Annotated in this window: 39 protein-coding genes and 1 other RNA gene (1 of these 40 running past the window's edge); 26 read left to right on the top strand and 14 right to left on the bottom strand. The window is 34.4% G+C overall.

Translation table 11 applies throughout. The features are described 5' to 3' along the window. The first annotated feature begins 381 nt into the window (after window positions 1–381). The 3 genes from aroC to OZP07_RS12125 all read left to right on the top strand — a co-directional run bounded on the left by aroC (window position 382) and on the right by OZP07_RS12125 (window position 5205). Window positions 382–1443, top strand: coding sequence for a chorismate synthase (gene aroC / locus OZP07_RS12135; RefSeq protein ID WP_281638475.1), 1062 nt, complete (start codon window positions 382–384; stop codon window positions 1441–1443). A 95-nt stretch (window positions 1444–1538) separates the two neighbouring features. Next, window positions 1539–2795: a dicarboxylate/amino acid:cation symporter gene (locus OZP07_RS12130; protein ID WP_281635276.1), complete on the top strand. Its 1257-nt coding sequence runs from the start codon at window positions 1539–1541 to the stop codon at window positions 2793–2795. A gap of 202 nt (window positions 2796–2997) precedes the next feature. Continuing rightward, on the top strand, window positions 2998–5205 hold the full coding sequence (locus OZP07_RS12125) for a response regulator (protein ID WP_281635275.1): 2208 nt from the start codon (window positions 2998–3000) through the stop codon (window positions 5203–5205). A 97-nt stretch (window positions 5206–5302) separates the two neighbouring features. On the opposite strand, the gene OZP07_RS12120 is transcribed toward OZP07_RS12125, so the two are convergent. Both OZP07_RS12120 and OZP07_RS12115 read right to left on the bottom strand, forming a co-directional pair. Further along, window positions 5303–6553, bottom strand: a complete 1251-nt coding sequence (locus tag OZP07_RS12120; protein ID WP_281635274.1) for a DEAD/DEAH box helicase — start codon at window positions 6551–6553, stop codon at window positions 5303–5305. A 111-nt stretch (window positions 6554–6664) separates the two neighbouring features. Then, window positions 6665–7705, bottom strand: coding sequence for a formimidoylglutamase (locus OZP07_RS12115; RefSeq protein ID WP_281635273.1), 1041 nt, complete (start codon window positions 7703–7705; stop codon window positions 6665–6667). Window positions 7706–7791: 86 nt separating this feature from the next. On the opposite strand from OZP07_RS12115, the gene OZP07_RS12110 reads away from it, so the two are divergent. After that, complete coding sequence (locus tag OZP07_RS12110; protein ID WP_194642034.1) at window positions 7792–8667, top strand: DUF8428 domain-containing protein; 876 nt, start codon at window positions 7792–7794, stop codon at window positions 8665–8667. A 77-nt stretch (window positions 8668–8744) separates the two neighbouring features. Here the strand turns inward: OZP07_RS12110 and hutI are convergent, their stop codons facing one another. Further along, the gene (gene hutI, locus OZP07_RS12105) at window positions 8745–9983 is read right to left on the bottom strand and encodes an imidazolonepropionase (RefSeq protein ID WP_281635272.1); all 1239 of its coding nucleotides are present in this window, start codon (window positions 9981–9983) and stop codon (window positions 8745–8747) included. Window positions 9984–10101: 118 nt separating this feature from the next. After that, a complete protein-coding gene (locus tag OZP07_RS12100) occupies window positions 10102–11151 on the bottom strand; it encodes a glutaminyl-peptide cyclotransferase (RefSeq protein WP_281635271.1) in 1050 nt (349 codons plus the stop codon). Window positions 11152–11239: 88 nt separating this feature from the next. On the opposite strand from OZP07_RS12100, the gene ffs reads away from it, so the two are divergent. From ffs to fsa, 4 genes are all read left to right on the top strand, one after another. Next, window positions 11240–11337, top strand: an RNA gene (gene ffs / locus OZP07_RS12095) — signal recognition particle sRNA small type. Between the two features lie 102 nt (window positions 11338–11439). Continuing rightward, window positions 11440–12243, top strand: coding sequence for an SDR family oxidoreductase (locus OZP07_RS12090; RefSeq protein ID WP_281635270.1), 804 nt, complete (start codon window positions 11440–11442; stop codon window positions 12241–12243). Between the two features lie 4 nt (window positions 12244–12247). Next, window positions 12248–12445 (top strand): hypothetical protein, encoded by a 198-nt coding sequence (locus OZP07_RS12085; RefSeq protein ID WP_281635269.1) that lies wholly within the window; start codon window positions 12248–12250, stop codon window positions 12443–12445. Between the two features lie 136 nt (window positions 12446–12581). Further along, window positions 12582–13238: a fructose-6-phosphate aldolase gene (gene fsa / locus OZP07_RS12080; RefSeq protein WP_194642039.1), complete on the top strand. Its 657-nt coding sequence runs from the start codon at window positions 12582–12584 to the stop codon at window positions 13236–13238. Window positions 13239–13499: 261 nt separating this feature from the next. Here the strand turns inward: fsa and OZP07_RS12075 are convergent, their stop codons facing one another. The 3 genes from OZP07_RS12075 to OZP07_RS12065 form a co-directional block, all read right to left on the bottom strand. After that, window positions 13500–14969: an MFS transporter gene (locus OZP07_RS12075; RefSeq protein WP_281635268.1), complete on the bottom strand. Its 1470-nt coding sequence runs from the start codon at window positions 14967–14969 to the stop codon at window positions 13500–13502. A 283-nt stretch (window positions 14970–15252) separates the two neighbouring features. After that, window positions 15253–15954, bottom strand: a complete 702-nt coding sequence (locus OZP07_RS12070; RefSeq protein WP_194642041.1) for a LytR/AlgR family response regulator transcription factor — start codon at window positions 15952–15954, stop codon at window positions 15253–15255. Next, complete coding sequence (locus OZP07_RS12065; RefSeq protein WP_194642042.1) at window positions 15944–16984, bottom strand: sensor histidine kinase; 1041 nt, start codon at window positions 16982–16984, stop codon at window positions 15944–15946. The genes OZP07_RS12070 and OZP07_RS12065 overlap by 11 nt, the downstream gene beginning before the upstream one ends. A 285-nt stretch (window positions 16985–17269) precedes the next feature. Here OZP07_RS12065 and OZP07_RS12060 point away from each other — a divergent pair, with 285 nt between their 5' ends. The 6 genes from OZP07_RS12060 to OZP07_RS12035 all read left to right on the top strand — a co-directional run bounded on the left by OZP07_RS12060 (window position 17270) and on the right by OZP07_RS12035 (window position 29771). Next, a complete protein-coding gene (locus OZP07_RS12060; protein WP_281635267.1) occupies window positions 17270–20317 on the top strand; it encodes a SusC/RagA family TonB-linked outer membrane protein in 3048 nt (1015 codons plus the stop codon). A gap of 12 nt (window positions 20318–20329) precedes the next feature. Next, on the top strand, window positions 20330–21910 hold the full coding sequence (locus OZP07_RS12055) for a RagB/SusD family nutrient uptake outer membrane protein (protein WP_281635266.1): 1581 nt from the start codon (window positions 20330–20332) through the stop codon (window positions 21908–21910). Window positions 21911–22442: 532 nt separating this feature from the next. Next, window positions 22443–24380 carry a glucosamine-6-phosphate deaminase gene (gene nagB, locus OZP07_RS12050; RefSeq protein ID WP_281635265.1) on the top strand — a complete coding sequence of 646 codons (1938 nt, stop codon included), beginning with the start codon at window positions 22443–22445 and terminating at the stop codon, window positions 24378–24380. A 119-nt stretch (window positions 24381–24499) separates the two neighbouring features. Continuing rightward, window positions 24500–26572 (top strand): beta-N-acetylhexosaminidase, encoded by a 2073-nt coding sequence (locus tag OZP07_RS12045; RefSeq protein WP_281635264.1) that lies wholly within the window; start codon window positions 24500–24502, stop codon window positions 26570–26572. Window positions 26573–26775: 203 nt separating this feature from the next. Further along, the gene (locus tag OZP07_RS12040) at window positions 26776–27864 is read left to right on the top strand and encodes a glycoside hydrolase family 18 protein (RefSeq protein WP_281635263.1); all 1089 of its coding nucleotides are present in this window, start codon (window positions 26776–26778) and stop codon (window positions 27862–27864) included. Window positions 27865–28151: 287 nt separating this feature from the next. Then, window positions 28152–29771, top strand: coding sequence for an ABC-F family ATP-binding cassette domain-containing protein (locus tag OZP07_RS12035; RefSeq protein WP_281635262.1), 1620 nt, complete (start codon window positions 28152–28154; stop codon window positions 29769–29771). Window positions 29772–29918: 147 nt separating this feature from the next. On the opposite strand, the gene OZP07_RS12030 is transcribed toward OZP07_RS12035, so the two are convergent. After that, on the bottom strand, window positions 29919–30437 hold the full coding sequence (locus tag OZP07_RS12030; protein WP_281638474.1) for an IS630 family transposase: 519 nt from the start codon (window positions 30435–30437) through the stop codon (window positions 29919–29921). Continuing rightward, window positions 30437–30937, bottom strand: a complete 501-nt coding sequence (locus OZP07_RS12025; protein ID WP_281635261.1) for a helix-turn-helix domain-containing protein — start codon at window positions 30935–30937, stop codon at window positions 30437–30439. The genes OZP07_RS12030 and OZP07_RS12025 overlap by 1 nt, the downstream gene beginning before the upstream one ends. Before the next feature lie 380 nt (window positions 30938–31317). On the opposite strand from OZP07_RS12025, the gene OZP07_RS12020 reads away from it, so the two are divergent. From OZP07_RS12020 to OZP07_RS11990, 7 genes are all read left to right on the top strand, one after another. After that, window positions 31318–32490: a DUF418 domain-containing protein gene (locus OZP07_RS12020; RefSeq protein ID WP_281635260.1), complete on the top strand. Its 1173-nt coding sequence runs from the start codon at window positions 31318–31320 to the stop codon at window positions 32488–32490. Between the two features lie 271 nt (window positions 32491–32761). Beyond that, entirely contained in the window at window positions 32762–33301 is a 540-nt protein-coding gene (pyrR, locus tag OZP07_RS12015) for a bifunctional pyr operon transcriptional regulator/uracil phosphoribosyltransferase PyrR (RefSeq protein ID WP_194640546.1), read from the top strand. A gap of 102 nt (window positions 33302–33403) precedes the next feature. After that, complete coding sequence (locus tag OZP07_RS12010; RefSeq protein WP_281635259.1) at window positions 33404–34330, top strand: aspartate carbamoyltransferase catalytic subunit; 927 nt, start codon at window positions 33404–33406, stop codon at window positions 34328–34330. Between the two features lie 5 nt (window positions 34331–34335). After that, window positions 34336–34668, top strand: a complete 333-nt coding sequence (locus OZP07_RS12005) for a ribonuclease Z (protein WP_194640548.1) — start codon at window positions 34336–34338, stop codon at window positions 34666–34668. 112 nt (window positions 34669–34780) lie between these two features. Continuing rightward, window positions 34781–35686 (top strand): ribonuclease Z, encoded by a 906-nt coding sequence (locus OZP07_RS12000; RefSeq protein ID WP_281635258.1) that lies wholly within the window; start codon window positions 34781–34783, stop codon window positions 35684–35686. A 126-nt stretch (window positions 35687–35812) separates the two neighbouring features. After that, window positions 35813–36457 (top strand): pyridoxamine 5'-phosphate oxidase, encoded by a 645-nt coding sequence (gene pdxH, locus OZP07_RS11995; protein ID WP_281635257.1) that lies wholly within the window; start codon window positions 35813–35815, stop codon window positions 36455–36457. A gap of 142 nt (window positions 36458–36599) precedes the next feature. Further along, window positions 36600–37118, top strand: a complete 519-nt coding sequence (locus tag OZP07_RS11990) for a CAP domain-containing protein (RefSeq protein ID WP_228520813.1) — start codon at window positions 36600–36602, stop codon at window positions 37116–37118. A gap of 81 nt (window positions 37119–37199) precedes the next feature. On the opposite strand, the gene OZP07_RS11985 is transcribed toward OZP07_RS11990, so the two are convergent. From OZP07_RS11985 to OZP07_RS11970, 4 genes are all read right to left on the bottom strand, one after another. Beyond that, window positions 37200–39149 (bottom strand): OmpA family protein, encoded by a 1950-nt coding sequence (locus OZP07_RS11985; protein WP_281635256.1) that lies wholly within the window; start codon window positions 39147–39149, stop codon window positions 37200–37202. A gap of 42 nt (window positions 39150–39191) precedes the next feature. Further along, entirely contained in the window at window positions 39192–39920 is a 729-nt protein-coding gene (locus OZP07_RS11980) for a tetratricopeptide repeat protein (protein ID WP_281635255.1), read from the bottom strand. Between the two features lie 18 nt (window positions 39921–39938). Further along, window positions 39939–40850 carry a PorP/SprF family type IX secretion system membrane protein gene (locus tag OZP07_RS11975; protein ID WP_194640553.1) on the bottom strand — a complete coding sequence of 304 codons (912 nt, stop codon included), beginning with the start codon at window positions 40848–40850 and terminating at the stop codon, window positions 39939–39941. Window positions 40851–40989: 139 nt separating this feature from the next. Then, entirely contained in the window at window positions 40990–49974 is an 8985-nt protein-coding gene (locus OZP07_RS11970; RefSeq protein WP_281635254.1) for a DUF7507 domain-containing protein, read from the bottom strand. A 1817-nt stretch (window positions 49975–51791) separates the two neighbouring features. Between OZP07_RS11970 and OZP07_RS11965 the strand changes: the two genes are divergently transcribed. From OZP07_RS11965 to OZP07_RS11945, 5 genes are read left to right on the top strand one after another with little or no spacing between them, the layout of a single operon-like run. After that, complete coding sequence (locus OZP07_RS11965) at window positions 51792–52277, top strand: SixA phosphatase family protein (protein WP_281635253.1); 486 nt, start codon at window positions 51792–51794, stop codon at window positions 52275–52277. Window positions 52278–52285: 8 nt separating this feature from the next. Then, a complete protein-coding gene (gene ppk1 / locus OZP07_RS11960; protein WP_281635252.1) occupies window positions 52286–54361 on the top strand; it encodes a polyphosphate kinase 1 in 2076 nt (691 codons plus the stop codon). Window positions 54362–54401: 40 nt separating this feature from the next. After that, a complete protein-coding gene (locus OZP07_RS11955) occupies window positions 54402–55292 on the top strand; it encodes a Ppx/GppA phosphatase family protein (RefSeq protein ID WP_281635251.1) in 891 nt (296 codons plus the stop codon). Window positions 55293–55320: 28 nt separating this feature from the next. Next, window positions 55321–55884: a Crp/Fnr family transcriptional regulator gene (locus OZP07_RS11950; protein ID WP_194640558.1), complete on the top strand. Its 564-nt coding sequence runs from the start codon at window positions 55321–55323 to the stop codon at window positions 55882–55884. 57 nt (window positions 55885–55941) lie between these two features. After that, the gene (locus OZP07_RS11945; RefSeq protein ID WP_281635250.1) at window positions 55942–56520 is read left to right on the top strand and encodes an NAD(P)H-dependent oxidoreductase; all 579 of its coding nucleotides are present in this window, start codon (window positions 55942–55944) and stop codon (window positions 56518–56520) included. 53 nt (window positions 56521–56573) lie between these two features. On the opposite strand, the gene OZP07_RS11940 is transcribed toward OZP07_RS11945, so the two are convergent. After that, on the bottom strand, window positions 56574–57671 hold the 3' portion of the coding sequence (locus tag OZP07_RS11940) for an OFA family MFS transporter (RefSeq protein WP_281635249.1). It continues 78 nt past the right edge of the window; the window shows 1098 of its 1176 coding nt (coding positions 79–1176); its start codon lies beyond the right edge, outside the window; the stop codon is at window positions 56574–56576.

Raw genomic sequence — 57671 nt, 5'->3', positions numbered from 1 at the left:
TTTTTTTATTTACGTATAGTTTTGCTAAAATAACACACATATACATCCAAATACAGATGCTTTTGTGCGATAAATCGTGATATTTTACTTTCTCAAATATAAAAAATAATACTCATAATCCTATAAAATGATTCTTCCAACTTTTGATAATCCCTAAAAAAGCACAAATGTTGTTTTTTAGCCCCGATCGAAGTAAAAATCCTTGTGTGCCGGGGTTCGGCACGCAAGATTGCAGCGTAGAGCGGGAGGAAACTTGTAAAAAAAGCCAGATCTTCTGCTCCAAAAAATTAGTATCAAAGTTTTGAGTTATTGTGAATATTACCAGCTTATAATTTTTAGTTTAATTCATAAAACTTACATTTGCGTAAAATTTTAAAAACAATGGCAGGAAACAGCTACGGAACACTATATAGAGTAACCACTTTTGGAGAATCACACGGAGAAGCATTAGGCGGAATTATAGATGGTTGTCCATCGGGAATACAACTGGATTTTGATGCAATTCAATTTGAAATGGCTAGAAGAAAACCAGGTCAGTCCGCAATAGTTACACAGCGTAAAGAACCAGATGATGTACAGTTTTTATCTGGAATTTTTGAGGGGAAAACTACTGGAACACCAATCGGTTTTATTATTCCGAATACCAATCAGAAATCAGACGATTATTCCCATATCAAAGATAATTACAGACCAAGTCATGCTGATTATGTGTATGATAAAAAATACGGTTTCCGTGATTACAGAGGCGGCGGAAGAAGTTCTGCCCGCGAAACGGCAAGCAGAGTGGTAGCTGGGGCTATTGCAAAACAGATGCTGCCTGAAATAAAATTCAACGCTTATGTCTCTTCTGTTGGTCCAATTTTCTTGGAAAAAGAATATCACGAATTGGATTTTTCAAAAATTGAGAGCAATCCTGTTCGCTGTCCAGATGAAGAATCGGCAGCGGTTATGGAAGAATATATCCGCCAAATCCGTAAAGAAGGAGACACGGTAGGAGGTACGGTTACCTGCGTAATCCAAAATGTGCCAATCGGTCTTGGTGAGCCTGTATTTGATAAATTGCATGCCGAATTAGGAAAAGCAATGCTTTCTATCAATGCCGTAAAAGGTTTTGAATTTGGAAGCGGTTTTGAAGGCGTTAAAATGAAAGGAAGCGAGCATAACGACTTGTATAATTCTGACGGAACTACCAAAACTAATCGTTCTGGCGGAATCCAAGGCGGTATAAGCAACGGAATGGATATTTATTTCCGAGTTGCTTTCAAGCCGGTGGCCACGATAATGCAAAAGCAGGATTCATTAGATAATCAAGGAAATATTACCGAGATGACTGGTAAAGGGCGTCACGATCCTTGTGTTGTTCCCCGTGCAGTACCAATTGTAGAAGCTATGGCAGCAATGGTTATAGCAGATTTTTTTCTTTTGAGTAAAACGTACTTGTAATTTAAGAATTATAGAAAGTTTTTTTTTATAAAGAAGAAAAAGTATTCAGTATTTTGACGAGCTAAATATTGAATTTTAACCTTGAAATTAATTAAATGACTACAATTGAAACCAAAAAAGTATCTTTTTTTAAAGGATTAACTGGTCAAATCCTTATTGCAATGCTCTTAGGAGCGGTATTAGGTATTATAATTCATAATTCGGTCGCTTTGGAAACGACCAAAGAATTTAGTACCAAAATAAAAATGCTGGCTACTGTATTTATCAGGCTTGTGCAGATGATTATTGCACCGTTAGTTTTTACCACTTTGGTAGTAGGAATTGCAAAATTGGGTGATATAAAAGCAGTCGGCCGAATTGGCGGAAAAGCACTGGGATGGTTTTTTACCGCTTCTTTCTTTTCATTGTTAATAGGAATGCTGTATGTGAATTTATTACAGCCGGGTGTTGGGTTAAATCTGTCCAATGTCGATATGGCAAGTGTTACAGATGTAACCGCAAAAACTCAGAGTTTGTCTTTTGAAAATTTCATTGAGCATATAGTTCCTAAAAGTCTTTTTGAAGCATTGGCAGCTAATGAAATTTTACAGATCGTAATTTTTTCAATATTCTTTGGTTTGGCTGCGGCTTCAATGGGAGAGCAGGCAAAACCGATTATTGACTTTTTGGACAGAAGCTCACATATCGTTTTAAAAATGGTGAATTATGTGATGAAATTTGCACCAATTGGAGTTTTTGGAGCAATTGCAGGCGTTTTTGCTGTTAGAGATTTTCAGGAACTGGCTATTACTTATTTCAAGTTTTTTGGTTCTTTTCTTATTGGTATTGGTACGTTGTGGCTGGTTCTTATTGTTATAGGATTTATTTTTCTGGGCAATAGAATGAAAGTATTATTGAAACACATTATCAGCCCATTGATCATTGCTTTTGGAACTACAAGTTCTGAGGCAGTTTTTCCTAAACTTACCGAGGAATTAGAGCAGTTTGGAGTGAAAGATAAAATTGTTTCTTTTATGCTGCCTCTGGGATATTCTTTTAACCTTGACGGAAGTATGATGTACATGACTTTTGCAGGTATTTTTATTGCCCAGGCTTATGGAGTTCATCTTGACTACCCAACCCAGTTTACGATGCTTTTTGTATTGATGTTAACCAGTAAAGGAATTGCCGGTGTTCCAAGAGCGAGTCTGGTAGTTGTTGCGGCAACCTGCGGTATGTTTAAAATCCCCGTTGAAGGTATTGCATTAATATTGCCTATAGATCACTTTTGTGATATGTTCAGGAGTGCTACAAATGTTTTAGGAAATGCCTTAGCCACATCTGTAGTGGGTAAATGGGAAGATGAAAAGTAAAATGTTCAGTAAAAATATTTACGGTTTATATTGAACATTCTAGCATAAAAGTAAATTTTAAAATAGAAAATAAAAGAGCAGTTACAACTCAAAATGTAACTGCTTTTTATTTTTATGCCAAAATAGATTCTTTGAAATATTCTCAGTACAAATGCTCTAAAATTGTATATTTTGATGTACATTTGGAGAAACAACATCTATTATGCCCCCAATAAGGATAGTTTTATTATTTATTCTCTGGTTTAATTTTTTAGGAACAGCTTTAATTGGACAGACTCAACTGCCTGCTAAGAAGGAAATTAATGGGTTAATTAAATCTGCGACAAAGTTAAGAGAATCTGGAGATTTTGAAAAATCTTTATTGATTTCCAGATTGGCTTTGCAAAAAGCGATTTACATAAAAGACAACCTTCTTATTGCTGAAAATTATAATAATGTTGCAGCCAATTTTAATGCTTTGGCAGAATTTGATAAAGCTATTTTTTATTACGATAAAGCTTTAAGCCATGCAGATTTAACTCAAAATGATACTATAAAACAAAGGATTAATAACAATCTGGGAAATATGTATTGTTTTGAAAAAAAGAACTACAATAAAGGAATTCTTCATTACCGCAGAGCAATTGAATACAGTAAAAAAATTGCAGATTCTTCCCAAACAGCTTTTACTAATCTCAATTTAACCTGGGCACTTTTCGATATCGGCAAGTTTAAAGAAGGAGAACAAAGTTTAAAGATAATTAATTCATATTATAAAAAACATAAAAATAATTTTGTAGTAGTAGTGCTTAATATGCTTAACGGTATGTACTGCAATTATAAAAATGAAGACAAAAAAGCAGATTTTCATTTCCAGAAAGCGATTCGGCTTGGTAAGGAACTCAATGAAAAATCAGATTTGTCATTTTCTCATTTGGAATATTCTAAGCTTTTATTAAAGCAGAAAAAATATAAAGAAGCCTATGAGAACCTGCAGGTCTATACACGTCTTAATGAGGAAATTTATGCTGAAGAAAAATTAGAAAAGGCAAATGTTGAAGGGATTAATTTTCAGCTGGACGAATACAAACGAACTATTGATAAAATTGAAAATGAAAAAGACCTGCAGTTTCAGAGTTTAAAAAAATCAAGAATCATTGTTTTACTTTTTATAATTGCGACTTTCGTTTTATTGCTTTTCCTGAATTCATTAATTAAAAACAACAGGTTTAGATTAAAATCAAATGCCGATTTACTGCTTGCAAATCAAGAACTGGTTATTGCTAATAAGAAAGCCGAAGAATCAGCTTTGCTGAAAACACAGTTTATATCCACGATAAGCCATGAATTAAGAACTCCCTTGTATGGCGTTGTTGGTATTGCTGATCTGCTTTTGGAAGAGCATAAAGAGCTTGAAAAAAGTCCGCATTTAAATTCTTTAAAATTTTCTGCACGCTATTTATTGTCATTGGTAAATGATATTCTGCAGATTAATAAAATTGAAGAAAATAAAATAGTTTTGGATCAGATGATATTTAATCTGACTGATGAATTATATATGATTAAAAATTCATTATCATTTATTTCCAAAAAAAACAATAATAAAATATACATTGACGTTGATCCATTAATTCCTGAAAGTTTAATTGGCGACAAACTTCGATTTGCTCAAATTTTGATGAATTTAGTTAGTAATGCATTAAAGTTTACAAAAAATGGAAAGGTTGAAATAATAGCAAAACAAATACAAACTGTAGGAGAAATAAATTCTATTGAAATTAAAATAAAAGATAATGGAATAGGTATTGCTCCTTTGGATCAAGGTAAGATTTTTGATAAGTTTGTTCAGGTAGGCAGGAAAGAGCTCGATTATCAAGGAACTGGGCTAGGGTTGTCTATTGTGAAGAGACTGCTGGAACTTTTTGGCAGCGATATTATTGTTGAAAGCGAATTGGGAAAGGGAACAAGTTTTACCTTTTGTGTTGATTTTGAATGTAACTCTGAGAAGACTAATGAAATGATAAATAATATACAAGTTGATTTGAATTCTAATCAAATCTTTAAAGTGCTCGTAGTTGAGGATAATCATATTAATCAATTGATTACCAAAAAAACTATGGAGAAAAACAACTATTCCTGCAAAGTTGTTGATGATGGTTTTATGGCTTTGGAAATTTTAGGCCAGGAGGAGTTTGATATTATTCTAATGGATATTAATATGCCTTTGATGAATGGATTTGAAACTTCCAGACGAATAAGGCAGGAAGGAATTGAAACGCCTATTATTGCATTAACGGCTTTTGATAAAAATGAAATTACTGATGAAGCAATAGCAGCAGGAATAAATGATATCATTGTAAAACCGTTTGAATCTGTTCAATTGTTTAAAGTTATAAATTGTCACATTCTAAAATTCAAAACAATAGTTTAGTATGTGGCTGTGCTTTTATACAAAAAAAAACATCTTATAAATTGTATTTTATAAGATGTTCTTAAACTATTTAGGGGTGCTTGAAATTATAAATTTCTTAATACCAGCGTTTTTTATTTTGCTTTGAAGCATTCGATTTTCTGGATTTGTGAGCACCTCCGCTTCGATTTGAATTTTTAGGAGGATTGCTGTCAGCAACAGGATTTCCAGAATGCCACGGATAAGGATGATTGTCTATAGTTTCAACATTTACTTTTATAAGTTTTTGAATATCTTTCCAGTAATCTTTCTCATCCTTACTGCAGAAAGAGATTGCTATACCGCCATTTCCTGCGCGTCCAGTTCTGCCAATTCGGTGAACATAAGTTTCAGGGATATTAGGCAGGTCAAAATTGATTACAAAAGGCAGCTGGTCAATATCAATTCCTCGCGCTGCAATATCTGTGGCTACAAGAACACCAACTTCTTTGTTTTTAAATGCGTCTAATACACGCTGTCTTGCGTTTTGTGATTTATCACCATGAATGGCTTCGGCAGGAATATCTTTCTTCCTCAAAGCTTTAACAACATTGTCTGCACCATGTTTTGTTCTGGAGAAAATTAGAACATTTGATAAATTTTCATTTTTAATCAGGTGGTATAATAAATTTCTTTTTTCTGATTTTTCAACAAAATAAATACGCTGTTCCACATTTTCGGCAGTTGATGAAACAGGAGAAACAGTTACTGTTTCAGGATCTGTCAGGAACATTTCGGCTAATTCTCTGATTGCGATTGGCATTGTTGCCGAAAAGAAAAGAGTCTGTCTGTTCTTTGGCGTTAGCTTTACAATTTTTTTGACATCGTTAACAAAGCCCATATCAAGCATCTGATCGGCTTCATCCAATACCAAAGTATGCAGATGATTCAAATCGATAAAACCTTGCTTATGCAGGTCTAATAAGCGTCCTGGCGTTGCAATTACGATGTCAACTCCATTTTTTAAGGCATCAACCTGCGGGTTTTGTGATACACCTCCAAAAAGCGTTAACTGCGTCAGATTAGTATATTTGCCGTAAGTGTCAAAACTCTGTCCAATCTGAACGGCTAATTCTCTTGTAGGCGTTACAACAAGTGCACGGACTACTTTTGCTTTTTTTGATGAGCCTACGATTCGGTGTAATTGATGGATGATAGGAATTGCAAAAGCAGCAGTTTTTCCAGTTCCGGTCTGCGCACAGCCAATCAGATCTTTTCCGGCTAATACAATCGGTATTGATTGTTCCTGAATAGGTGTTGCTTCTGTATAGCCTTCTTCAAATACGGCCTTTTGTATACTTTTTGAAAGTGATAAATCTTCGAATAACATATTTTTGAAATTAAAATATCTTGTATTTAGTACATAGATAAGGGCGCAAAGATAGTGTTATTATTTTGGATGAGAATTATTTTACTTTTAAGCGGTGCGGTTTCTTTTATTTTAGGCTTCAATTGAATTATGAGATTTCATGAAATCAGTTACTAAATATCCTATTAGTTTTCCAATTAAATGATTGTTTTTGTCTTCTCCTAAATCAGGAGCTCCTTCACAAATATGCAGATAAGCTGCGTTTTTATTTTTGGCAAAAAATGAAACAAACTGACGAAGCTCTTCAATTGAAAAACCGCTTAGAGTCATTGCACTGCTTGCAATATTTGGAATCGCATCCAAATCAATTTCAATTCCGAAAGGATCATTTTTAATGAAATCAAGAGCGTTTGCCATTTCATCAGAAAAAACTTTTTCTTTTCTGATGTTAACGCTGTCGTAAGTATTGTATCGAACCCGGTCTTCAATTTTTTTTATAATATCCAAAACACTTTTGGAGGTGTAATTTTCATGCAGACCAAAAATGAAATATTTTTTTAAAAAGCCTTCTTCATAAGCATATGAGAATCCATTACCGCTATGACGGCCTTCCAGAATTCTGAAATCAGAATGCGCATCAAAATTGACAGCATTTATGGCTTTCCCTTTTGCCAGAGCGGCTCCTTTTATATTTCCATAGGAATTATTGTGTCCTCCGCCAATTACTATCGGGATTTTTCCGGCCTGAATGATTTTGCAGATAATATGGGAAACCTCTTTGTCAATTCGTTCTACTAACTGGCTTAATTTTGACCGGTCATCAATGTCATTAAAATCAAGATTTTCTACCTCTTTCATTTCAGACTGAACATTCAAATGTCCTAAAACAATAATTTGATTACCTTTTGAAAAACGGTTATGCTGAATATTTGCAATACTTTGTATCGCACTCTGCCAGGCAGATGCTGCTCCAGGTCTTCCATAATTTGCTCTGACTCCAATGTCTTCAGGAATTCCAAATAAAACGAATTTGGCTTCACTGTTTTTTATAAAATCGATAGGGTCTGTATCTTTGGGAACAACAAGTATTTTCTCGCCAAATTTAATTTCACCGCTTCTGTGATTGGTTACTTTTGCTAGGTCGTTAATACTGAATGTAATAAGTTTTTCCATAAAAAAATATTTTTCAAAAATAATATAATTGATTTAAGTTGCGTTATATATATTATTAAATTTGTAGAAAACAATTATATTTTAACATGGAAAATCAAAAAAACAATTCAAGTCTTAAAGCTGTCATAGCTGTTTTGGCTATTTTATTAGTTGGGAGTTTAGTTTATATTTTTAAAATGTCTTCAGAGGTTGATTCAGTTCATACTGAAATCGTGAAAGTAGGTTCAGAAAAAGAATCTGTCATGAAAGATTTACAGGATCTTAAAGCAACTTATGATGCAGCAATTGCAGAAAATACTTCTATGTCTGAAGAGTTACTGCAGGAAAGAGATAAAGTAGTCAATTTGATGGATGAGCTTAAAAAATCAAATGGCGATTTGTCAAAATACAGAAATCAGGTTAAAGCCCTGCAAGGACACATGAAAGAATTAATGCAGGAAAATGAAGGTTTGAAAAAACAAAATGTTACTTTAACAAATCAGCGTGACAGTACAGTAGTTGTTTTAGGAGAATCAAAAAAATTCAATGAAGTTTTAGTTGGTCAAAACGAAGAGTTGGCTAAAACAGTTGAAAAAGGAGGTAAATTATCTGTTTTGAATTTACAGACTGCAGCTTACAAATTAAAAAGCTCTGGAAAAGAAATAGCAACTGACAAAGCAAGCAGAGCGAATGTTCTTAAAATAAGCTTTACCATTGCTGAAAATTCAATTGCAAAATCTGGAGATAAAGATTATTATGTGCAGGTAATTGACAGTAAAAACAATGTTTTGGGTGAAGCTAAGAAAGTTACTTTTGGAGAAAAAGAATTAACGTATAGTTTTGTCTCAAGTGTAAAATATGAGAATAAAACAGTTCAGGTTTCTCAGGATTTAGCTGGTAAAAACTTTGAAAAAGGTCAATATGCTGTAAATGTTTATGATAAAGATCAATTAGTATCATCATCAAGTTTTTCTTTGAAATAAGAATTTTACATTATATAAAAAGAGCGGTACTCAAATTAGGATACCGCTCTTTTTTTGTGCTAAATTAGCCATGAAAATTATAAATATTTTTTTCCATTTAATATCACGCAGTCAATTAAATTGCTTCCAAAAGCATAAGGCAATTGATAATAGGACGGGATTTTTTTTGTTATAATCAGATTCGCTTTTTTTCCTATTGTAATACTTCCGTGGGTATTTGAAATCCCCATCGCATAAGCTCCATTAAGGGTTGCAGCATTAATAGCTTCTTCGGGTGTCATTTTCATTTTGATGCAGGCGGTCGCGACTACAAAATTCATGTTTCCAGATGGAGTAGAACCAGGGTTGTAATCTGTTGCCAGTGCCAAAGGAAGACCAGCAGCTATCATTTGGCGAGCGGGAGTATAAGGAATGCTTAAAAAATAAGAACAGGATGGCAGAGCAACTGGCATTGTTTCAGTGTTTTTTAAAGCTTCAATATCCTCGGTATTCATGATTTCTAAATGATCTACTGAAAGAGCATTATATTTAATACCAGCTTGAATTCCTCCAATTGAATTGAATTGATTAACATGGATTTTTGGCTTTAGGCCAAATTGAATTCCTGCTTCCATAATCTGTTCTGTTTCTTCAGCTGAGAAATAACCGGTTTCACAAAATACATCAATAAAATCGGCTGATTTGTTTTTGGCAATTTCTGGAAGCATTTCATTTATAATGCTGTCAATGTATCCTTTTTTATTGTTTTTAAAAGCGCTGGGGAAGGCGTGTGCGCCAAGAAAAGTTGCTTTTATTGTTATGGGGTAGTTTTTAGATAACTGCTGAATTACGCGAAGCATTTTGAGTTCTCCTTCAACAGTTAATCCGTATCCAGATTTAATTTCGACTGCTCCCGTTCCCAGCTGAATTACTTCTTCCAACCGAGCTTTGGATTGATTGAAAATATCTTCTTCAGAAGTTTCGTTTAGTTTTTTTGCTGAATTTAAGATGCCGCCACCACGATTTGCAATTTCCTCATAAGTCATTCCATTTATGCGGTCTACAAATTCCTGTTCGCGGCTGCCCGCATACACAATATGGGTGTGGCTGTCACACCAAGACGGGAGAACAATTTTTCCAGCAGCATCAATAGTAGTATCTGCGGACATTTTTGGCAAATTGTCCATAGAACCAAAATCGGCAATCAAATCATCTTTAAGGAGTAAAAAAGCATTCTTGATTGTTGGCAAAACAGCCATTTCTGCTCCGGAAACTTTTAAAACAGAACTTTCTCTGACTTGAAGTAGTTCTTTTATATTGGTAATAAGAGTAATCATTTTTTATGGATATTATATAAAACACAAATTTGCTCCGCCTATTCCCTTCGGTCGAGTCACAAATTATCACGTAATAATTCGTGAAATCTGTGAAATTCGTGTTTGTGCTATTTTTTTGTTATTCAGAAACCGTTATTTCAAACATTTTGTTCCAATTTTTTCCAGTAACAAAAATGGTTTTAGTTTTTGGGTTATAAGCAATTCCGTTTAAAACGTCTCCATCTGTGACTTTTACTAATTTACGCAGTCCTGACATGTCTAGAATTCCTTCAACAGCACCTGTTTTAGGGTCTACAACTGCAATGGCATCCTTTTCGAAAACATTGGTGTAGATTTTTCCGTTGATCCATTCCAGTTCATTGATGGCTTTGATTTTTGATTCACCGGAATATACATTGATATAGTCAATCATTTTTTGGGTTTTTGGATCCATTTTCCAGATTTTTTCAGTTTTGTCAGTTTGGTAAATATATGTTCCGTCATTTGTCATTCCCCAGCCTTCAATGTCTTTATCGTAAGTAAATGTTTTTTCAAGTTTCAATGTTTTGGCATCATATACAAAACCAGTTTTTTCCAGCCATGTTAATTGATATAATTTACCATTTACAAAAGTGATTCCTTCTCCAAAATATATTGAATCTAAATCAATCTGCTTGTAAATTTTACCGGTTTTATAATCGTATTTTCTAAAATAGGAGGTTCCTTTTTGTCCCGTACTTTCACATAAAGTATCATTGTGAAATTCTAGACCTTCAGTAAACGATGCCGTATCGTGTGGGTAAGTATTAACGATTTTGTAATTCAATAATTTTGGGGTGACATTTGATACTAGTTCTATTCTTTTAGTTGCATCTGATGAATCTGAGCCAAAATAAATGGTTGCTTTCAGGAATTGATATCCTAATTTTTGGTCTTTTAATTCAAACTTAAATTTTTCAGTACCTTTAGTGCTTCCTACTTTTTTGTCGTTTACAAAGTAAGCAATGCTGTCAATTTCTTTCGAATTTGGATTTAAAATTCCAATAGAAACTGATTCTGGAGTGGTAAAATGAGCAGGAAAAGCAGAATCATCAATAGTGAACAAAGAATTTTCACCTTTTTTTGTATCTCCGCACCCAATTAATGAGGTTCCTAATAAAATGGCAATTAATAAGTTATGTTTTTTCATGTTTTAAAATTTGAAGAGACCAATATACAATAGTTATTTTATTAGTGCAAAGCGCTTGCAAAAATATAAAAAGGTTGTATATTTGCACCGGCAAGTCCTACACGACCAGCTCCTGCAGACTCCCCCAGGATGGGAACATAGCAAGGGTACGTGGTTGAGCGGTGCGATGTAGACCGCTTGCCATTTTTTATTTTTTTAATCCAAGAATTTTGTGAATTTTAGTCTTCCCTCGGGAGGATTTTTTTATTTTTAGCCATTTCTAACTCAATATAATTTATAAACTAAGACATGAGTAAAGTTGTTTTAATTACAGGAGGATCATCAGGTATTGGGAAATCTATTGGTGAATTTCTGCATCATAAAGGATTTGTGGTGTACGGAACCAGCAGAAATCCTGATAAGATTGTAAATTCTGTTTTTCCTTTAATTGCCTTGGATGTCAGAAATGCAGATTCTATTCATTTGGCTGCAGCCAAGGTTATAGCAATTTCTGGGAAACTGGATGTTGTAATTAACAATGCAGGAGTTGGTATTACCGGGCCTTTGGAAGAAATTCCAATGGAAGAAATCAAAAATAATTTTGAGACTAATTTCTTTGGTCCAATTGAGGTTATTAAAGCTGTACTGCCACAAATGCGTTCGCAGCAATCCGGGCTGATTATTAATATTACTTCAATAGCGGGGTATATGGGACTGCCGTACCGCAGTGTTTATTCGGCATCAAAAGGAGCTTTAGAGTTAATAACTGAGGCTCTGCGCATGGAAGTAAAACCATTTGGAATTCAGATCACAAACATAGCTCCTGGAGATTTTGCTACAAATATCGCTGCAGGTCGTTTTCATGCGCCGGTAATCGAAGGTTCGGCTTATGAGACATCATACGGGAATAACCTAAAAACTATGAACGAACATGTAGATAGCGGCAGTAATCCTAATGTAATGGCGGAAGCGGTTTATGCGGTTATTCAGAATCCAAGTCCAAAAATTCATTATAAAGTAGGCGCTTTCACGCAGAAGTTTTCTATTGTATTAAAGAGAATTCTGCCTGACCAAGTGTATGAAAAAATGCTTATGAATCATTATAAATTATAAAATTATGGATAAGATTACAGAGTTTCTGCCTACTATTTTAGGTGTTTTAATTTTTCTGATTATTTGGTTTGTGCTTCGCAGAATCTTAAGTTCTTTGAGTGGTAAGATAAATAATTCTGAAGTTTATAAAGAAGATGTGTTAAATGTGCTTGAAGAAATTAGAGATGAACTAAAACAGCTCAATCAAAATATTTCAAAATAATTTGAAAATACTAGAAAAGTAATTAATCAATCCACGTTTTATTTTGAAATTGATTTTTGAAATTGTCATTGTTATTGATATTGATTTCGTAATTTTGCACCGAATTTTTAAACACACAATTAAACATTAATATATTATGAAATTTTTTATTGATACAGCTAATTTAGCTCAAATTAAAGAAGCACAGGCATTAGGCGTTTTGGATGGAGTTACTACAAATCCATCATTGATGGCTAAAGAAGGAATTACAGGAAAAAACAATATTTTGAAGCATTATGTTGATATCTGTAATTTGGTTGATGGTGATGTAAGTGCTGAAGTGAATGCTTTGGATTATGACGGAATGATTAAAGAAGGTGAAGAATTAGCTGATTTACATGACCAGATCGTTGTTAAATTACCTATGACAAAAGAAGGTGTAATGGCAGCTAAATATTTTTCTGATAAAGGAATTAAAACCAATGTTACTCTTGTATTCTCTGTAGGTCAAGCTTTATTGGCTGCTAAAGCAGGTGCTACTTATGTATCTCCTTTTGTTGGCCGTTTGGATGATATTTCTACTGATGGTTTAAATTTAATCAGTGAAATTAGAGAGGTTTATGATAACTATGGTTATGAAACTGAAATATTGGCAGCTTCTGTGCGTCATACTATGCACATTGTAAACTGCGCTAAACTTGGTGCCGATGTAATGACAGGACCTTTATCTGCAATTTATGGTTTGTTGAAACACCCGTTAACAGATATTGGATTGGCTCAGTTTGTTGCTGATTTCGAAAAAGGAAATAAATAGTACTCAGTTTTAGACTGTGTAGTAATGCAGTCAAGAGAACTTATAAAAAAGTTCCGTTTCATTTCGAAACGGAACTTTTTTTGTTTTTAACTAATTTCCAAAAATTCAATATTTGAGTATTGGTTCAAATAAAAATCGTATGTGCGATTCTCAGCGATTTGAATTAGTGAAAAAAAATCCCATTCAAAAAAAAAACTAGAATGGGATTTTTTGAATTTATTTTATCGAATACTCAGTCTGAAAAAACTGAAGAAATTTTTCTTAGTGTCCGCCGCCTGCGCTTTCAACATGGCTGATTCCTTGACTCTTTAATATTTTAGGACAGTAAAAACCATAAAATGCTAAATAGGCAAAGCCAATAAGCGGTACGATGTATGAAAAATGTGTATAAGTAATACCAAATATTCCATTTGGATTAGTTAAGTCTAAATCGCATATTTTTCCTTGTACCAGAGGAATTACTCCACCGCCAAGAATCATCATGATTAAGAAAGAAGATCCTTTTCCAGTATTTTTTCCTAAACCTGCAATAGCTAAATCGAAGATTGAAGGCCACATAATAGACAAGAATAATCCACCAGAGATAAAAAAGAATTTAGCAATTTCTGGATTAGGCCAAACTAAGCCGGCAGCCATCATTAATAATCCTGACAGTCCAAAAAGCATTAAAGTTTTTCCAGCGTTTTTTCCACCTGCGAAACTTACAGCGATGAATAATAAAATCCAGAATGGGTAAATGTAGAATGAAGATACATCGTGTGCAGCAAAGATATTTGCACCAATGATTACTCCAAATCCTAAAGCAGGCACAATAAATTTAAGTGCAATATTTACTAAATTAGAAGTATTAAAAACATTAACTCCGCCATTCCAGCGCCCAATCATTAAACTTCCCCAGTACAATGCAATAAATGGCGCAATAGCATCTTCCAGAATACTGCCAAACTCACTCGTGTGCAATAAAGCAGGCAAGTTACTGATAATCGTTACTTCTGTTCCTACATAGATAAAGATTGCAAGCATTCCTAGATATAATTGCGGATAATCAAGGATACTGAATGTGCTGTGCGGATGTTTTATAGCTGATTCTTCTACTTTTTCCGGATCTTCTATTTTAGAAAAATTCATAAAAATAGCCACAATGATAAAAGCAAGACCTAGAATGATAAAAGGCAGTTTGATATCGTCTAATGAAAGAGCTGTTTTTTTGTTGTCTCCCATTCCAAATAAAGCTATTCCTAATAGAATCGCTCCAATAGTTGTTCCAAATGAATTAACACCTCCCGCTAATGTCAGACGGTGTGCTCCAGTGTTTGGACTGCCCATTTTAATTGCTAAAGGATTAGCAACAATCTGTTGAATTGAAAATCCTAATCCTACAGTAAATAAGGCGGTTAGGAAAAATGGAAAACTTTCCATTGTTGCAGCAGGAACAAATAAAAATGAACCAATAGCTGAAAGAATTAATCCAGCAGAAAGTGTTTTTTTGTATCCAAATTTTTGTAAAACATCAATTTTTAGAGATACTAAAAAGAATATTATAGATCCTACAAAGTAAGCAGCATAAAAAGCCCAGGCAACCAGCTGTGACTGTACTTGAGATAGTGTAAATACTTTTTTGAATACTGGGATTAAGATGTCATTGGCCGAACCAACAAAACCCCAAAAGAAGAAGACGATTATCAAAGAAATAAACTGCCCCCATTTGGTTTGCACATTTTCTGAACTCATAATTTAAAAATTTAATTTTTTTTGGTTATTATTAATTTTTTTGATGCTGCAAGACTGTAAATATATTTGTTAAGAATTTTAAAAAAAAATTTTAAGATATAAAGTTTTTCACTTTTAAATAAACGACATTAAATTGTCAACTAATGGCGGTTTTATTGCTTTTTTGCAGCTAAAAAAACGTTGTAGAACTGCGCTTTCAGTATAAAAAACCGATAGTTTTTGATTACGGAATAAATGTAAAAAACACACTAAAAACATATGGTGTGCTGTCTGTTTATAACTTTTATTCTAAGATTTTTATTTTTACTTCTTTGCTGTAATTTCTTCCAATTGGAATGGTATAGGATGAAATCTGAATTCTGTTTCCTTCTATGGATTTTACTTTGTTTAATGCAATTGTATACGATTTATGAATTCGCATAAAGCGCTCAGAAGGTAACTCATCAGTTAGGGATGTTAATGATTTATGAGTTATATAAGTCTTCTCTGCGGTGACAACTTTGATGTATTCTTTCATTCCTTCTATAAAAAGGATTTCATCAATATTTATCTTTACCATTTTTTTATCCACTTTGATAAAAAGATGCGGTTCCGCACGGTGGTTTTCGATTTTGATATTGTTTTTTAAATTGTGTTCTGCTTCAATTTTTTGGATACATTTTATGAAGCGGGGCAGCGGAATTGGTTTTACTAAATAATCCAATACTTCCAGATCATAACTTTCAGCTGCAAATTCTCTGAAAGCGGTTGTGATGATAATCCGGGTTTTGTATTCCAGCAGTTTAATTAATTCAAAACCAGTCATCATAGGTATATTGATGTCCAGAAATACAGCATCAGCAGTATTAGAATTGATAAATTCAAGGCCTTCTAATGAATTATTAAAAGTTCCAATAACTTCAAATTCTGAAAAATTTTCAAAATAATTGAGCAGTACTTTTATAGCCAAAGGTTCGTCGTCAATTATTACGCATTTAATCTTCATTATGTAAAGGTATTTGTATTTTAATACTATAAAAGCTGAATTTTATTGCTTGCTGTATGCTGAAATTGTTTTTATAGATAAGTTTTAATCTTTTTTTGGTGTTTGTTAAACCAATCCCTTTTTTGCTTGGTATTGGTGGTGAAATTACGAAATTATTTATTATTTCAAATTCGAGCTTAGAATTTATGACTCTGAAGTTTATTTTGATTTTAAGTCTGTCGTTGTTTGCTCCGCCATGTTTAAAAGCATTTTCAATCAGTGAAATAAACAATAACGGCGGAATATTTATATTGTCAATATCGGATTCTAGATTGAACCTGACTTCTACATTTTTAAAACGCAGTTTTTCAATTTCGATATAATTTTGAATATAATCTATTTCTTTTATTAGAGGCACATATTTTACATCTTCAATATCATATAATACATATTCCATCAATTGAGAAAGCTTAATAATTACATCTGGAACTTTGTTTGATGATTCTAATGAAAGTGCGTATAGATTATTGAGCGTATTAAAGAAGAAGTGAGGCTGAATCTGATTCTTTAAATACTTCAGTTTTATTTTGTTCTGATTCTCTATTATTGCCTTGTTGCGGTCTCTTTCTTTGAGCCATGTCAGCATCAAATAGATAGAAGATGCTATCGCAAGCACGTAAAGTTCTCCAATACAGACGGCTACGATATGGTTGATTTCAAATGGACTGTAATCTCTGTTAGCTTCCGGCCATATATTTTTCGAAATTAAATAATAAGTCAGCCCGGTTTTTAATAAATAGACAACTGCCAAACTTGCAATGAGCGAAAAGGCATATTTAATGTATTTAGATTTTAATACAAACATAGGAATGAGTATTAATAAATTGAAATACACTAATGGTATATGAAGCGAAAATTCTATGAGATTCGATTTGAAAGAATATCCGTAATTATTAAAATAAGCTCCCCATCTCAAGAAGTTAAGTATAAAATAGATAAACCAAAACCATATATGATTTTGAAGTTTTATATGAAAGTTAATTTTTTTCATCACTGATCTTGAATATGATAATGTTTAAATAAAACAGACAATCTGAGGTTGTGTTTTATTTTGCAACAATAATCATTTTGGTATTAAAAACGGCATTTTGGTAAAAAAAAATCTAAAAAAGTCTAATTAAGATAAAAAATGTATATTAAGAAAACGTTTTCGTAAAACGCATTATTGATTGAAATATGTCGTTGGTTTAAAAAACTGTGCTGTTGGTTTAATTTATTTTTTCAGGAAACTCCTTCCTTATAATTTTACGCTATAACTAACAAAAATAATTTAAAAATGAGAAAAATTTTTTTAATCGTAATGGTTATTTTTACTGCGCAGGTTACCCTTGCGCAGACAAAAAAAATCAATGGTTTTGTTTCAGATGCCTCGGGTACTCCGATATCAGGTGCAAATGTTAACGTAAAAGGGGAGACTAATGGAGCCTCAACGGATTTTGACGGTAAATTTACACTAGATGTTAAGCCTGGTGCTACATTAATAATTTCGTACTTAGGTTATGATACACGAAATGTAGAAGTAGGTGAGTCATCAACTATAGATGTAAAACTGAATGCAGCAAGTTCAACAGCTTTGACTGAGGTAGTTGTAACCTCATTAGGGATCAAGAAATCTAAAAAGTCTTTGACTTATTCTGCACAAGAATTAAAAGGAGAAGATCTTGTTAGAGCAAAAGATCCCAATTTAATGAATACAATTGCTGGTAAAATTGCCGGAGTTGCAGTAACTAAAAGTGCCGGAGGTACTGGTGGTTCTACAAAAGTTACTATTCGTGGAAATTCATCTACTACGAACAATAACCCTTTGTATGTTGTTGATGGGGTACCAATGCTGAATATTTCTTCATTTCAGCCTAATGATTCATTTGGTAATACTCAAGGAGGTAACCGTGACGGCGGTGATGTTATTGGGCTGTTAAATCCAGATGATTTTGAAGGGATGACAGTTCTTAAAGGTGCTTCAGCAACTGCTTTATATGGCAGCCAAGGTGCTAGAGGAGTTGTTCTATTGACTTCTAAAAAAGCAAAAGAAGGTATTTCTGCTTTCAGAGTATCTTCTAATACAACTGTTGAGACTGCAGCTTATCTGCCAAAATTCCAAACGTCTTATATTGCTAAACCAGGAGCAGATGAGTCATGGGGAGCAGCAAAAAGTACACCAGATCACACAAGAGACTTTTTTGAAACAGGATTAACACAAATTTCTTCTTTCGGTTTCTCTACTGGATCTCAAAATTCTGCTACTAATATTTCTTATGCTAACACTTCTGCTAATGGTATTATACCAACTAACAGTTTAAGTAAAAACAATTTTAGCATCAGACAAATGGGTAAATTCTTTGGAGACAGATTAACTGTTAATGCCAATGCAAATTACACTTCTCAATATGTTACAAATAGACCAACCAGCGGTTTGTATTTTAACCCGTTAACAGGTCTTTACCTAATGCCAAGAGGATATGATTTTAACGAATATAAAAATAACTTCGAAAAATTCGATCCTGCCAGAAATATGATGGTTCAAAACTGGATGACTAACAGAGATATTGAACAAAATCCATATTGGGGATTAAACCGCAATAAATCTGTAGATGGCAATCAGCTGATGAATGGATCTGTTGGGTTGAATTATAAAGTTAATAACTGGTTATCTGTTGGGTCAAGATACAATTACGACAGAGTAACTTCACAATTTGATAAAGAAATTTATGCTTCAACTCAAGGAACTTTATCTCATGCAAATGGCAGGTATATTAGTATTGACGACGTGAGTACTCAAAATTACGGTGACTTAATTGCAACAATTAATACGAAAATAAATAACGATATTACATTTTTTGCAAACGTAGGTACCAGTTTTACAAAAACTTCAATTAATGATGAAACAGTTTTAGATTCTGATCCATCTGGTTTAGGAATCACAAACTGGTTTACACTTCATAATTTCAATTCAAATACTGGTAATTATCAAAATTACGGATACCGCAGAGAGCAGCAGTCTGTTTTTGCAGCAGCAACTTTTGGATACAAAAATATGTTGTATGTAGATGTCACAGGGCGTAATGACTGGTCTTCTACATTGGCAAACACTGGAAATCTCTCTTTCTTCTATCCATCTGTTGGAACAACAGCTATATTGTCAGAAATGTTTAAAATGCCAGAAGCAATATCATTTGGAAAAGTTCGTGCTTCCTTTGCACAGGTTGGTAATGATGTTCCTGCATTCTATACTTCACCAACTTCTCAGTATAATGCTGCAAATCCACAAAATATCAATCCAACTGTTGGTCCAAGACCAGGTACAAACCTGAAACCTGAAAGCCAAAACTCTTTTGAATTAGGTACGGAATGGAGATTTGTTAATAACAGATTCGGTATAGAATTAACTTATTACAATAACAAAACTAAAGATCAATTGCTTACTATTCCAGCTCCAGCAACAAATGCTGAAGGTTATCAAAATTATGCTTACAATGGCGGTGTGATTGAAAATAATGGTATTGAAGCGTTATTGAATGCTAAAATTGTTGATAATGATAAATTTAAATGGGATGCAACTCTAAACTACTCAAAAAACAACAATAAAGTTTCTGGATTGCCAGAAGAATTAGGAGGAACAGTTGTTTTGACACAGCCTGGTGTTAACAGTTATAGATATTCATTAATCAACGGCCGTCCATTTGGAGTTATCGAAGGAATCAACCTTAAAAGAGATGATCAGGGAAGAATTTTGCTGAATGCTGATGGTTCAATCCAAAAAACAGGTTTTGAGGAAGTTGGAAATGCAAATCCAGATTATATGTTAGGTTTAACTAACTCATTTAAATATGGCAATTATTTCTTAAACTTTACAATTGACGGACGCTTTGGCGGAGATGTAATGAGTTTGACTGAAGCGGTAAATGATAAATTTGGTGTTTCTAAAGTAACTGGTGATGCCAGAGCTGCCGGCGGTGTAGATATCAATGCTGTTTATGCTCCTGGAACACCAAATGCAGGACAAGCTTATTCAGGAAAATACTCGGCAGAAAGCTACTACAGCCAAGTGGGTGGAAGAGAAGGTGCAACAGGTGAATATATTTATAATGCTACAAACGTAAGTTTAAGAGAATTGGCTTTAGGATATACATTTGATCTTAAAAATAATAAAATTTTCAAAACTGCTAACCTGTCTTTAGTAGGCAGAAACTTATTCTTTTTCTACAAAGATGCGCCATTTGATCCAAATATTTCTTTGAGTACAGGTAATGGTTTACAGGGGATTGATGTTTATGCAGCACCATCTACAAGAAGTATCGGTCTTAATTTAAATGTAACTTTCTAATCTTATATCATCATGATACTAAATAAAATAAAAACAGCTGCTATATGTGCTTCATTGCTTGCGGCAGTAAGCTGTACAAGCGATTTCAACGAAATTAACACCAATCCGACTGGGATTACGGCTAAAGATCTTGAGCAGGATTTTAATCATGTAAAAGTTCCTTTTACCACTGTTTTTACAGGTATTTTCAATACAACACACTGGAAATATCAGTTACAGCAAAACCTGAGTGCAGATATTTGGTCAGGATATATGGCTACGCCAACTCCCTTTAAAGGAGCCGCAGGAGATAACTCAAATTATAATTTTGTTGATGGCTGGAATGGTTTTATCTGGAGTCTGCCTTATACTGATGTAATGGCAAATACTTTAAAAATCGAACAGAGAACAAAAGGTAAATACGATCAGTTCTATGCTATTTCGTTGATCTTGAAAGTGGAAGGAATGCATAGAGTAACTGATGTTTTTGGTCCAATTGTATATTCTCAGTTTGGAACAACAAATACTACTATTCCTTATGATTCACAGGAAGAAGTGTACACTAAAATGTTTGCAGAACTTGATTATGCAGTTACAGAATTGACTAAAAGAGTAAATGCTGGTGAAGCTTCAACTTTTGCATCAGTAGATATGAGCGGTTACGGAGGGGATTACAAACAATGGATTAAATATGCAAATTCATTACGTCTGCGTTTAGCTATGAGAATTGTTAAAATAAAACCAGCTTTGGCTAAAACAGAAGCAGAAAAAGCAATCAGCCAGACTTTTGGCGTGATGACTACAAATGCTGATATCGCTAAAGTAATCATTCCAAATTTTATAGATCCGATTCTAACTATTTCCTCTTCATGGGGTGATATCAGAATGTCTGCAGATATGGAGTCTATCATGGGCGGATATGCAGATCCAAGACTAGCAAAATACTTTAATGAATCAGCTGATTTTCCTGGTCAATACAGAGGAGTTCGTACCGGTATTAACATGATAGCTAAATCAGACCGCACAGGTATGTCTGAAATTGGTTCAATCGTTGGATCAAATGAAAAAGTGTTAATGACTACTGCCGAAGTATTTTTCCTGAGAGCAGAAGGAGCATTAAGAGGATGGAATATGGGAGGAACTGCCCAAGCTTTATATGAAGCAGGTATTACAGCTTCGTTTGCACAGCATGGCGCTTCAGGTGCATCAGCTTATATTGCTGATAACGTGAAAACTGCTAAAGATTTCGTAGATGTTAAAGATGCAGCAAATAATGCAGTGGCTGTAAATAATGTAACTGTTGCCTGGGATGGTGCTGCCGTTAATGAGGTGAAGCTGCAAAAAATCATTACTCAAAAATGGATTGCAAATTTCCCTGAAGGGCAGGAAGCCTGGTCTGAATACAGAAGAACTGGATATCCAAAATTATTTAGAATATTGCACAATACCAGCGGGGGAACAATTACAACTCAGTATGGACCGAGAAGAGTAAACTTTGTACAGTCTGAAAAAGACGGAAACCCTGGCGGTGCTGCAACTGGGCTAACTAAATTAGGAGGTCCTGATAATGGAGGAACTAGACTTTGGTGGGATACTACCGGAGCTAATTTTTAATAATGACCTTATAAATTAATATATTCAGTTATTTTTATTCCAGGCAGCTGTTTATTGGCTGTCTGGATATAAAAATGAAGCTGCACGATTTTTTGATAAAATTTTAAAAACATATTGTCACCAAAAAAACGCATTGTTGATTGAATAATGCCGTTCGTTTAAAAAAAAGATGTGTTGGTTTAATTTATTTTTTCTAAGAATAAAGTCAATATAAATTTGTATTAAAACCAACAAAAAATATTAAAATAATGCTGTAAGATTTTTTTATTGAATAAAGGTATTAAAGCCAGTTCCGCTCAAATTTTTAAAGGAGTTTTACTTTATTCATGAGTTTATTACTATCGAAATTTCTTTTTATTTTTTTCAAAATAAAATTTATATACAAGTGAAACCTAGTGGTTTTACATCAAAAAACGGATTAAAGAATTAATAAAAACTGAAAAAGATATATGTATCTTTATGAAAATTAACATTTAATAATAGAGATACTATAATTTTTTATACAATTTAAAATATATAATTACAAAAAATCATGAGAACTACATCAAACTTAGGTAATGACATAAGCTTTAAAAAGGCAGGTCAGTTTGAAGATACCCGTTTTGAAAAAATCCATAACGTAATTTTTAAAAATGCTGCAGATGCTTCAATAATCGTTGCAAACGAGATTGCGGATTTAATTCGTTCCAAACAAGAAAAGAATAAAAAATGTGTATTGGGTTTGGCAACAGGATCTTCACCTATAAAAGTATATCAGGAATTGGTTCGCATGCACAAAGAGGAAGGTTTGAGTTTTGATAACGTTATTACTTTCAATTTAGATGAATATTATCCAATGCCAAAGGAAAGTAATCAGAGTTATCATTATTTCATGCACCAGCATCTTTTTAATCATGTAGATATCAGACCTGAAAATGTGAATATTCCTGATGGAACTGTCGCATTAGAAGACTTGAATCAGTTTTGTGTTGATTATGAAATGAATATTAAAAATGCAGGAGGACTTGATTTTCAGTTATTAGGAATCGGGCGTACGGGACATGTAGGCTTCAACGAGCCTGGATCACATATAAACTCAGGTACTCGTATTATTACTTTGGACCATATTACCAAAGTTGATGCCTCAGGTGATTTTAACGGAATTAGTAATGTTCCTAAAAAAGCAATCACGATGGGTGTTTCAACAATTCTTAGATCCAAAAGAATTGTACTAATGGCTTGGGGACAGAACAAAGCTTCTATTATCAAAAGAACGATTCAGGGAGATATCAGCTCAGAGGTTCCGGCTACTTTTTTACAAAATCACAATAATACTACTTTTGTTTTAGACAAAAGCGCCGCTTCTGAACTAACCCGTTTGGAAACACCTTGGCTGGTAGGGGAGTGTATCTGGACTGAACAATTAAAGAATAAAGCAATTGTCTGGCTTTGCCAGCATACCAATCAATCGATTTTAAAACTGACTGACAGGGATTACAATAATAACGGAATGTCTGATTTATTAGCTTCGGGAAGCTCGTCTTATGATTTGAATATTAATATGTTCAATGTACTGCAGCATACTATTACGGGATGGCCCGGCGGAAAACCAAATACGGATGATTCTTTCCGTCCAGAGAGAGCTAATCCTGCTAAAAAAAGAGTAATTCTTTTTAGTCCGCATCCAGATGATGATGTGATTTCTATGGGAGGAACTTTTGCAAAATTAATCAAGCAGGGACACGATGTTCATGTAGTCTATCAGACTTCTGGCAACATTGCAGTTACAGATGACGAAGCATTAAAGTTTGCTGAAGTATGTAATGATTTTGTTGAAGGGGATAAATCTGGAATTAATTTTCAATCCGTAATTGATTCGATTAATTCAAAACCAATTGGCCAAAGCGACACATTAGAAGTTAGAAAATTAAAAGGACTGATACGAAGACGCGAGTCCTATGCTGCAACAAGATATATTGGTCTGAAAGATGAAAATACACACTTTTTGGACATGCCGTTTTATGAAACAGGAATGGTTCAGAAAAAGCCTTTAGGACCAGATGATATTGCTGTTGTAAAAGATATTATTGAAAAAATAAAACCGCATCAGGTCTTTGCTGCAGGTGATCTTGCAGATCCGCACGGTACGCATGAAGTGTGCCTGAATGCTATTTTTGCAGCGATGAAAGAATTGAAATCAAAAACTTTTATGAACGATTGCTGGCTGTGGCTGTACAGAGGTGCCTGGCATGAATGGGACATACATGAAATTGACATGGCAGTTCCGTTGAGTCCAGATGAAGTGTTACTGAAAAGACAGGCTATTTTATACCATCAGTCCCAAAAGGACAGAGTAATGTTTCAAGGAAATGATTCAAGAGAATTCTGGGTTAGAGCCGAGGACCGAAATAAAAATACTGCCCGATTATATGATGATCTAGGTCTGGCAGAATATGAAGCGATTGAAGCTTTTAAACGTTTTGAGTACTAAATATCATCGTTTTTGTTTAGTGTTAGGTTCAGTGCTGAACTTTAAGTTTTTTTTGATAAATCTATAGACTTGAGTTTAGCACTATTTCACATTTTTATTCACACACTTTTTTCTATCAAATGAAATATATACTGTTTTTTTTATTAGCCTCTTTTGTTTCTACAGCTCAAGTCACTAAAGAGCAGTTAAATGTAATGCCTTGGCCTCAAAATATTAGTCTTAGCGAAGGTTCTTTTGCATTAACAAAGAATTTTAAAGTAAATATTACCGGTGTTCCAAATGCAAGAATATTTGTCGGTGCAGCTAATTTTTTGAGACGATTGGACGGAAGGACAGGGCTGTTTTTTAACCAAGGATTCATAACTGGTTTAAATGAAGTTCCAGAAGCTCAATTGCAGATTAATTGTGTGAGAAACGGAAAAATTGACCTTTATGAGGATGAAAGTTATTTATTGGATATAACTCCAAATAAAATTACAATAAATGCGGCTACGGATGTTGGTGCACTGCACGGTTTGGAAACCTTATTACAGCTTTTACAGAATAATAGTAATTCATTTTATTTTCCTGTTTCAAAAATTTCCGATTTTCCAAGATTTACCTGGAGAGGGCTGATGATTGACGGAGCAAGACATTTTATGCCGGTTGATGTTATTAAAAGAAATCTGGACGGAATGGCTGCTGTAAAAATGAATGTTTTTCATTGGCATTTGGTAGATGATCAAGGCTGGAGAATCGAAATGAAAAAACACCCGAAGTTAATACAGATGGCATCGGATGGGAATTTTTATACTCAGGAAGAAATCAAAAATGTTATAAAATACGCCAGTGATAGAGGAATTCTAGTAGTTCCGGAAATTGACATGCCAGGTCACGGAACTGCTATTTTGACCGCTTATCCGGAAATAGGAAGTAAAGTTGAAGTTTTGAATGTTGGCAATGGTGAAAAAGGACAGCAGTTAAAACAAATTCAAAAGTATGATTTAGAAAGGAATGCAGGGATTTTTACACCTACTCTTGATCCTTCAAGTCCAAAAACTTATGAACTTATAAGTTCAATTTTTGATGAAGTCTGTCCGCTTTTTCCGGGTAAGTTCTTTCACATTGGAGGGGATGAAAACGAAGGCAAAGACTGGGATGCGAATCCTAAAATTCAGGAATTCAAAAAGAAGCATAATTTAGCAAACAACCATGAACTGCAGACTTATTTTACGATGCAGTTAATCCCAATGCTTAAAAAACATAATAAAGAATTAATGGGCTGGGAAGAAATTATGACCAAAAATATGTCCAAAGAGGCTATAATCCATTCTTGGAAAGGGGTTAATGAAGGTCAGACGGCAGGACAATCATTAGTGGATGCTGTAAAAGGAGGTTACAAAACTGTTTTGTCCAATGGATACTATATCGACTTGATGTACGAAGCTGCAGATCATTATACGGTAGATCCAATGCCTAAAAATGTCACTCTAACTAATGAAGAAAAAGCAAGAATTTTGGGTGGAGAAGCAACTATGTGGACCGAATTAGTAACATCAGCAACAATTGACAGCAGAATTTGGCCTAGGACAGCGGCTATTGCAGAACGTTTTTGGTCTAATGAAAGTGTTACAGATATTAACAGTTTACGCAAAAGACTGAAGACTGTTTCTTTTAGATTAGAAGAATTGGGACTGACACATCTAAAAAGTAAAGAAGGTCTGTTAAGAAATATCAGCAATAATCAAAAAAGTGATGCTCTATTTGATTTGTCTAATGTCTGCGAACCGCTAAAAGGTTATACAAGAAACAGCGAAGGGACTGAATATAAAATGTATTCTCCGTTGACTTTATTTGCAGACGTTTGCACGCCGGATGCATCAGATGCGGTAGATTTTGACCAGGCTGTTACTAATTTTTTGAATAACAAATCATCTGAAAATCAAAATTTAGTAATAAGCTATTTAAATAAATGGATTAAAATGGATTTGGATCTTAATGCATTGAGTAATAATGCACCGCTTGTAAAATCGTTGCTGCCATTGTCAAAGAGTTTAAATGATATTGCAGAACAGCTTTTACTCAAAATTGATAAAAAAGAAAATATTGATGCAGCAGTATTAAATAGTCTGCTTGAAAAATGTAATTCGAAAGAGCATGCCGATGTCGAATTGGCAGTATATAAAAGTCTGAAAAAATTAGTTCAGGCTTAATTTAAATTCAAAAATTAAAGTTGGAATTGTTAAGATTGAGTTTGGTTATTTGTATTTTACTATGATCACTTTTGTTTTGAATTATTATTGTTTTTTTTTATGAAAACAATATACTCAACCTGGTAATTCGTTGCCAGGTTTTTTTATAAATGGTTTAAATTTATGTTATTTGTGCAGAGCATTAATCTTTTAAATATAATGGAATGAAAAGTTTAAAAATATTTTTTTTATTGTCAATGATACCTTTGTTTGCTTTAGGACAAAAAAAGCAGAATCTATCTGTTATTGCTTATTATATGGGTGATGACAAACAGATTGATGAATTCGATCCTTTCAAATTGACGCATATTATTTTTAGTTTTTGTCATCTGAAAGAAGGGAAATTAAGTGTAGATACTCCAAAGGATTCTTTAGCAATTAAAAGATTAGTTTCTTTAAAACATAAAAATCCTGATCTTAAAATTATGCTGTCTCTAGGAGGCTGGGGCGGTTGTGAACCTTGTTCGGAAGTTTTTTCAATTGCTGAAAAAAGAGCAGCTTTTGCTAAATCGGTAAAAGAAGTTAATAATTATTTTAAGACTGACGGCTTAGATTTAGACTGGGAATATCCTGCAATCGAAGGTTATCCTCAGCATTTATATCAAAAAGGCGATAAAGAAAATTTTACTGCTCTAGTTGTATTGCTTCGTAAGGAATTAGGAACAAAAATTGAACTAAGTTTTGCAGCAGGAGGTTTTCAAAAATATTTGGATGAGTCTGTAGAATGGGAAAAAGTAATGCCATTGGTAAATCGTGTCAATATAATGAGCTACGATTTGGTTAATGGATATTCTAAAGTTACAGGTCATCATACTCCTTTATTCAGTACTAATACTACTGAGGAATCAACAGATCGAGCAGTAGACTATTTATTAAAGTTGGGAATTCCAGCCAATAAATTAGTAATTGGAGCAGCCTTTTATACCCGAGTTTGGAAAGAGGTTTCTAATGTAAATAATGGATTGTATCAATCGGGCATTGCTTCAAACGGAATTAATTTTAAAGATTATGAAACAACTTTTACAAAAGAAAAAGGATGGAATTATTTTTGGGATGAAAAAGCTAAAGCTCCCTATTGGTATAATGAAAAAGAAAAATTATTTGCAACTGGAGATGATATTGCTTCTGTAAAAGAAAAAACAAACTACGTCATAGAAAAGAAATTGGGCGGGATAATGTTTTGGGAACTTACGTTGGATAAAAAACAAAATGGAATGGTTGATGCTATTGATAACTTGAAAAAATCCAGATAAAAGTAAAGACAAAATTTGCGATTTAGGATTTGTAATTCGTCACGGCATTCACATTTAAAAAAGATAAACACGAATTTCACCAATTAACACTAATTCTTATCAAAAATGAAATCAAATTTTACAACTTTTACAGTTTCGAATATTTTGTGTAATTAGACAGCAATCTTAATTCGTGCAAATTAGTGTCAGAAACTTTTAAAAGCGAATGCCGTGGTAATTCGTATATCTCATATCGTAATTCGTAATTTTTTCATACTTTTGCGCAAAATTTTAATAAAGAGACATTCATGTTAACAGTCAATAATTTATCAGTTCAGTTTGGTAAAAGAATTTTGTTTGACGAAGTAAATACAACCTTCACACACGGAAATATTTATGGAGTTATTGGAGCCAATGGTGCTGGAAAATCAACTTTTCTTAAAATAATATCAGGTGATATTGATCCAACTTCGGGACATATTCATCTGGAACCAGGAAAACGTATGTCGGTTTTGAACCAGAACCATAATATGTTTGATGAACATACAGTGCTGGAAACCGTAATGATGGGTAATAAAGTTTTGTATGCTGTTAAGACAGAAATGGATGCCCTTTATCTTGATTATAATGATGCAAATGCGGATAGAATAGGGGAGCTTCAGGTACAGTTTGAAGAAATGAATGGCTGGAATGCCGATTCTGATGCAGCAGCAATGCTGTCAAACTTAGGAATTACTGAGGAAAATCATTATACATTAATGAGCGATATGGAAGGAAAAATGAAAGTGAGAGTGCTTTTGGCACAGGCGCTTTTCGGAAATCCTGATTTATTGATTATGGATGAGCCAACCAACGACCTGGATTTTGAAACCATTGCCTGGTTAGAAAATTTCCTGGCAAACTATGAGAATACGGTAATTGTCGTTTCTCACGACAGACACTTCCTGGACTCAGTCTGTACTCATATTTCAGATATTGATTTTGGGAAAATAAACCACTATTCAGGAAACTATACTTTTTGGTATGAATCCAGTCAATTAGCGGCAAAACAGCGTGCGCAGCAAAACAAGAAAGCAGAAGAAAAGAAAGCGGAACTGGAAGAATTTATTCGTCGTTTTTCTGCGAATGTGGCAAAATCAAAACAAGCTACTTCTCGTAAAAAAATGATTTCGAAACTGAATATATCAGAGATCAGACCGTCAAGCCGCCGTTATCCTGCAATCATTTTTGATCAGGATCGTGAAGCTGGAGATCAAATTTTGAATGTACAAAACTTAAGTGCTTCTATTGATGGAGAGACTTTGTTTAAAGGCGTGGATTTAAATATGGCCAAAGGCGATAAAATTGTGCTTTTTTCAAAAGATTCACGTGCTACAACAGCATTTTATGAAATATTAAATGGTAACCAGCAGCCGGATTCTGGAGAATTTGACTGGGGAGTTACTACAAATCAAGCGTATCTGCCGGCAGAAAACCATTCTTTTTTTGAAAATGACTATACATTGGTAGACTGGTTGCGCCAATGGGCAAAAACAGAGGAAGAGCGTGATGAAGTTTACATTAGAGGTTTCCTTGGTAAAATGATTTTCTCTGGTGAAGAAGCTTTAAAAACGAGCCGTGTATTATCTGGAGGGGAAAAAGTACGCTGTATGCTTTCACGAATGATGATGGAAAGAGCTAACATCCTGATGCTGGACGAACCAACAAACCACTTGGATCTGGAATCAATTACGGCGTTCAACAACTCATTGAAAAACTATAAAGGTTCGGTTATTTTTACAACACATGATCACGAATTTGCTCAAACTGTTGGTAACCGTGTGGTTGAATTGACTCCAAACGGTGTTATCGACCGTTATATGACTTTTGATGAATACCTTGATGATGATAAAATTCAGGAACAAAGAAAGAAAATGTATAATATTTAAACACTATAGATAAGCCCGTTACTTTAAAAATAACGGGCTTTTTTGTGTCTTATTTTCTGCCGAGAAATTTATACCATTTATGAATATATAATGGTCTAATTTGTTTGAAAAAAATAACTAAATCCACAAAGACTCATAATGAACTCTCTAGTAATTAAAGTCTCTAGTAATTAAAGTCTCTACAATTTTGTCTATCTCTATTTTGAGTTCTTCGATTGTTTTAAAGATTAGATTTGTTGTTTTTCTTTTCATGTTTAGCCAAACTAATTCAGCAGGATTTAGTTCTGGAGAATAAGGGGGAAGAAAAAGCAATGCTATATTATCGGGTATTGCCAAAGATTTACCTTTATGAAAAGCCCCATTGTCTAAAACAACGACTTTAAATTCTTGGGGATTCTTTTTTGACAATTCATTTAAAAATATCTGAAAATTATCACCATTACAATAAGGCAATTCCATCACTAAGCTATCGCCATTATAGGGCGAAAAAGCTCCAAAAATATAAGTTGATTTAAATACGTTTTGATAAGTACAAATTGGCTTAACTCCTTTTGCTGTTAGCGATTTTCCGTTTCTAGTGAATAAGCCGAACCGGCTTTCATCTTGGACATAAAGATTAAAAGATGAAAAATTAAATGAAGCATTTTTTAAAACTGTTTCAAGAATTAAAGGGAAGTTTTTTTAAAACTATCCGAAGCGTCTTGATTTTTATTGACATGACTTTTTCGAGCCACTTTTATTTTAGCTCCAAAGTGTCTTTTTACATAACTATTTAGGGTCTGATAATTAATACCTTCCGACATATAATTATCAGTTATCCATTGAATTAAATCAGTATATGAGGTAAAAGCATCTTTAGGCGAATGCAGTCGTTTTTCTATTGCCTGATGCAAATCAGCACTGATTAGTGAAGGTTTAAAACCAATTCTACCATCACGCAACAAACCTTCAATTCCGTTTTTGGAATAAGCAGTTCTCCATTTTTGAGCAGTGTTATGGTTAATTTTTAACGCTTTAGAGAGAGCTTCTTTGCTTAATAATATCTCACTCTTTTTTAAAACCAGTAACATCTGTATTCGGTTTTTTAAATGGACAGGTTGTTTTCTCATTAATGACTTGAGTTCCTGCTCGCTTTCTTTTACTAGTATAAATTTTGCTAATGCCATAAGCAAATATATAATTATATTTATAAATTAGTCTAATTTTTAATAAAAAAACAATCTGAATAAATCAGGCTGTTATATAATTATAATTGGTATTACTGATGAAATAAATTATTATTGCAGTAATAATGATAATAATAAATATGCCGAATCCCATTCCCGCCTTAAAAATACCCGGTATAGCTTCACAGCTTGTAAATGAAAATAGCACTAAAGCAAGTACCAAAATTCTGTTGATTATATTTTTATTTTAATTGATGATTTTATAAAGTTTATGTTTTTAAAAACATCCATTGTGATATGGATTTGTGTTTGAAAATATTTTTAGTTTTTGATAGAAAATTAAGATATTTTTGAAAAAAAAATAATTTTCTATTATAACTATGTCAGACAGTACTTTGAATTTTAAAGCTCCACGGATTGAAGTTGTGGACGTATTGAGAGGTTTTGCAATTATGTCCATAATGTTGTTGCATAATATCGAGCATTTTGATTACTATAATTTTCCGGAAGCTTTGCCTGAGTGGATGAAGGTTTTGGATAAAATAATCTGGGAAACCTTATTTTTTCTTTTTGGCGGAAAATCGTATGCAATTTTTGCTTTGCTTTTCGGTTTTAGCTTTTATATTCAAAATGACAACCAAGAAAAACAAGGAAAAGATTTCAGAGGCAGATTCCTATGGCGTTTACTGCTTTTGTTAGGATTCGGATTCATAAATACTATTTTTTATGAAGGCGATATTCTGATGATTTATGCGGTAATGGGAATTGTCCTGATTCCTGTCTGCAGATGGAACGATAAGGCAGTTTTTATTGCAGCTGCTGTTCTGATGTTACAGCCTTTGGAGTGGATGCGGTATTTTTATCTGTTGGTGCATCCGGAATATGCTCCGGGTTCAAGCTGGTCTGATGGTCTTTATGACAATATGGGCAATTATATGAAAAGCAGTTCATTTTTGGATTATGCAATTGGAAATGTTACTATTGGGAGATTTGCATCTATCTTTTGGTCTTGGGAAAATGGGCGCTTTTTTCAAGCTCCTGCTTTATTTTTGTTTGGACTGTTAATGGGGCGCAAAAAGCTTTTTATTGCATCAGCTGAGAGTAATTTATTTTGGAAAAAAGCTATGCAGTATGCTTTTCTGCTGTTTGTTCCTTTGTTTACCCTGAAAAATTTTTCATCACAGATTATTGAGCGAAAAGAAGTTCGAAAAAGCCTTTACATCATTATTTCTTCTTGGTCAAATGTCGCTTTTATGATCTTTATGGTCTCAATTATAGTGCTGCTGTATCAAAAAGAGTCAGTTCGTAATCTGCTTGCCAAATTGATTCCTTTTGGAAAAATGAGTATGACCAATTATATCATGCAGTCTGTTGCCGGTTCTTTTATTTATTATCGTTATGGCTTGGGAATGGTTGAATATACTGGGGCGACATACAGTTTGCTGATTGGAATCACATTGTTTATTTTACAGCTGTCATTCTGTACCTGGTGGCTAAAAACGCATAGGCAGGGACCATTGGAATATCTTTGGCATAAAGCAACTTGGATTTAGTTTTTTTTTAAATTGATAGACGTAAAAAGGTTGCCAGATGTTTCAGCTTTTTTTGATCCTCATTCTTAAACTAGTGGCTAATAGCTAGGAATTAAATAATTACCTTTTTAGAAATAATTAATATATTTTCTGGTCGGGCAATGAATAAATCCTAATGCGGAATTTGTATATTTGCTTGACCAAACCAGCGGCTGTTTTAAAATCGGATGACGCATTTAAAAACAGACTTTTATGTTGTTTTAATCCAATAAAAATTAATAATTGCACAGATATGAATCAAAAAGTGTTACTCAATTCAAAAGAAGTCAATATTATTTTGAATCGTTTGGCTTGCCAGTTAATTGAAAAACATCTTGATTTTTCCAATACTGTTTTGATAGGAATCCAGCCCAGAGGGACATTTTTGGCTAAGAGGTTAAAAGAATTATTGGAAAAGGAGTATCATTTGTCTAATATTGCTTTGGGATATTTGGATATTACTTTTTTTAGAGATGATTTCCGAAAAACCAATAAGCCTTTGGAAGCCAATAAAACTCAGATTGATTTTTTGGTTGAGGACAAAAAAGTAATCTTCATTGATGATGTATTGTACACAGGGCGCAGCATTCGTGCAGCTTTGACCGCCATTCAGTCTTTTGGAAGACCAGCCGGAATTGAGCTGTTAACATTAATTGACCGCCGTTTCAGCAGGGATCTGCCTATTCAGCCGGATTATCGCGGGCGTCAGGTGGATGCAATTAACGGCGAAAAGGTAAAAGTCTGCTGGGTAGAACAGGATAAGGAAGATGGTGTTTATCTGGTTACTAATTAAGATAAAAATGATTATGGTTAATTATTCATAGTTTGTTGTTCTCACGCAGACGAACAATAAACAGCAAACCATAAACCACAAACAAAAAAATATAAAAAAACAATGAGCGAATTAAGTGTAAATCATTTATTGGGGATAAAATACATAAACGAAAATGATATTAATCTGATTTTTGAGACTGCCGACCATTTTAAAGAAGTTATCAATAGACCAATAAAGAAAGTGCCTTCGCTGCGGGATATTACTATTGCTAATATTTTCTTTGAAAACAGCACACGGACAAAATTATCTTTCGAATTAGCTCAAAAACGGTTATCTGCTGATGTTATCAGTTTTTCGGCTGCTCAGTCATCGGTTAAAAAAGGAGAGACTCTAATTGATACAGTTAATAATATACTTTCAATGAAAGTGGATATGGTAGTAATGCGGCATTCAAATCCAGGAGCCGCTTATTTTTTATCCAAAAATGTAAAAGCAAGTATTGTAAATGCGGGTGACGGTGCACACGAACACCCTACACAAGCCTTGTTAGACAGTTATTCTATCAGAGAAAAATTAGGTGATGTTGCCGGCAAAAAAGTGGTTATCGTTGGCGATATTCTGCACTCCAGAGTAGCACTTTCCAATATATATGCTCTGCAGAAGCAGGGTGCCGAAGTCAAAGTCTGCGGTCCAAAAACGCTTATTCCAAGGTATATCGAATCACTTGGAGTAACAGTTGAGCCAAATTTACATAAAGCACTTGAATGGTGCGATGTAGCAAACATGCTTAGGGTGCAGAATGAACGTATGGATGTTAATTTTTTTCCTTCGACGAGGGAGTATGCACAGCAGTATGGGGTGGATAAAGCATTATTGGATTCCCTTAGTAAAGAAATTGTAATCATGCATCCGGGGCCTATAAACCGCGGGGTTGAAATTACAAGTGATGTAGCCGATTCCCAGCAATCCGTAATTTTGAATCAGGTAGAAAACGGTGTGGCTATCAGAATGGCAGTTATTTATCTTTTAGCATCAAAAATTCAATAGAGAACATGAAAGTTACCGAAAAAGGACATACAATTATAATTAAAGATACGGAAGGAAATATTGCTGAATTTCTGGAGAAAGTGGACAGCCAATACAACAGTTTCAAAGACTCTAATCTCATTTTAGATATTTCGAATGACAAATCGGTGGATGTGAAATCAATCAAAATTTTTTCTGATTTGATTAAGAAACATAAAAAAGGAAAAAAATCTCTGGTTTTTGTAATTACCGATATCGATTACAACAAAGTTCCAGCTTCTATTACAGTTGTGCCAACCCAATTGGAAGCTCACGATTTAATTCAAATGGATGAAATTGAAAGGGACTTAGGTTTCTGAAAAAAATGTTTAAACGTTTAAGAGTGTTGATGATTGAACGTTATCAATTTTGCGTTAAACAATTTTAAATCAATATAAACATCTTAAACAACTTTATTTAATTAAACATAAATTGAAACTCACTATTCTTGGCTGTTATGCCGCTACACCGCGTACTTTGACCAATCCTACTTCCCAGGTTTTGGAAATCAAAAGCAGACTTTTTTTAATTGACTGCGGTGAAGGAACTCAGGTACAGCTGCGTAAAAACAAATTAAAGTTTTCAAAAATTAATCATGTGTTTATTTCTCATCTGCACGGGGATCATTTTTTTGGTCTGGTTGGTTTGATATCAACTTTTGCACTTTTGGGAAGAACAAATGATCTGCATATTTACGGACCAAAAGGAGTAAAAGAAATCATTGATTTACAATTAAGATTGTCTAATTCATGGACTAATTATCAGTTGTTTTTTCATGAACTGGAATCGAAGGAAAGTGAAATTATTTTTGAAGATGAAAAAGTAATTATCAAAACAATTCCGTTAAAACATCGCGTTTATACTAATGGATTTTTATTTCAGGAAAAAATAGGGGAGCGCAAACTTGATCTTCATGCCGTTCAGGATTTTGAAATTGACACCTGTTATTACCAGAATATAAAAAATGGAAAAGACATCACTCTTGATGACGGACGGGTTATTGCCAACAGCAAATTAACTTTTGATCCAGATCCCGCTTTGAGTTATGCTTTTTGTTCGGATACCAAATACAATGAAGACATAATTCCAATAATTGAAAATGTTTCTGTGCTGTATCATGAATCTACATTTTTAGATTCAGAAGAAAGTCTGGCTTCCAAAACAATGCATTCGACAGCAAAAGAAGCCGCCAGAATTGCTTTGAAAGCCAATGCAGGGCAATTGATTTTAGGACATTATTCTACCCGATATGACAGCATTGAGCTATTTAAAGATGAAGCAGAAACTATTTTTAAAGAAGTTTTATTAGCCGAAGACGGCAAAAGTTTTGAATTTTAAATGGATAGTTAGATTTCTAGATTTTAAGACTGTTAGATGCTGAACGTGTTAAAGAACGGTTTTTTGTAAATCTAATATTTTAAAAGTCTAATAATCTAAAACTCCAATAATCTAATAATCTAAAAAATGAGCGATTTAAGTAATTATAGAAAATCTTACGGGAAAAGCGAATTATTAGAATCTTCAATTCCAGAAGATCCGATAAATCTTTTTAACAGATGGTTTCATGAGGTCGAAGATTTTGAAGGAAGCGGTGAAGTTAATGCAATGACTGTTTCCACTATTGGATTGGATGGATTTCCTAAATCACGTGTCGTTTTATTGAAAAAATTCAACGAAGAAGGATTTACTTTTTACACTAATTATAATTCTGAAAAGGGCAGGGCTATAGCTAATAATCCAAATGTATGTCTTTCTTTTTTTTGGGAAGGTATGGAACGTCAGGTAATTATTAAAGGAATCGCTCAAAAAACTTCCGAAAATAACTCGGATGGTTATTTTGAATCTCGGCCAGAAGGCAGTAAGCTGGGAGCTATAGTTTCAAATCAAAGTGAAGTAATTCCTTCCAGAACCTATCTTGAAGAAAATTTAAAGCAATTAGAAAAAGATTTTGAAGGAAAAGAAATCCTGCGTCCTAAACATTGGGGTGGATTTTTAGTCACACCATTTGAGGTTGAATTTTGGCAGGGAAGGCCAAATCGTCTGCATGACCGTATTCGATATAAATTGGTGGAAGATTATTCTTGGAAAATTTCCCGCTTAGCTCCATAAATATAAGAAAAATATATCGTAATTGTTTATTTTACTGCATTTTATCGGTTTTATTTTGTAATTCAAAGAATTGTTAGTTTATTTGTTTTAGAGATTTATAAAGTTTTAACATTAAAGGAGTTTCCCCAATCTACTTTAAAATATGCTAACCGATATTATGAAATTGAAGTATTTACGTTTTTCTTTTTTTGCTGTAGTTTTGTGTTTTTTGGTTTCCTGTGCTGCTGAAGAGCTTCCTGAGGAAAGTGCTTCTGATGCCCCTGCTGTTGTTTTGACTTATGATTACTCTTCTATAGAATTAGAGACGATGAATTTGATAAATGATTATAGAGTAAGCAAAGGTTTGAAAGCTTTAGAAAAAATTAATCATGTTTCATATAAATCAGAAGAGCATGATGAATATATGATTGCGAACAATGTTGTAAATCATGATGATTTTGATGCCCGTTCAAATAATATTATGAAACTTTTAGGAGCTAAAAAAGTAAGTGAAAATATAGCATATAATTATAACAGCGCAAAAGGTGCTTTTGATGCTTGGTTAAAAAGCGAAAGCCATAAAGAAAATATTGAAGGTGATTTTACTCATTTTGGCATTTCGATAAGAGAAAATCCTGTTAATGGTAAAAAGTATTACACTAATATATTTGTAAAAATCTAGTAGAATAATTTATAATAAAAATTTTTTTAAAAAAAACTACCCTTTGCGGGGTAGTTTTTCCGTTTTTAGGATTAGGAAATTTTAGAGGGCTGTTATTATGAATTCACTGCGTCTGTTTTGCTGGTGTTCTTCTTCTGTACATTTTACGCCGTCAGTACAGTGATTAACTAATTGAGATTCTCCATATCCTCTAGAGCTTAATCTGCTTGGACTGATTCCGTTTTTAATTAACCATTCTCTGGTTGATTTAGCTCTTCTCTCAGAAAGTCCTTGATTGTATTTAGAAGATGCCCGGCTGTCGGTATGGGAACGGATATCTATCATCATGTTTGGATACTGCCCCATTACATCTAATATTTTAGCTAAATCCAATGTGGCTTCAGATCTGATATCTGATTTATCCAAATCAAAGTAAATCCATTTGATTCCAAAACATTTGCCTAAATCATCGCCAACTGCGACTTTGCATAACGCTTTTTCAAAGGCCAGATCCAGATGGGCTTTACAGTCATCTTCTTTTATAGAAACGGTTTTTTCGGTAGTGGCAAAATCTTCTTTTTCGGCTCTTACGCTATAAGTACCGGTGTTTTCCACATCAAATGAATATTGTCCGTTCTGATCGGATTCTGTTGTGCTTACAGCTTTGTGCAGGTCATTATAAAGAGTGATTTTTGCATTAGGAATCATTTGAGAATTAGCAGATTCACTAATGGTTCCATTTAATTCTGGTTTACATTTTCTTTTAAGTCTTTTGGTTTCCAAAAACTGGTAAATATCATCATAGCCTTTTCCGCCCGGTCTGTTTGATGATAAAAATCCAATACGGCTTTTTGTATTTATCAGATAGGCAAAATCATCTTGAGGAGAGTTTGCATCGGAACCGACATTCATTACCTCATCGTATGTGCCATCCGGGTTTATTGTTGCTACAAATATATCTAGACCGCCGAGCCCGGGATGTGTGTCTGAAGCAAAATAAATTTCATTTTCATCCGATACAAAAGGAAAAGTTTCTTTGCCGGGAGTATTGATTACATTTCCCAGATTTACTGGTTTTCCATAAGTTCCGTCATCGTTTATGCTTACTTTATAAATATCGGATTCACCAAATCCTCCAGGCATATCCGAAACAAAATACAATGTTTTTTCATCAGGACTTAGTGAAGGATGAGCCGTACTGTAATTATTGCTGTCAAAAGGCATTTCTGCTACATTTGTCCAGTCATTTTTTTCAAAACTTGCTTTATATATTTTAACTAAAGTAATTTTGCTTTCATCTTTTCCTTTTTTTCCATCCAAATAATTATTTCGGGTAAAATACATTGTTTTGCCGTCTTTGGTAAAAACGGCACTGGCTTCATGAAATTTTGACCGTACTCCTTTGGAAAACTTTTCTGCTTTTTGAGGTATCAATGAATCATTGGATAAGTTTGACTGATATAAATTTGTAAAATACTGATCAGTCCACGTATGTTTTCTTTGACCTAAGCTTCCAGTATCCCGTGATGAAGTAAAGACTAATTTACTGTCATTGTAAAAGGAGCTTCCATAATCAGAATATTTAGTATTGATTCCGGCATCTTTCATTTTGTATCTGCCGGAATTTGCTTTTATCTTGTCCATGTAATTTACTTCCTTGCTGTAATATTCCCCTTTGCCTTGGTTTCCGGTTTTTTGATTGTAAACTGCCATCATTTCTTTTGCCTTATCCTCCTGTCCAATAGATTTTAGGCAGAAAGCATATCGGTAATAATATTCTGGATCAGCATCTGTTTTTAAGGCAAATAATTTTTCGTACCATACGGCAGCTTTGTCCAGTTCGGAATTAAAAAAATAAGCATTGCCTATTTTTTGGTACATATCTGGAGATTCATACCCTTTTTTAGCAACTCTTTCATACGTTTTTATGGCATCGATATAAGCATAGCTGTCGTATTTTTTATCTGCACTCGCTATTTTTCCTTTTTGAGCATATATAGATACTGCAAAAAGATTGAGTATAGTCAGGTAAAGTATTGCAATGTTTTTCATAATCGTTATTTTTAGAAATCTATAAATTGGATTTTGTCAGTATTACTGTCTTGACGTAATACTAGATAACTGATTGAATTTTTTTAAAAATTCTTCGGACTTTTGAATGTTTCCTGTTGCTTTTAAAACAATAGAATAGCGGTAATAAAAGTCTGGTTCCAAATTATCAGTGATGCTGAATAATTTGCTGTAGCATTTTTCAGCTTTTACAAATTCGTCATCAAAGAAATATGCATTGCCTAGTTTTTTCAGCATTTCTACAGATTCATATCCTTTATCAGATACTCTTTCGTAGGTTTTTATTATATTGATATAAGCAACGGAACTTTCCTTTTTTGGAGCATCTGATATTGTAAATGAGGCTGATTTTTTCATATTCATTGACGTGTCGGCTTTGAGCACCGGCTCATCATACTGGATCTGTTCTTCATTTTCATAAATAACAGTTATGACTCTTGTGCCGTTAGGACCTAAATCATACGTATTTATCATATCTGGACTGGTTACATCATATTCACTTTTATAACCGCCAAATTTCAAAGAAACGGTTTCTACCACGTGATAACACTTTATCTTTCTTACAGTGGCATTAGCCTTAATGCCTGCTGCTGAAAAGGCTGTTTTTGACAGCTTTGCTTTTTTCTCATTTAATACTATCTGGCTTTGCACCGGCCAGTAATTAAATGATGATAAACTTACAACCACCATATAAAGGAGCATCTGACTTTTCATGATATCTGTTTTTATATTTTTATATCTAATCCATTTCATTCTGCTAAACTTTTTGTTTTAGAAGAATCTAGGAGTTACCATTTTGCTGTTTTTTTGGAATATTTCATAACGCAGGTATATCTCATGAGATCCAGAGTTATAATTATCCAGTGCGGTAGTCTCAAAATCATAGGAATAACCCATGTAGAAAGCATCTGAAATCTGAAAGCCAGCCATTGCGCTCACCGCAGCACTCCATCTGTAGGACATTCCTAGTGTTAATTTATCAATGAACATAAAATTGGCAGAAACATCGACCTGCAGGGGAGAGCCTTCAACCAGTTTGGTCATAAAAGCAGGTTTGAATTTAGCTGTAGGAGACAGATCAAAAACATATCCTCCGATTAAGTAGTAATTTATTTTTTCTTTATAAACAGCTACTTCATTATCATTATAAGCATTTGTTTCAAGTAGACTTGGCATCGAAAATCCAATGTAAGCTTTGTCTGAATGAAGATAAATACCAGCACCAATGTTAGGTGAAAAATCATTTTTAAAGTTTTGAAAAGAAGGATCTGTCTGATCGCCGGGATTCAGTTTATTTATATCTATGCTGAAAAGATTTGCGGTTGCTTTAATTCCAAATGAAAGATTAAACGATTCAGACAAAGGAATAGTATATGAAATGTCTGCTGAAATTGAATTGGAAGTTGAAGGGCCTATTTCATCATTTACAATTGAAAATCCTGCTCCTAGTTTAGTATTATTGAAAGGAGTATTTACAGATATTGTATTTGTAACCGGTGCACCATCAAGACCAACCCATTGTGTACGATGCAGCGCAAAAAAGCTTAATGCTCCTCTAGAGCCTGCATATGCTGGATTTACATTTATTGTGTTATACATATATTGAGTGTATTGAGCATCTTGCTGCGCAAAACCTGCAATGGCTGTAAACACCATAACGATTGAGAATAGTTTTGTTTTCATAATTCGTTTTTTGTTGGTTTACAATGGCTATTTTTTATGATAGCTGAGTTTTGAGGATATATCTTATTTCATGTTGTTTTTTTAATAAATAAGAAGCTGTACTCTGAGCCTTGTAAGGACTCAGAGTGTTTTTTGCTGCTTATTTTACTAAATACAAATAGCCGTCTTTTTTGATATTTTGAGTTTGGCCTACACCGTCAACGGTATCGTAGCTGATGATGTAAAAGTAGGTTCCGGTAGGTAAGCCTTCATTTTTATTGACAGTTGTTCTTCCTTCTGATCTGCCTCTAAAAGCATTGCCGGCATTATCATAATTTTCTCTTTCAAAAACCAAAATTCCCCAGCGGTTGTAGATTTCTACTTTGACGTTTTTGTAGCAGGCGTTATCTTCTAGGTTTTCGATCTGGAAGTAATCGTTTTTGCCGTCTTCATTAGCTGAAAGCGCATTATGAATAATGATATTTTTACATGGGAGTACTTTACAGTCATCATTGATGCCCATAGTAAGGAATATGCTTCTTGGACAGTTGCCGCCAATTTTGTATTCATATTTGTATTGACCAATAGGTATTCCGATTGCGTTTAGAAAATTGCTGGTTAGTCCTCCTGTATTATCGGTGTCAACCCAGCTTCCGTTAACTGCTGTGCCTTCAGGCAACAAGCTGTTCAAATCAATAGGGGTTGTGTCGGCATTACAAAATGCTGGACCGTTAATTGTAACAGGTTCAATTCCTGCAATATTGATTGTAATAGTTGATGTAGAGCAGTTTGTTGGATTTGCTGCTTCACAAATCTGATAGTCGAATGTATATTGCCCAGCAGCTACACCGTCTTTGAAGGAAATTGCGCCATTTGTATCTATATCAATGAATTGAGCCAAACTGGTTAGTAGTTTAAATTTTAAATCACTAATATTTGCAGGAGCACCATTGAGTAAATCATTGGTCAGCGCGTTTCGCACTTCATTGGCAATAGAACATTGAGTTACACTATAAGTATCTGGATTTGCTTTTATTACAAGCGGGATGTTGGTAACGTTAATAGTAACAATTGCAGTATCACAATTACCATTATCTGCTTTTTCACATATTTGATAGGTTAAAGTATAAATTCCGGTAGGAGTATTTGCTTTTATATCCACAGAACCGTCTGTGTTTAAGGTTATGCCTCCTTTTGGATCAGGAACCAAAACTGATAAGGTAACATCTGCTGGATTTAAGGCTAGAGTGTTTAACGTATCGTTTTTAAATACAGTTACAATGTTTTTAACACCAGTTAATCCTTCAAGTGTAGCAGCAGCGTCATCAGCAGCATTAATTGTAAATGTTGGTCTGGATGTACAGAATGGATCTGCCGGCGGATAACTTACTGTGATTGTCTGGCTTGGATTTAATGTAAATGTTATGTTGGCAGTTGGTCTAAGACCTTCAAAGCCATCAGCAGTTTCACTCCATTTTCCATCTGCAAAAACCCACCCAGGCCAGTCGGTGCCGTTTCCATTTTGATCTACTGTAGCTCCAGGCCATAATACTTTACCGTTTAATGGCAGATTAGTCATTGTTGCAATTACATTATTATTGCTGTCAGCCCAAGTTAATGTCAATCCATTTACTGGTGTGAAATTATCTGCGGTTGCTGTATAACTGAAGTAAGGAACATCATTGATACAGATTGCTTCACCGGATATTTTCATAATTGGAGCCTCTATAGTAACAGTTACAGTGGCAGTATCACAATTGGTGCTGTTTAATTTTTCACAAATTTGATAAGTCATTGTTTGTATACCGACAGGTGCATTCGCTAATACATCTATTGAACCGTCAGGATTCATCTGTAAGTATGGATTTGATGTTACACTTGTTAAAACTACATCAGTAGGATTTACAGCTAGTGCATTCAAAGTGTCATTTGTGAAAACGTTAATCACATTTGCTGTAATTTGATTAACACCTACAACAGTTCCAGCATTATCATCAACAGCATTAATTGGATTCGTATTTTCGATGACAACTGCATCGTCTGTAGCACTGACAGGAGTGTTATTTGGAGTCAGTCCATCAGCTGTGGCAACATTAGTAACGGAGCCTTTATTTAAATCCTCTTGTGTTACTGTGTAGTTTTGTGAATATTCAGAGCTTGCACCCGGTGCTAAAGCTTCAATAATTGTATCCAATCCTGTTAATGGATCTTTAACAGCTATCTGATGTAAAGTTACATTACCAGTATTTTTTATATTTATCGTATAGTTTATTACATTTCCAACAGCGCTGAAACTAGTGGTTGCCGCAGTTTTTACAACAGTTAATCCTGGATTAATACAAAAAGTAATTACATTAGGATTGTTATTGGTCGATAAGTTGCCAGATTGGTCGGTTACTGCTGCATTATTTGGTGCGGTACCATTAACTGTGGCCTGATTGGTAATAGTTCCAGTATCAATATCAGCTTGGGTTACACTATAAGTTGCTTTATAGATCCAAGTTTCGTTAACCTCTAAAATACTGTTACTGTTAGCATCACCGCTTTGTAGTGCAATTGCAGATAATCCGGCATGCATATCAATGACAGCTACATTGTGTAAACTTACATTCCCAGTATTAGTAACGGTAAAGGTGTAAGTCACTATACTGCCAACTGCTAGAGAAGCACAACCATTTTCACCAGCTGCAATATCATTGGTTTTAACTAAAGCAATGCCAGAATTAGTGCAGATAGTAATTACGTTAGGAGTATTGTTAGTGGGTAAATTACCAGATTGATCAGTTACTATTACATCATTTGGCGCAGTACCATTAACTGTGGCCAGATTGGTAATAGTTCCATTGTCAATATCAGCTTGGGTTACACTATAGGTTGCTTTATAGATCCAGGTTTCATTAACCTCTAAAATACTGTTATTGTTGATATCACCGCTTTGCATTGCAATGGCAGATAATCCGGCATGAGGGTCAACGACAGCTATATTGTGCAGACTTACATTACCTGGATTAGTCACGGTAAAGGTGTAAGTCACTACACTGCCAACTGCAAGAGTCGCGCATCCATTTTCTCCAACTGTAATATCATTGGTTTTAACTAAAGCGATACTAGGGTTGGTACAGATAGTAATTACATTAGGAGCATTATTACTGGATAAGTTACCAGATAAGTCAGTTACTGTAGTGTTATTAGGTGAAATACCATTAACTGAAGCTTGATTAATAATAGATCCGCTGTCAATATCAGCTTGGGTTACACTATAGGTTGCTTTATAAATCCATGTTTCGTTAACCTCTAAAATGCTGTTATTGTTAGTATCGCCGCTTTGCATTGCAATGGCAGATAATCCGGTGTGTGGATCAGCAACAGCTACATTGTGCAGACTTACATTTCCAGGATTAGTCACAGTAAAAGTATAAGTCACAACACTGCCGACTACCAAAGCTGCACATCCATTTTCTCCAGCTGTAATATCATTGGTTTTAACTAAAGCAACTTTAGGATTGGTACAAATTGGAATTACATTAGGAGCATTATTAGTTGACAAGTTACCAGATAGATCAGTTACTGTAGTGTTATTAGGCGTAAGACCATTAACAGTAGCTTGATTGGTAATAGTTCCAGTATCAATATCAGCTTGAGTTACACTATATGTAGCTTTATAGTTCCATATTTCGTTAACCTCTAAAATGTTATTATTGTTGGTATCGCCGCTTTGAATTGCAATGGCAGATAATCCGATATGCGGGTCAGCAACAACTACATTGTGTAAACTTACATTTCCAGGATTAGTCACTGTAAAAGTATAAGTTACTACACTGCCAACTGCTAGAACAGCACATCCATTTTCTCCAACAGTTATATCATTGGTTTTAACTAAAGCGATTTTAGGAGACTGAGTCAGCTGTGTAATAGTACAATCAGGACAATCTGTTTTAATTGGACAAGAAGTACATGGAGTAGGGTCAGAAGAAGTATCTGTTACAGGATTATTGTTTGGATCTTTGGCGGTTACAGTTGCCAAGTTGTAAACATAACCAGTGTCAATATCTCCCTGTGTTATGGTGTGTGAACCGGAGAATGCAGCTGAATCAGTAGCTCCAACTGCCAATACTGCTATTGGTCCGCCGGTAATCACTGCATTGTTATCAGTAACAGTAACATTAGTCAATGTCACGTTTCCAGTATTTTTAACTACAAAATTATAAGTAACTACGTCTCCAACATTTGTAATTCCATCATGATTACTATCTACATAAGTACCATCTTTGGTAATTGTAATTTCAGGGAATTGAATTAATAGTGTTTCAGTAGGAATGTCATTATCAATAGCAGTTCCAGATACATCTGTTACATTTTTATTTTCAGTATCTTTTCCTAAAGCTGTGGCAGAGTTTATTACTTTTCCAGCATTAATGTCATTCTGTGTCAATGTATAAGTACCGGTTACAGTATTGTTTGCAGCTCCTGCAGCAATTAAAGCTATTGGATTTCCGGTAATATTTATTGCACCAAGTAAAGGGTCACTGATAATTACATTTGTTACATCCACATTTCCTGTATTGGTTACTGTAAATGTGTAATTCACTTTTTCGCCAGCCTGTGCAAAGCCATCTCCATTGGTATCAATGAAAAGACCTTTTTTAACAAGGGCAATTCCAGATTCAGTAATAGTGTATTGTTTGTTTATTATACATCCTTTAGCATCTTTTATTTCCACAAAATAAGTGCCTTTTGGTAAATTACTTAAATCTTTTGTTGCAGCAAGATTTGACCAAGTATAAGTGTAAGGAGAAGTGCCTCCTATAACAGTCTGAGTGATAGAACCATTACTGCATCCTACGCAGTTATTGTTATTTATAATTACTGCGGAAGCGCTTAAACTAGCTGCTGGCTGAGTAATCGTTACCGCCTGATTTGTAGTACATCCGTTGGCGTCTTTTACAGTAATAGTATAAGAGCCAACTGTAAGTCCTCCGAAAGTACCGCTGGAAACAAATGTTGTTCCGTCTTTAGCATAAGTATAAGGCGAAGTTCCGTTGGCTCCGGCCACAGTTACACTGGCAGTACTGTCTCCAAAACAAAACACATTAGTCTGTGCAGTAATGGATGCTGTAAGTGCGGCCACTGGCTGAGTGATAGTCACAGCTTGAGTTGTAGTACAGCCATTAGCATCTTTTACTGTGATAGTGTAAGGGCCTGCTGTAAGACCGCTGAAAATACCGCTTCCGCTAAAGGTTGTTCCGTCTTTGGAATAGGTATAAGGAGAAGTTCCATTGGCTCCTGCCACAGTTACACTTGCACTACTGTTTCCGAAACAAAGCACGTTGGTCTGTGCAGTGATTGATGCAGTAAGCCCAGCTGCAGGCTGAGTAATAGCCACGGCTTGTGTTGTAATACATCCGTTAGCATCTTTTACAGTAATAGTATAGGGGCCTGCAGCAAGACCGCTGAAAGTACCGCTTCCGCTAAAGGTTGTTCCGTCTTTGGAATAGGTATAAGGTGAAGTTCCGTTAGCACCAGCTATTGTTACACTTGCAGTACTGTTGCCGAAGCAAAGAACATTGGTCTGTGCAGTAATGGATGCTGTAAGTGCGGCCACTGGCTGGGTGATACTTACGGCTTGAGTTGTGATACATCCATTGGCATCTTTTACAGTAATAGTATAAGGACCTGCTGTAAGACCATTGAAAGTACCGCCGGAAACAAAGATTGTTCCGTTTTTTGAATAGGTGTAAGGAGAAGTTCCATTGGCTCCTGTCACAGTTACACTTGCAGTACTGTTTCCGAAACAAAGAACATTAGTCTGAGCTGTTATAGATGCAGTAAGCGCTGCTGCTGGCTGAGTAATCGTTACTGATTGATTTGTAATACATCCATTGGCGTCTTTTACAGTGATAGTATAAGAACCTGCTGTAAGACCGCTGAAAGTACCGCTTCCGCTAAAGGTTGTTCCATCTTTGGAATAAGCATAAGGCGAAGTTCCATTGGATCCAGCTACAGTTACACTGGCAGTACTATTTCCGAAGCAAAGCACATTAGTCTGTGCAGTGATGGATGCTGTAAGCGCTGCAGCTGGCTGTGTGATAGTCACTGCCTGAGTTGTAGTACATCCATTAGCATCTTTTACAGTAATAGTATAAGGGCCGGCTGTAAGACTACTGAAAATACCGCTTCCGCTAAAGGTTATTCCATCTTTGGAATAGGTATAAGGTGAAGTTCCATTGGCTCCTGCCACAGTTACACTTGCAGTACTGTTTCCAAAGCAAAGCACATTAGTCTGTGCAGTGATGGATGCTGTAAGTGCCGCATCTGGCTGTGTGATAGTCACTGCCTGAGTTGTGGTACAGCCATTGGCATCTTTTACTGTGATAGTATAAGAACCGGCTGAAAGACCGTTGAAAGTACCGCTTCCGCTAAAGGTTATTCCGTCTTTAGCATAAGTATAAGGAGAAGTTCCATTGGCTCCAGCTACAGTCACGCTTGCAGTACTGTTTCCGAAACAAAGAACATTGGTCTGTGCAGTGATTGATGCAGTAAGCCCAGCTGTAGGCTGAGTAATAGCCACGGCTTGTGTTGTAATACATCCGTTAGCATCTTTTACAGTAATAGTATAAGGACCTGAAGTAAGACCGCTGAAAGTACCGCTGGAAACAAATGTTGTTCCATCTTTAGCATAAGTATAAGGCGAAGTTCCATTGGCTCCTGCTACTGTTACGCTCGCAGTACTGTTTCCGAAGCAAAGCACATCGGTTTGTGAGGTAATGGATGCGGTAAGTGCAGCTACAGGCTGTGTAATAGTTACGGCTTGAGTTGTAGTACATCCGTTAGCATCTTTTACAGTAATAGTATAAGGACCGGCTGAAAGACCGTTGAAAGTACCGCTTCCGCTAAAGGTTATTCCATCTTTAGCATAAGTATAAGGAGAAGTTCCATTGGCTCCTGCTACTGTTACGCTCGCAGTGCTGTTGCCGAAACAAAGAACATTAGTCTGTGCAGTGATCGATGCAGTAAGCGCCGCATCTGGCTGTGTGATAGTCACTGGCTGAGTTGTGGTACATCCGTTGGCATCTTTTACGGTAATAGTATAAGGACCTGCAGTAAGACCGCTGAATACACCGCTGGAAACAAATGTTGTTCCATCTTTAGCATAAGTATAAGGCGAAGTTCCATTGGCTCCTGCTACTGTTACACTTGCAGTACTGTTGCCGAAACAAAGCACATTAGTCTGTGCAGTGATGGATGCTGTAAGCCCAGCTGCCGGCTGAGTAATTGTTACGGCCTGAGTTGTGGTACATCCGCTGGCATCTTTTACAGTGATAGTATAAGAACCTGCAGTAAGACTGCTGAAAGTACCATTTCCGCTAAATGTAATTCCGTCTTTAGCATAAGTATAAGGAGAAGTTCCATTGGCTCCTGCTACAGTTACACTTGCAGTACTATTTCCGAAGCAAAGCACATTGGTCTGTGCAGTGATGGATGCTGTAAGTGTGGCTGTTGGCTGTGTAATAGTCACGGCCTGAGTTGTAGTGCAACCGTTGGCATCTTTTACTGTAATAGTATAAGAACCGGCAGTAAGACCGCTGAATACACCACTTGAAACAAAAGTTGTTCCGTCTTTAGCATAAGTATAAGGTCCAGTTCCGTTGGCTCCTGCTACTGTTACGCTCGCAGTGCTGTTGCCGAAGCAAAGCACATTGGTCTGTGCAGTAATGGAAGCAGTAAGTGCCGCTGCTGGCTGAGTAATAGTTACGGCCTGAGTTGTAGTACATCCGTTAGCATCTTTTACAGTAATAGTATAAGGACCTGCTGAAAGACCACTGAATACACCGCTTGCTACAAAAGTTGTTCCGTCTTTAGCATAAGTATATGGCCCAGTTCCGTTGGCACCTTCAATAGTTACACTTCCAGTGTTATTTCCAAAACAAAGCACATTGGTCTGTGCGGTAATAGATGCTGCAAGCGCAGTTGCTGGCTGAATAAGAGTTACTGTCAGTTCTTGAGAAGGACAATTATTTGCGCCTTTTACAATTACTTTATATACTCCAGCTTTTAAACCTGTCTGATCTTCTGCTGTTGCATTAACTCCTGTTCCTGTCCAGGCATATGTGTATGGAGCGCCGCCACCGCCTGCAGGAGTAATGTTTATTGCGCCGGTAGAAGCATTATTACACAAAACATCAGTTTGTGTAAAAGTTACAGTCGCAGCTTGTGAGACTGTTACTGTGGCCTCACTTGTTACAATATTACTGCCGCTGCATAAACCGGAATTTGAAAAAACAGCTCTGTATTTAGTGGTGGCAGTTAAATTTGTGGCTGTCAAAGTTGTTGTAGTATTGGCTATTGGTGACCAAACTGTAAACGGGCTTACTGAAGACTGCCATTGGACAATTGAAGAACCGCTTGCAAGACCGCTGACTGTTAAAACGGTGCTGTTTGTTCCAGAGCATACTGTAGCATTAGGACTAACAGAACCTTTTAAAGGAATTCCAAATGTCAAAGCTGTATTGATACATCTGCTTGAACTGGCTGAGTTACCGCTAACTGATGATAATTTGGAGATAGTAATTACACCAGGGGTATTTATATCACAAATATTATAATTAAAAGCTCCAAATGGAATATTAAATTCTAAAAAAGTACCAGAACCAGGACTGCAGATATTGCCGCTATAAGCAGCAAGTCCATTATTGACAGGAAGCGGTGTTAAAACATTTCCTGCTCCTGAATATAAATTAAAAGTAGAAGCATTTGAATTAATTTCAAGAATATAATCGGCACCGGCTACAGTCAATGAGCCTCCAAAAGAATCCGTGGTTAATCCTGTTGAAGCGTTGCTGTCTGTATCTAAATATAGTCTGAAAAGAGCTGCACCTCCATTACCAATATTCATACCAAGTCGTAATACCTGATTACCGGTATCTACTTTAGCATGAATCGTCCCAATTTGACAGGTAGATGAAGGACTGGCGCTTAATACCTGATTAAAAACTACACCTGTACCATATTCATCTCCTGAAGCTCCAGGGGCAGGACAGTAATTACCATCAGCAATATTTTGTCCATACGTGCTGCTGACAGTTACTAATAAACAGAATGAAATAGATAGTAGTGATTTTATCGAAAAAGTAAAAAATGTTTTCATTTTGGATTATTTTAAGGTTAATAACCTAAATAGATATGAGAAAAAATCTAAGTAATTATTCTATAGGGAATCAAATAGCACCCCACACCAAATGAGTAATTACTTTAAAGCATTACAATCAGTTAGCAAAAAGAATGAATTTATTTGTACAGAATCAATACATTGAGATGTACAATGTGCAGTATGTTTCTTCTGGAGGAGCGCCTTTTATTTTTCTATTTTGATCTGTCTGGAGCAGAATAAAAACAATTTTTCCAGAAGGATTCTCAATATTAAAGACAGATAGAATTGTATATGAAATTTCTAATAGGAGCGGGTAGACTTTTTTTTCAAAAAAAAGCGATGGGACTTGGATTGTTTTCTGAATACTATTCGAAAAAAAATCTTGTAATTGATTTAGAGTAGTTTTGAGTATCATGTTTTTGATTTTTGGGTAAATTAGTAATTGGAAATTGAGTTTTATAATCTGTATCAATTATCAGAAAGCAGTGCTTAACAGATAGTGATTGTGGTATTTTATCTTTTGAGTTTTGATTTAATCTGAAGAAGAAATCAAGTAAAATATTATTATGTAAAAAATATTATTAGACGGTTAATCCGATGCAAATGAATAGTTATAGGTTTCTTGATCCAATTTTGATTCGTATTTTTAGGACTAAATCAAAATTCCAATGTGCTTGAAATAAGTAAAAACAGATATACTTTTTAAATTCAGCTTTGATTCAGATTTTGGAACTAAATCAAAACTCCAATGTGCATGAAACAAGTAAAAACAGATATACTTTTTAAAATTCTATTTTGATTTATATCTGGGAACTAAATCAAAATTCCAGTGGTGCCTAAAACAAGTAAAAAACAGATATACTTTTTTATCCTTTTTTGATTCAGATTTGGAAACTAAATCAAAATTTTATCTCAAATGAAATCAATAAAGCTGAAGTGAGCTTTTTTGATTCTATTTTGGCTGTGATTTGGGAGTTTAACCCAAATTTGCTATTTGCTAATTATTAATAATCAACATAAAATCCAAGTCCTTTTTTGTGATATTGATTTTTTTTTAGGAAAAAAAATAATACTATATCATCAAATTGTTTACCAAATTTAATAAGAATGTTTTCATTACAATATCTTTTTCTTTGAAAGGCTGAAATAATCGTTGAATAGTTATGTCTGTAAGAAATTATATTTGAAAAACTGATTATATTTTTAGAATATCGTAAGTAAATTGTTAATTATTTTTGAATAATATAAAAAAGTGTATGAAAAACACGAATAATTCAAAAGTAATCTCTCTGGTAAAATCCTACAAAGCCAAAATATTTAATTTAACACACTATTGATAAAATCAATAAGATTTTTTTTAATTTATATAGTGCTTAAATTATTTGCGTATAATTTGAAATAAAATTCAATAAATAAAAACTCTGATTAACTAATGGTTTTAATAAAAGACAAGATTGTATGAAAAATTTCAAGTTTAAAAGATTTTAATATATTTAGTGAATTAGTTTATTGTTTTTTTTAGCAAATTTTAGATGGACAAATTCTTATTTAGTGATTTTAGTCTTAAGCGTTTAAGAACTTTCTTGTGGTTAAATCAACAGATGACTCTTAAAAAGTTTGTAATTTCAAATGAAAATTTAAGTTTAATATTCTAAACTTTTTTGTAAATTGTAAGTCCTTAATGATTTTGTAAACTGATTTAACTGCAAATCCTTTATTTTAGTATAAATAATTTATTTTCTAAAATTCATTTTATGCGACGGATTTTGGGTATTGCTCTTGTCATTAGTGTTTAAGAAATAATATTTTAACGTATGAAAAATCTAATTTTAATTCGGCATGCAAAATCCAGTTGGGAGGCACCTTTACATGATAAAGACAGACCTCTGACTTCGCAGGGAATGAAAAGTGCGCATTTGGTTTCGTCACATGTTAGCAAATTTTTGCCAAAAACATATACTATATGGAGCAGTACTGCTGAGAGGGCAGTAGAAACAGCAATGATTTTTGCTCAAAATATAAATTATCCATTGGAAAGCATTATTTACAAAGATGACTTATATACTTTCGATGAAAGAAAATTAGAAAAGATCATTAAACTTGAAAGCAATGGAAATGATAACATAATAATATTTGGGCATAACGAGGCTATTACGAATTTTGTTAATAAATTTGGTGATGTATACATTGATAATGTACCTACAGCCGGATTTGTTCACATAGAATTCAATAGTGAAAGCTGGGATTCTATTAATAAAGGCAAGACAAAAAAAACAGTATTTCCCCGAGATTTAAAATAAATAAAAAAGTGTTTGAACAAAGATATATTGATAGAGAAAAAAGCTGGTTAGCTTTTAACGCTAGAGTACTTCAAGAAGCTGCAGATGATTCAGTTCCATTATTAGACAGGTTGCGATTTTTAGGGATATTTTCAAATAATCTGGATGAATTTTTTAGAGTTAGATTTGCTGCTATCAGACGATTAAGTCTGAGCGGCATATCTGGAGAAAAATATTTTGGAGGAGTAACTGCACAGCAGTTAATTAAGGATATAACCAAAATTGTTATACAGCAGCAGTCCGAAAGTTTAAGGATACTTAATAATATCGAAGAACGGCTGGAAACTGAAAATATATTTATTATCCATGAAAATGATATAAATAGTGAGCAAGAAGCTTTTTTGAAAGAATTTTTTATACAAAAGTTAAGCCCCGAACTTGTTACGATTATTTTAAATGATTTAGCAGAATTTCCTATTTTGAAAGATTCATTAGGATATCTGGCTGTAAAACTCGTGATGAAAAAAAATCAGGAAGTACGTTACGCCATTATTGAAATTCCTAAAATGGTTAACCGTTTTGTTGTACTGCCTTCGAGTAATGAAAAGCAATATGTTATTTTAATTGATGATGTCATTAGAATGCATTTGAGCAGTATCTTCAATATTTTTAATTATGAAAGCGTTTCAGCTCATATGATAAAAATAACAAGAGATGCACAGTTAGACATTGACAGTGATTTGAGCAAAAGTATGCTTGAAAAAATATCTTCGAGTGTTAAGGATAGAAGGATAGGAGAGCCGGTGCGTTTTATTTACGATCAGGAAATAAGCAGGGATACCCTTAAATTTTTTCTTGAAAAAATGAATATTGATTCTACCGATAGTATTATTCCCGGTGGAAGATATCACAACAGGAGAGATTATATGGATTTTCCTAATCTTGGAAGATTTGATTTGTTATATAAAAAAAATGATCCTCTTCCAGTACCTGGACTAAGTCTTGAAGGAAGTATTTTAAGCAAAATTGCTGAGAAAGATTATCTATTGAATGCTCCATATCAGTCGTTCTCTTATTTAATTAAATTTTTGCGCGAGGCAGCTTTAGATCCAAAAGTAAGTTCTATAAAAATTACATTATACCGATTAGCAAAAAATTCCCAGATTATCAGCTCATTAATTAACGCTGCTAAAAATGGAAAGAAAGTAATTGTCCAGATCGAATTGCAGGCCCGCTTTGATGAAGCTTCAAATATTTCCTATGCAGAGCAGATGCAGACCGAAGGCATAGAACTTATATTTGGAATAAAAGGGTTAAAAGTTCACAGTAAAGTCTGCGTTATTGAAAGACATGAAAAAAATAAAATCAAAAGGTACGGCTTTATTTCGACTGGAAATTTTAATGAATCTACTGCCAAGATTTATACCGATGTGACACTTTTTACATGTCATCCCCAAATTTTGAAAGACATATCTAAAATATTTGATTTTTTTGATACTAATTATAAAGTGCAGCGTTATAAACACCTTATTGTTTCACCGCAGTACACTAGAAACCGTTTTATCAAATTAATAGACAGGGAAATTGCTCATGCTTTGGCCGGAAGAAAAACGTACATGAAATTAAAAATGAACAGCCTGTCCGACTTAGCTATGATTGATAAATTGTATGAAGCAGGCAATGCCGGAGTAAAAATCCAGTTAGAGGTAAGAGGTATCTGTTCATTAATTCCTGGAATTAAAGGATTGAGTGAAAATATTGAAGCTATCAGTATAGTTGATAACTATTTAGAGCATTCAAGAGTTTATATTTTTGGAAATGCCGGATTTACGGATGTTTATATTTCATCTGCTGATATAATGACCCGAAATATTGACGCCAGAGTAGAAGTAACCTGCCCTATTTATGATCAGGACATAAAAAATGAACTGATTGATAATTTTGATATTGGGTGGAAAGGAAATGTAAAAGCCAGATTTCATTCTTATAAATTGGATAATAAATATAGAGTGAGGGGTGATAATCCAATTTTTAGGGCACAATGGGAAACCTACAAATATTACCAGAGAAAAGCTGAATTGATTGAAGAACTGAAAGAAGATTAAAAAAACGAAACCTACAGAATTAAATCGCATCCTAGAGAATATGATTAAAATTAAAAAATATGCTGCTATTGATATTGGATCGAATGCCATGCGTTTATTGATTGCCAATATTGTAGAAGAAGATGATAAAGACCCGCAGTTTAATAAAAGTTCATTAGTCCGTGTTCCTATCCGTTTGGGTCAGGATGCTTTTACAGTAGGAGAAATTTCTCCTGAGAATATTGACCGAATGGTCGATGCGATGAAAGCTTTCAATTTATTAATGAAAGTACATAAAGTAGAACGTTATATGGCATTTGCTACATCAGCTATGCGTGAGGCTTATAACGCCAAAGAAGTAGTCGCTCTGATAAAAAAGAAGGCAGACATCAAAATAGAAATTATTGACGGCAAAAAAGAAGCGGCGATAATTGCTTCAACCGATTTACATCATTTATTAAAAACAGACGAAACGTATCTGTTTGTAGATGTTGGAGGCGGAAGTACCGAATTTACTTTGTTTTCAAATGGTAAAATGGTGAATTCAAGATCATTCAAAGCAGGAACTGTTAGGCTGCTGAATGAAATGGTCTGTGATGTTGTCTGGGAAGAAATAGAAAAATGGATTAAGCAGAACACCGCCGATTATGAAGAAGTTACTTTGATAGGATCTGGTGGTAATATTAATAAATTATTTAAAATGTCAGGCAAACTACAGGAAAAACCTTTGTCATACATTTATATGAATTCCCAATATGCTTATTTGAATTCCTTGACTTATGAGCAAAGAATTTCCCAGTTAGGGCTTAATCCAGACAGGGCAGACGTTATTGTTCCGGCTACCCGAATTTATCTAAATGCAATGAAATGGAGTGGAGCAAGACAGATTTATGTTCCAAAAATTGGACTTTCTGATGGTATTGTGAAAGCTATGTATTATGGTAAAATTTAATTGAAAAATAGAACAGAATTAATCTAAGATGATAGAAATTTTTCAATATTTATTTCAATTAAATCCAGAAGAATGTCAGCTGTTAAATAGTTTAATCACTTACAGAAAAATTAAAAAATCAGATTATTTAATTTCTGAAAATCAGGTCTGTAATGAAATTGTATTCGTAAAATCCGGAATTATGCGCTCTTTTTTTATCAATTCAAAAGGAGATGAAATAACCAACTGTTTCACTTTTGAGAATGAATTCATGACTGCTTTTTCGAGTTTTATTACACAAAATCCAACAGATGAAAACATTCAGGCGATTACTGACTGCGAATTGGAAGTAATTGATAAAACGGCTGTCGAAAAACTTTTTAGTTCTAGTTTTAGATGGGCTGATATCGGCAGAAAGATAGCCGAAAATGAAGTTGTCAATCTGCATAACCGAATTTCATCACTGCAAAAAAGATCTTCAATAGAACGATACGAAGCATTGTTTATAAATCATCAGAAGTACATTCAATACATTCCATTGATTTATTTAGCATCATACTTAGGAGTTTCAACAAGACATTTAAGCAGAATAAGACAGACTGCTGTATTTTAAGACATTTGTCCTGTTTTAAGAAAATTACTTAGAATATTTTTGATAAAAAATAATTTTATGAAAAATATCCTGATAATAAACGGGCATCCTAATACTGCCAGTTATAATTTTGCTTTAGCGGAATCCTATAAAAACGGCGCTTTGGAAGCAAAAGCAAATATTGAAACCATTTTTATTGCAGATTTAAAGTTCAATCCAAATTTAGCTTACGGCTATCAAAAAAGAATAGATTTAGAACCCGATTTAATTGAGGCTTGGGAAAAAATTAAAAAAGCCGATCATTTGGTATGGATTCATCCTGTCTGGTGGGGCGGTCTTCCTGCAATTACCAAAGGCTTTATTGATAGGCTTTTTTTGCCTGGAATGGCTTTTCAATACCGTGAAAATTCGGTTTGGTGGGATAAATTATTGAAAGGAAAAACGGCACATATCATTACTACACTTGATCAGCCGAGCTGGTATTATTATTTATTCAATTCAAAACCAAGTGTCAATCAATTAAAAAAAGCAGTATTAGAATTTTGCGGGGTAAAACCTGTAAAAGTAACTTATGTCGGCATAATTAAAAGTTCTGATGAAAAACAGCGTGAAAAATGGATGCGTAAAATTTTTCAATTGGGATCACAGCTCAAATAATGTAATAATTTAAAAAGGCTCAAACTAATGTGAGTTTTGAGCCTTTTTATATATTAAGAAGCAACAGGTTTTAATAATAATGTCTTGAGCCATAGCCCGACAAACAAAGCGAAGAGCAGCAATACTGCAAACAAATAAAAAATTGAAATATCAGCAGTCAAGCCTAATAGCAGCGGACCAGCAAATCCAGCCGCAGACCAAGCGGTCAATGTGTAACCAAGTATCTGACCGTATTTTTCAGCACCAAAAATGCTTTTTACAAAAGAAGGCATAGTAGCAAAACCTGCGCCATAACCCGCAATAATAATAAAAGTTAATGTTTGAAACGAAATTTGACTGCTTGAAAAAGTTGGTATTAATGCGAAACAGATTGCATTGATTCCGATAAAAAACATAAAAGCTGCCCAACAGCCAATTTTATCTGAAATACTTGACCAAAATAAACGTCCAATTCCATTAAACAAACCTATAATTGCAACAAAAATAGTTGCTTGTGCAGTACTCATTCCAACAACTTCTTCTCCTAAAACAGCCGCTTTTGAGATTATGGCAATGCCACCGCAAACGTTCAGGAATAATAATAACCAAAGTGCGATAAAACGCCTGTCTGTCACTATTTGTTTTGGAGTCAAATCGATATGTGCATGCTGATTTTCATCGGAGCTTATTGGATTTGCCAAATATAAAGCACTCAAAAGCATGCAAATTCCATAACCGATTCCTAAAACAGTAAATGCTCCTGAAAGGCCCATTGAAGCATATAAAGGCCCAATTAAAAAAGAAGCCAATAAAGATCCCAATGCAAATGACATAATAATAATTCCCGAAGCCAATCCCGGACGGTCTGGAAACCATTTTACAACTGTGTAAACAGGTGCAATATATCCAAATCCCAAACCAATGCCTTGTAAAACTCCGTAAGTAAGGTAAAATAAACTCATAGAATTTATTTTGACCGCTAAGGCACCTCCTAGTAATCCTATAGTTAAAAACAAAGCTGCAATTAATCCTGATTTCATTGGGCCAATTTTTTGGGCAAATTTCCCCATGAAAGCAGCCGTTAATCCTAAGAAACAAATGGCAAGACTGAATCCTGTTTTGGTATCGTGAGCATCCCAGTTTAATTCTTTGGTTAAAGGTTCAATCCATTT

It is taken from the genome of Flavobacterium marginilacus (assembly GCF_026870155.1).
Lineage (GTDB): Bacteria > Bacteroidota > Bacteroidia > Flavobacteriales > Flavobacteriaceae > Flavobacterium > Flavobacterium marginilacus.
This window is presented reverse-complemented; position numbering and strand designations above follow the sequence as displayed.

Coding starts and splice junctions, on each gene's coding strand:
- OZP07_RS12120 (WP_281635274.1), bottom strand. CDS start 6,553: ATGTTATTCGAAGATTTATCACTTTCAAAAAGTATACAAAAGGCCGTA.
- OZP07_RS12045 (WP_281635264.1), top strand. CDS start 24,500: ATGAAATATATACTGTTTTTTTTATTAGCCTCTTTTGTTTCTACAGCT.
- hutI (WP_281635272.1), bottom strand. CDS start 9,983: ATGATTACTCTTATTACCAATATAAAAGAACTACTTCAAGTCAGAGAA.
- OZP07_RS12060 (WP_281635267.1), top strand. CDS start 17,270: ATGAGAAAAATTTTTTTAATCGTAATGGTTATTTTTACTGCGCAGGTT.
- OZP07_RS12005 (WP_194640548.1), top strand. CDS start 34,336: ATGAAAGTTACCGAAAAAGGACATACAATTATAATTAAAGATACGGAA.
- OZP07_RS12055 (WP_281635266.1), top strand. CDS start 20,330: ATGATACTAAATAAAATAAAAACAGCTGCTATATGTGCTTCATTGCTT.
- nagB (WP_281635265.1), top strand. CDS start 22,443: ATGAGAACTACATCAAACTTAGGTAATGACATAAGCTTTAAAAAGGCA.
- OZP07_RS11945 (WP_281635250.1), top strand. CDS start 55,942: ATGAAAAATATCCTGATAATAAACGGGCATCCTAATACTGCCAGTTAT.
- OZP07_RS11985 (WP_281635256.1), bottom strand. CDS start 39,149: ATGAAAAACATTGCAATACTTTACCTGACTATACTCAATCTTTTTGCA.
- aroC (WP_281638475.1), top strand. CDS start 382: ATGGCAGGAAACAGCTACGGAACACTATATAGAGTAACCACTTTTGGA.
- OZP07_RS12100 (WP_281635271.1), bottom strand. CDS start 11,151: ATGAAAAAACATAACTTATTAATTGCCATTTTATTAGGAACCTCATTA.
- OZP07_RS12115 (WP_281635273.1), bottom strand. CDS start 7,705: ATGGAAAAACTTATTACATTCAGTATTAACGACCTAGCAAAAGTAACC.
- OZP07_RS12025 (WP_281635261.1), bottom strand. CDS start 30,937: ATGGCATTAGCAAAATTTATACTAGTAAAAGAAAGCGAGCAGGAACTC.
- OZP07_RS12125 (WP_281635275.1), top strand. CDS start 2,998: ATGCCCCCAATAAGGATAGTTTTATTATTTATTCTCTGGTTTAATTTT.
- OZP07_RS12090 (WP_281635270.1), top strand. CDS start 11,440: ATGAGTAAAGTTGTTTTAATTACAGGAGGATCATCAGGTATTGGGAAA.
- OZP07_RS12070 (WP_194642041.1), bottom strand. CDS start 15,954: ATGAAGATTAAATGCGTAATAATTGACGACGAACCTTTGGCTATAAAA.
- fsa (WP_194642039.1), top strand. CDS start 12,582: ATGAAATTTTTTATTGATACAGCTAATTTAGCTCAAATTAAAGAAGCA.
- OZP07_RS11970 (WP_281635254.1), bottom strand. CDS start 49,974: ATGAAAACATTTTTTACTTTTTCGATAAAATCACTACTATCTATTTCA.
- pyrR (WP_194640546.1), top strand. CDS start 32,762: ATGAATCAAAAAGTGTTACTCAATTCAAAAGAAGTCAATATTATTTTG.
- OZP07_RS11975 (WP_194640553.1), bottom strand. CDS start 40,850: ATGAAAACAAAACTATTCTCAATCGTTATGGTGTTTACAGCCATTGCA.
- OZP07_RS12130 (WP_281635276.1), top strand. CDS start 1,539: ATGACTACAATTGAAACCAAAAAAGTATCTTTTTTTAAAGGATTAACT.
- OZP07_RS11965 (WP_281635253.1), top strand. CDS start 51,792: ATGAAAAATCTAATTTTAATTCGGCATGCAAAATCCAGTTGGGAGGCA.
- OZP07_RS11990 (WP_228520813.1), top strand. CDS start 36,600: ATGCTAACCGATATTATGAAATTGAAGTATTTACGTTTTTCTTTTTTT.
- OZP07_RS11980 (WP_281635255.1), bottom strand. CDS start 39,920: ATGAAATGGATTAGATATAAAAATATAAAAACAGATATCATGAAAAGT.
- OZP07_RS11950 (WP_194640558.1), top strand. CDS start 55,321: ATGATAGAAATTTTTCAATATTTATTTCAATTAAATCCAGAAGAATGT.
- OZP07_RS12035 (WP_281635262.1), top strand. CDS start 28,152: ATGTTAACAGTCAATAATTTATCAGTTCAGTTTGGTAAAAGAATTTTG.
- pdxH (WP_281635257.1), top strand. CDS start 35,813: ATGAGCGATTTAAGTAATTATAGAAAATCTTACGGGAAAAGCGAATTA.
- OZP07_RS11955 (WP_281635251.1), top strand. CDS start 54,402: ATGATTAAAATTAAAAAATATGCTGCTATTGATATTGGATCGAATGCC.
- OZP07_RS12075 (WP_281635268.1), bottom strand. CDS start 14,969: ATGAGTTCAGAAAATGTGCAAACCAAATGGGGGCAGTTTATTTCTTTG.
- OZP07_RS12040 (WP_281635263.1), top strand. CDS start 26,776: ATGAAAAGTTTAAAAATATTTTTTTTATTGTCAATGATACCTTTGTTT.
- OZP07_RS12065 (WP_194642042.1), bottom strand. CDS start 16,984: ATGAAAAAAATTAACTTTCATATAAAACTTCAAAATCATATATGGTTT.
- OZP07_RS12020 (WP_281635260.1), top strand. CDS start 31,318: ATGTCAGACAGTACTTTGAATTTTAAAGCTCCACGGATTGAAGTTGTG.
- OZP07_RS12110 (WP_194642034.1), top strand. CDS start 7,792: ATGGAAAATCAAAAAAACAATTCAAGTCTTAAAGCTGTCATAGCTGTT.
- OZP07_RS12010 (WP_281635259.1), top strand. CDS start 33,404: ATGAGCGAATTAAGTGTAAATCATTTATTGGGGATAAAATACATAAAC.
- OZP07_RS12085 (WP_281635269.1), top strand. CDS start 12,248: ATGGATAAGATTACAGAGTTTCTGCCTACTATTTTAGGTGTTTTAATT.